Below are 57671 nucleotides of genomic sequence, written 5' to 3' on the forward strand. Positions count from 1 at the left end.
CGATGACGGCCAGCGGCAAGTCTCATACCGATGGCACAAGTGTCATCCAGGTGCCAAGATCATTGAGAATGTGCCATCAGCGGTGAGACCCTACATGTCTCACGGAGCGTCCTGTCGAGCTACCGATATACGGTCCGATCTAACTGCCTGTTAGAGCGGTAGCCCCTTGAGCTGGAGAAGTGCCTGCTCAACAGGTCTGATACCCCTACCGGTGCAACGCCCGACTCGGTCGCCGGCAGGCACATGAACAGTCGATTGGGTGGGTGGTCGCCTGCCGTCTCTCTTGACTCCGTGGTCGCCTTGGCTGCGATGGTCACCATCTTCCTCGTACCCCACTTTCCGCCCCTGCCGAGCCTTGCTCGCACGCCTCTCTTCGCTCGTTCGGCTCGCTCACGCTCCGGCCTCTCCCCATGATCAACTACGTCCGAAATGCCGTCGAGCTTCAATCTGGTTTCAATTGCGTGAGCGTATTGACAAGTGCGATTTCAATGTTCCTCAACCGCCCTCATTTTTGAGGTTTCACGGATGAATTGTGTTGACCGAGATTCGAGCCTATCGAATTCCGCGCAATTCCAGATATGGGCAATTCTGCCAACTGAAATCCGAAAGACTCTTGGATCGAACGAGCTGCCCGGTCGGTGGTCGTGTCGCTGGGCTCCGTCGTGCCGGTTGTTGACGTCCTATGCCGTTTTTCCGCAGGGGCCCAAGGCGTAGCCCTCGTACGCGCATGTCGGTTGAGCTGCACAGATCCAAGATCAGGTCACGGCAATGTCACGACAAGGAGTGTCCCTCTTGCATAGTGTCCTACTTGGGTGTCTAATAGACATGTCGACAGGACAGTTACCGGGGTGGCGACGAGGACCAGGGCACGGCGCCCTGCGAGTCGATCTCCACGGTGTCTTTCCTGATGGCAACAACAATAAGCCCCGCATAGCGCGGGCAGCGGCTTGGGCCGCGCGGACAGCAGCGAATCCGTGCAGAGCAGCGTGAAGAACGACGCGTAGCCAAACGCGCATTTCTAATCTGGAATGCGTAGTAACTGCGCTTGCAGCTTCACTACGTAAAGCTCTTGCTATAGAGCGGAGTAGCGCGCATAAATGGCACGCCTGCCATAGGTGTGTCCCCAAGATAAGTCAATGGTGGTCTAGCACCGACAAACGTCGCAGTGCCTGGGCGTTCGGGGTTGTATTAGGCGGTTGCCGACATTGGGTTTTCTCTGGCTGGAGAGCATCGCTCTCGCCTGCCCATAGCACGCTAAACCCTTACGGGCATGGTTCCCTGCATTGCGCACTAGACATAACGGCTTATTCCAACAGGGATCAAAAGGTTCAGGGAATGTGCTATCGCGACGCGCAACCCGCACCACGTGAGCAGTGCCGTATTGCCCGGATACAGGATGTGTCCCCTTTGCGGAGTCTCACGACGGTGAGGGTTGCGCGTTTCGGTACCAGCCCACAACTGGCCTGAATCATTGTCTGTCAACCACTTTTTGTACACGAAACGGAGTACCGCCATGACTATGACTCTGATCGATTGGTCCGCCCGGATTAGCGCCATGGCGGACGCTCTGTCCGTTCCGGACGGCGGGTTTTCTGTCGACCCTAGCGACGGTTCCGACGTGTGTGCCGGCTACGCCGTAGCCGTACACCCGGAACACGAACACGTTTTCGACGGTCGCGTCACCAGTAATGACCTTCACGAATACATCGCGCGTGCAAAAGATGCTCTCACGTTGCCCGGTCGCGTTCTCGGGGGTTGGTGTGACCCTGACACCGGCCGTGTCTATCTAGACGTTTCGATCGTCACTGTCGACTTGTCCGAAGCAATGATGCTCGCGCGAGCAACGGCACAGGTCGCGATTTTCGACTTTTCCGCGATGGTATCCGTTCCGGTCGCGGTTCCCGCGTGAATAGAAGGGGAATCATGAGCGAAATCATCGTAATGATCAGCGACGGCCTAGCGCGACGTATCGCGTCCGATTGGCATGGCGGTATGTCATCTGCGCTGTATTCCCTGGCCTCATCTGGGGCGGTTGACCTTGACCGCGCCCGAGACGAGATCTCGTGCGAATTGCAGAGTCTAGACGCCGGAGAGATTCGGCGCGAATTACTCGCGCTCGACAAATACGTACGAACGGCAGGCGAACGTACCGCCGTAGCGGAGTGGTTCCGCTTGTGGGACGACTCGCCGGTGAGCGTGAATCACACGTAAGGACCTGATAGCAATGCTCATCCCCAGTGATCACCCATGGTTCCAGGCTCACCCTGTGAGCCACGAAAACATCGTGTGGCACTGGGAACAGGCCACGCCCGAAGAAATGGCCCAAGGCATGCGTTGGTATATCGACGCACACCACGTGGCAATCGTCATCGCCAACGGTAACGCCCATCTCGGCGCCGGAATGCTCGCGATCTACTCGCCACAACAGGGATGGATCGGAAACATTCTCAATGCCGCTCGCGTGCTCCGCGACGGGCAGGGGATCGGCGGACCGGGATCCGGCGTATTCGCGTCCACGTCGCAAAAACACGCGGCCACTCGGTTGCTGTCCGGCGAACGATACGAAGACATTCTCGCCGGTCCGAAGATCCGCGATTTCGCGCACCTGATTGAACACGGCGGAGACAAAGACCCCGGAGACCCGCGCGTTGTCATCGATCGGCACGCGCTGTCGGTCGCGCACGGTTGCGCACTCAGTTCGGACGAGTACGGCTCGGCACCCCTGAAAGGGTTCAAGCGCCAAGACGGTTCGATCAGTCGCCGGCACTACGACTATGTGGTGAGTCAGTACCACCGTGCTGCGGAAATGATCTCCGCGATCTCTGGTGACCGGGTTTTGGCACATCAGGTACAGGCGGTGACGTGGCTTGTCCGCCAACGACTGAACCAGCAAGCCGAACAGCAGCGCGGCCCCAACCGCCTTGACAAGGGCCGCAACCGGGCGCGCGCAAATTCGGAACAAGCCTGGCAAGCCTTCCGAACCAACCACTTTCCCGAGCTGGCGACATGCCCCGGCACCGGCTACCAGGCGGCTGCCTAATGGCTGGTCTCGCTGCGAAAGGCGCATTCATGGAAACCGTTGTGAAACACACGTGCGGCGGACCTGTCTTCGGGCGAAAGACGCCCGGATGCCCCCGCTGTGATCAGCTTCTCGCCGGTGCCCAGCCTGTCGAATGGGCAGGAACGCGCGGCAGGAAAGACCGCGCGCGAGACGAACAGCAAGACCGACTCGCGCGCCGCACGCATTTCGCACCTGGCGGACCACATGCTACCGGTAAATGTGGGTCAGTCTGCACCTTCGGAGACTGGTGACCAGTCGCAACCGGCTCATTGGTGTCGCGCGATCAGCGACCTACCCACAGGCTCGCGAAATGAGGACCTGAGAAGTGAGCAAAACGCAAACCAGTCGTGGCCGAATGACCGTAATTCGACCGGGAGACCTCGTCCTCATTGACTCGACGCCATACGCCCGAACACCGACGTCGGCTACTTCCTTCACGAGCTCGACCGTGTGCTCGCCGAACAGTGACTGACCTCGTCAACACCTCCGGAATTCATCACCCGCCCGACGAAAGCGAGTACAGCCATGACCGACGACCACTCGACCACCGTCGACACGCTGCGCGCGGAGCTCGAACGGGAACGCGCACGCGCCGATTCCTTCGAAGCGATCAACCGGGTGCAGGCTGCCAGCCTCGCCGAGTTGGCCAAGCGCGCGGCGAACCTCCGGTGCCAGATTGCCGACCTGGCCGACGACGCCCTGAGCTCGAAACCCATGTCGGTACAGGGTTTGCGCAATGTCACCGGCCGGATGAACGGCTTGGCGGAGGCCATGAGCAGTTCGGCACACGGCTACGCGAGCGCACGCACGACGGACATGCTGTACCCGACCGTTGACGATGATCTCCGCGCGCACAAGTGGACGCCGCGCCCCGACCGGGGCCTGGACGGCACGTTGCCGCCGATTCCGATCACCGAGACGGGCGACCGTCGGGGCTACGCCCGCGGCTGGCACCGGGGCCCGCAGTGGATCACGTTGTGGTTCACCGGACCGACCGCCTTGGCGTACGGGGACAGCAGCGACCACGGCCGGCTCACCAGCGTCGACGCCATGCGCGCCGTCATCACCTCCTCTCGATCGTTGTCCGCTTCGGCGCTGGCCGAGTGGGTCTCTGCCCGGCAGGAAGCGCACACCGTGTCGTTCGACGCCCCGTATGGCCGTGTGTTCGCACACCTCCAGGCCGGTCCGTGGTCCGCGATCTACGTTGACCGATGCGACGAATTCGGCATCCGCACGCCCACCGGCACCGGCAACACGTCCGTCTGGATCTGCCCGAGCGACGCCGATTTCCGGCTCTACGTCTGGGGAATCGGCAACGAACCGGCCCACGTCCGCTACTGGGCCGGCCCTGTGGTCGACATGGCCCACCTCGTCCAGATCACCGGTCAGTACCGCTGACAGGTGATCACCGGATCCGCCCCCCACGAGGTCCAACGGCGGGTGTCGGCTGCGCGCTAGCCGACACCCGCCGAATCCACCGACGCGTTCATCACGTCCCGAAGGAGACGTCGTCCCATGACCGACACCACGCACACCCACACCACCACTGTCGTGACATTGCCGGTCAACGGACGAGACTCCCGCGACGGCGTGGCGACCCTGACTCAGATCGTGGACGCGACCGGTGGCAACACCGTCCACATCGTCACGATCGACGAACGCGCCGCAGAGTGTTATGGCATTCAGCAGCCGGTCAGCGTCGTCGGTGGCCTCGTCCGGACGCGCGGCAGATGGTCACCCACCGCCTACCGCGACCGTGCGCACCTCCTCGACGGAGGTGGACTCGTCTACTTCCTGCCGAACGCCTCGAGCCGAGTCCGCGCGGTTCGCGCGTTGCTGCGCTGGTGGTTCGTGGTCACCCATCGCGCCCGCGATGGCGCCGATCCGCGCCATCTCGACCCGTGCCAGGAGTCGCCTGCGTCTCGCCGATGGCTGCTGGCCTAACCACATCACCCGGTCCCATCTCGCCCACCGCGACGGTCGACGTCCCTTGATTCGGTCCGCCAACTCGAGGTGGCTGGCTTACTGGCCGCGATCGCCGACGACTACCCACCGACCGCCTTGATCGCGCTGCTGGCCGAGAGCCTCACCAAGGTGCTCGACCTGTGGACCGACGCCAGCCGCGACGGCTGGCCACGATCGACATCCGCGACCTCGACCGTGCCATCACCAGTGAACTTGCCCCCGCCATCAGCGCATGGCGCCGGCAACGCCTTCCCATGCCCACGCCTGGCCGACGCAGCCTGGCCTGAACCCGTTCCGAGGTAAACACCATGCCCATCAACGACCCCACGACCGCAACCCCGTCCGAGATCGACGAAGAGCTCAACAGGCTCGACATCGAGCACGCCAAGGCCAACGACACCCTCAGCAGGCTCACTACCCGCGCACAGCGCCTGGTGAACGACGGCATGGCCGAGTACGCAACCGAGTTGCGGCCTCGGATCGAACAGGCCCGCCAGACCATCGCCGAGTGCGAGGCAGCGGAGCGACCTCTTGAAGCAGAGTTCGAACGCCGGGGCGGCTGGACTCGAGCCTGGCTGGTCCTCAACACCGGTGGCCACGTGCACCGCACCACTGCCTGCCGCACCTGCTTCCCGTCCACGCGGTTCGCTTGGCTCACTCAGTTCTCCGGCCACGATGAAACCGAGATCGTCGAGCAGGCCGGCAAGGCCGCGTGCACTGAGTGCTACCCCAGTGCACCGGTCGATGTCCGCAACCGGCCCAGCCGGATCAAGACGCCCGAGCAACTCGCGCGGGAAGCGGAGAAAGCCGCACGCGCTAAGGCCAAAGCCGCAAAAGCGATCACCACCCCGGACGGAACACCTCTGCATACCAAGCAATACGGGCAGATCGAGACCGAGTTCACCGCGCGGCGCTCCTACACCGATGCGCTGTGCTACGCCCGGTTCCTTACGAAGCGCAACGTGGCATTTCACCGCAACACCATCGCCGAGTACCACGAGGACGCGCAGCTCATCCTTGCCGCGCTCGCAGCCAAACACAGCCGGACCGTGGACGACCTGCGCGCCGAGCTGGCGCCCAAGGTCGAAGCCAAGTGGAACCGCGAACACAGCAACTGGGGCTAATCGCTCCCGTCAGGCAACCCGCTCTCACGAAAGGGCTTCAACCGATGATTTTGGTCGAAACGCTGGAAGACCTGGTTTGCAACTACCTCGAAGATTCCGCCCGGCCCGGTTCGGCCGTCGGCAAGGTCAACGCGCAAGACCTGGTCAGCCACATCGTGCAGCACCTTGCCGAACGCGGGGTCGAAGTGGGTTTTCAGGATGGCTCGCGCCTTACGTTGCCAGGCAACACGCCCCGACAACCGGAACCCGAACGGCACCGCCTTCCCTTGGTACTCCAGAAAAACGACGACGGACACGTCCGCATCTATTGCGACGGCCGCGACTGCGTCTGGTCCTGGCCGCTTTACCAGCACGCGAGCACGCAGACCAACGGCGACACGATCACCAACGCCGTCGAACACGCCATCGGGCGACACCGTCACTCCTGGCCGCTCCGTCAACCCGCGACGCTCAACGCGCTGACCGAAGTCAGTTGGCTCGTCGGCATCGCGGTGAGGAAGAACGTGGAGATCGTCGGAGGGCCATCGCCGTTGCGCAGCAAGCACTTATCGAAAGCCGTGGTCGCAGCAACGCGGCCTGAACGACTTACCGAAATTCCGCTTCTCTTGAAGGGATACCGCCATGACTCGGTTCGACCTGCACCCTGCGCACATCGACGGACTCGTCAACGCCGGACTGCAATTCGGCTTGATCGGCGTTTTCGACGATCCCACCCCGGTCGGCGAGATGCTGCTTCAGCAGCATCGACCCCATCGCGACGTGGAGGAGAAGGACGGTCGGCCGCCGGACTACGTCGCGACGGTGACAGACCGCGCGCTGCATCCAGTCGCAGTACTGCGCCTACTGGACTGCTACGAGTACCAGACCAGCGGCACGATCGGCTGGCATGCCAGCGAGGCGCACGCATGGACAAGCCGTATGCGCGAAAAGGTACTCACCCGGCTGCCCGCCGACGCCAAAGCCAGTGTGCGCCATGGCGCCGACTACGTTCCGGCCTACCGGCTTCTCGCTGCCTACACTGAAACACCCTGGGGTATCACGGAACTCGACCAGATTCCCGAACTCGGGGACGGCGTCATCGACGTGCCGATCGTCCGGAAAGGACTGCGCGCACAGATCCTGACCGGCCCGTTCCACAGCCCGAATAAGGGACTGTCCTCCCGCGTCCGCCACGTGACGATCATTGGCGTCGGGAAGGAGCGGACGCTACCCGCGTTCGCCCAGATCTTCGAACCCTCCGACAACGCGCCGGGCGTCTACCTACTGTTCGAGCACGGCCGCTACGTCGCACGCCCCGCCGACGCCCCGCCCGGCAAGTGGTTCATGGCCTCCGGCGCTCACCTCCACACCAGCGATTCCCGTTGGCACGAGCTGATCGGTCACAGCCTGCCCATCCCGCTGCACGACCGCACCGAGCCCTAGCCGGACCAGCGCCGCAGGCGCGGAACCACTTCCGAACCGCCAAACCGATCCATCCAGGAGTTTGACCATGCCTTCACGCGATGAACTGCACGCCAGGCTGTTCCTGCTGCGCGCAGCCGAACCACCAGCACCTGCCATCCACCAGTACGTCGCCGTCCACGGACCAGTCGAAGCCGTCGCACAGATCCGGCACGGCACCGCTCCCGCCGCCGTCGTCAGCGAGATCATCCGGCCCGAAGCCCCGATCGCCGACGACCTGCGCGTCCTCGACGACGGCACGGCGCGCTTGCTCACGCCCGAAGACGACGAGTGGCCGTTCGGCCGACTAACCAGCCTGGCCCGTCACGGAGCTCCGCTCGCGCTGTGGGTGCGCGGCAGCGGTTCGTTGGCAGAGCTCACCAGTCCCGCGGTCACGGTCACGGGCGCCCGTGCGTCCTCGGCGTACGGAAACACCGTGGCCGGAGACATCAGCTACGAACTCGCTCGCGCCAAAGTGACAGTCGTCAGCGGCGGCGGCCTCGGGGTGGACGAGGCGGCACACCGTGGCGTGCTGGCGGCCGAGGGCAGGACGATCGTCGTGCTCGCGAACGGTGTCGACCGGACTTATCCGCACCAGCACGCCCGGCTCTACCAAACGGTGATCGACCAGGGCGGATTGCTCGTCAGCGAGTACTCCATCGGCACACCGCCGACTCGCACCCGGTTCCACGCGCGATGCCGGTTGCTGGCTGCGCTCAGCGCGGCGACCGTGATCGTCGAAGCCGGGCAGCGCAGCGGCGCACTTGCCGTTGCCCGCGCCGCTGGAGAGCTCGGCCGTCGGATCTACGGCGTGCCCGGTCCGATCCACTCCGTCACCTCGAGGGGCGTCCACGAGCTGCTGCGCGCCGGCGCCGCCACGGTAGCCACTTCCGTCGAGCACATCGCCTATCGGGAGGGACTGCGATGAACGGCCCAGACCGCTACCAGGCTGGCCTGGCCGGTCTGCAGCTCCCGGACGAATGGCAGGTCGACGTAGCGATCCGTCCGCGGCGTCGCAGCGTCGGTATCGAGGTCAAGCCTGGCGGCGCCGTCACCGTCCTGATTTCCGCCCATGGCAGACCCGGACCAGGTCGTTCGCTTCGTCCGCAGCCGGCGCCGCTGGATCACCGACAAGGTCGATACAGCCGCACGACTGGCACCCGACTACCCGGTCAAAGCACTGGTCGACGGCGCCGAGTTCGACCTGCTCGGCCGGCGCTACCGGCTCCAGCTCGTCGCCGCCCCGCCCGCGGACACCGGGCAGCTGCCCGCAGCAACGGCGGACCGGATCCTCTACGTGCGTGCAGAGCCACCGGGCCAAGTCCGCAGGGCGATCATCGACTGGTACCGGGAGGTCGGACTCGCCTGGGTGAAGCGCGAAGGACGCCCCTACGAGCTGGACGGCCGGATCGAGGGCCTGCGCTACGAGGTACGAGATCTCGGCAGGCGTCACTGGGGGCTCTACCGTCGCATGCCCCAGCACATCACCGCTCTGCACTGGGCGGTCTTCGGCCTGCCCGTGCACCTGGTCGAGTACGTGCTCGTGCACGAGCAGGCCCACGCGACGAGGCCAGGCGGTCGTTCTCACGGATCCGCGTGGCAACGGCGCATGAACCTGTGGATGCCCGAGTGGCGGCAGCGCCAGACCGAACTCGCCGAAGTAGGCCGTCACTGCTGGCTCGGGGACCACCAGGAGCACGCCGGTCGTCAGCCAGCCGCTCAGTGAGAATCAAGCCAGTCGCAGCACTGGCGAGGGCGACGTCAGCCTGATCCGACGTCGCCCTCGCCATGTCCTAACAGACGGAGTGATAGACATGTGTGATAGACGTACGCAGACCACGATGTGTCGTCGCGTACGACACTGCGCCCGGCAAGAGAGGCTACCTGATGAGCGACCCCGAGGAAGTCCTTCAACTTCGGGCCAGCAGAGCTGAGGTCGAGGGGATCAAGAAGGAACTCGAAGCTGCCCGAACTCGGCAGGCGGAACTCGAAGAGAAGATCAACGGGTTGCTCGCGAAGCAGCGCGAGGCTCGCAAGAAGCGCCGTACGGCGGTGCTCGCCGCGGACGCTGCCGGAGTACCCCGTTTGAGGATCTCCAAGGAAGTCGGCATGCAGCGCAGCAACGTGTACAAACTCCTCGAAGGCGAGGACAGCGACTAATCCTGGGTGCCGTCGTAGCCGGTCGAATCTCTTGGCAAGCTGACAACTGCGAGCAGCGGTTCGGTTGGCTCAGCTGCAGAGCTCGATGCCGTTCTGGCGGTAGAAGGTGACGGGGTCAATGGCTTCGCCGCCGACTTCGATCTGGAAGTGCAGGTGAGGTCCGGTTGATTGACCTCGGTTGCCGACTTCGGCGATAGGTTGGCCCGCAGCCACTGCTTGTCCTTTGTGGACGAGGTTGCGGTTGTTGTGGCCGTAGGTGGTGATGGTTCCGCCGCGGTGCTGGATACGGATCCAGAGGCCGTATCCGCTGGCGGGTCCGGCGTCGATCACCAGGCCGTCGCCGGCTGCGACGATGGCGGTGCCGAGGGGTGCGGCGATGTCCAGCCCGTGGTGGAACCCTCCTTCTCGCGGCCCGAATCCGGAGCTGCAACGCCCCAGTGCGGGAACGGTCCATTCTCCAGCAGTGGCGGAGCAGGTGGCGTTGTGGACGGCAGCGACGATGATCCGTGCGGCGTGCTCGTGCCGGGCGTAGGCGTCGGGGAAACCGGAGCGTTGCACGGTTTGCGCGGCGTTGGTCAGGCTCATCGCCTGCCATCCAGGCACCGCGAGCAGATGCTGGTAGAACTGGGTGGCGCTATAGGTGGGGTTCATGATCTGAGCGGGGGTGCCCCATCCCTGAGACGGACGTTGCTGGAAGAGCCCGAGGCTGTCGCGGTCGCCGTAGTCGAGGTTGCGTAGCCCGGATTCCTGCATCGCGGTGGCGATGGCGATCACCCAGCCTCGGGTTGGGACGATCATCTGCTTGCCGACTGCAACGATCGTGGCGGCGTTTGCCATCTGATCGGGGTCGTAGCCGGCGACACCGGTTGTTGTGGAGCCGACCGCGGCGCAGTCCGTGCGGCTGCTGTCGCCGAACAAGCCTGCGATGCCGCCGACCACAGCAGCGACGAGCACGACAGGCAGCAGGAACGCGACCGCGGCGACGATGGTGATCTTCTTCGTGGACATGATCGACCTCCCCGTGTGGACAGACAGCAAGGGGTGCTCACCGAGGTGAGGAGAGCGGGCGCGCCGGCACCGTCGATGCAGCGCGGAAGGTGAGCGGAGACGGAGTCGCCTCAGCGGCGGCCTTGCCAGGTGTTCGAGGGCGTCGGAGGAAGCGGCTTTGGCGCGGTTAGCTCGGTCGCCGGTGACTGCGGCGCTTGCGGTAACGGCGAGAACTGCGTGGCGAGCGTTTCCAGCTGCGGCCAGACTTGGACCAGCTCGGCGAGCCGTAGTCGGCCGGGTGCGTGGGCCGGCCTATCGACGACTGGCAGCCACCGGCGAACGGCGGGACTGCCCGCGTGCGCGACGCTGGTGAGGTCTGCGGCACTCGTCGCGACCGGCACGAGCGCTGGACGGTCCAACTGGGCCAGAGCGCCAGCGAGCGCTCGGCGTGCACCGGTTTCTCGGCGGTTGCTTGGCAGCCACACGAGGACGGGCGTGGTGATTCCTGTTGCATTGGCGAGCTTTTCGTAGCCGTAGAGCTTGCTGGCAAGTCGGCCGAGATCCTCGGTGCCGAAGTCGAACTCGAGGAAGAACTCGATCTGGTGGCTGTCTTCGTGCCAGCGGCCGTAGGCGTCAGGGCGGACCATATCACCGAAGAGCCGACCACAGCGCAGTTCGGACCACCACGCGGTCAGCCGCCCGCAGGCGTCGGCCTGACGGCTGAGTGCCACGAGAGCGGTGAAGAACCCGTTGACACCCACGGTGTGTGCCAGGCGCAGAGAATGGGCGATGCCGATGGCGTCTTCGTGGCGGTAGCCGAGTCGCCTGGGATCCAGGCCTTCCTCATACGCCAGGGCGACTGCTCCGGCGACATCGAGCACGTAGTGCATAGGTGCGGTGCCGGAGCTGACGAACGGCTGGAAGCGGTCGACAACCCGCCACTTGAAGAGATCGAGCAGGCGGTGGTTGGCCGCGCGCATGGTCGGATAGCAGAGCTCGACGATCTGTGATGTAGTGAAGACCTTGTGCTCGTGCAGCATCCGGGCCAGCCATCGGTCTCGGACGGTGAGTCGTCCAGCGAGCTGGGCGTGGTGCTCGCCGGTGGTCGCGGCCCTCGGAGTCGGGCGCTGAGGCATGTGACCGCGCAGCTCCCGCTGAGGCGTGGGATTCGAGATCATGGGCAGGCACCTCCAATTGCGGAGCGAATCAGGCCAGCACAGGTGGCTAACGGGAGCCAGCACGCGACCCGCGAAGCCCGCATCTGTTGCGGAGGAAGGGATTCGATCGATCAGGCCGCCCGCCTCGGATCTGCAGATGACTGGCCGGACCGGTCAGCGACGGTGGTCGGGTCCGCGATGGGTGGGCGAGTATTGACCTTGGCGGCTTTGCGGATGGCCTTGGCGCGTCCGGGAATCGCGGGCGGGAGTTTTTCGGTGACCGCGGTGAACGGCGGCGCTTCCTCGCCGCCCAGGACGAGGCGGGCGGCGACGTGGTAGACGCCGAGGTTGGACAGGTCGTGATCGGACAGCCGCGGCAGGGTGTGCCGCGCGAGCCGTCTGGCGTCTTCGGGCGAGGCGTTGAAGAAGATCTTCGTTCGGGCGTTGGTGCTGATGCCCTCTTCCAGTTCTTTCGGTAGTTGACCGAGGTATTGGTGGGCCAGGGTCATCGAGAGCCGGTAGCCGCGAGCCTCGGCCAGCATGTCCTCCATCGGGTAGGCCAAGTTCAGGAAGTTGTGGCACTCGTCGATGTACAGGCTGCAGTCGCGACGCTTCCGCTGTGGGACGCGGGCGCGGCGGGTGGCGGCCTGCCAGGTGCGTGCCACAACGATCGAGCCGACCAGGCGCGCGGTTTCCATGCCCAGCGCGTCGCGGGCGATGCGCACCAGGCAGATGCCGCCGGTGTTGAGCACCTCGTCCATGTCCACTGTGGATTCGCCGCCTGCGATGGCGGCGCGGACGAAGGGCCGCAACAGGAAGCCGCGGACCTTGTTCATCAGCGGCGCGATCACCTGTGCGCGGCTGGCTTCGGACAGGTCGTCGTACCAGGACCAGAAGCCCTTGAGCACCTCGTCGTCGATCTGGTCACAGGCCCGAGCCCGGTACGCGGGCACGGTCAGCAGCTTGGGCAGGTCGACCAGAGTCGGGGTGCCGGACATCGCGGTCAGGGTGAGCAGGCTGGCGCGCAGGATGTCGTCGGTGCGCGGCCCCCACGAGGAAGCGTAGATCCGGGAGAAGATGCTGACGAGATTGTCGACCGCGCGGGCTTTGTCCGCACCCTCCAACGGATTGAGTACCGGCGGACGGGCTCGGGAATCGGCGTCGAACAGCACGACCTTCTCGCCGAGTTCCTCGGGCAGACGCATCAGGATGTCCGAGACGAGGTCGCCCTTCGGGTCAACGACAACCACGCCACGCCCGGCCTCGGCGTCAGCCAGGATCATCCGCGCCATCAGCTCGGATTTGCCGGAGCCGGTGGCGCCGAGGATGTGCATGTGGTGGCGGGCATCGCCGATGTGGAGGCCGACCGGGCGGGCGTGGCCGGAGTCGGAGAGCCCGATGGGCTTGATCCGGTCTCCGGTCGTGGCGATGCCTGGTGGGGGTGGCACAGCCTTGGCTCCGGCTCGCTGCAGGCCGGGCGTGGAGTCGTCGATCGGCAGGTGCGCGACCGCGGCGAGCTCCGGTATGGACAGCAGGTCGCCTTTGCCCAGCCGTCGGTCGGCCAGCGCAGGGATTGGGTGGCGGAGCCGGGCCCGCCGGTAGCGGTTGTGCTCGGAGTAGGCGGCGAAGGCCGATGCGATCGCGTGTCCTCGGCCCCGCAACACTTCCCGCACTGCGCGGACTTCGCCGGGGGCCGCGTTGTCGGAGACGGTGGTGGCCACGGCGTAGCGGATGCGGGTCTCGAACTGGTTTTCCCTCAGCTTCTCGACGATGGCGCGGTCCTGGGCTGAGTAGGCCAGGCTGGTCTGCCGATCCAGCCCTGTTGTCCGCGTGCCGGTCGATGGCTTCGGCGTCTTGCCGGGTGTGATGACGTCGAGCAGTCGGCCGAGCAGGTGGACCGAGCTACCGCTGTGTACGCGACGGGCGGTCCGGCGGGCTTTGGTCACCCGGTGGCCGGCGACGGGGCGGGCGAGGATCTGCACGCAGGCCCGCTCGTGCGGGCCGAGCCCGACCGGTGCGCCGAGCAGAGCGCGGATCGGGTCGGCCAGGTGCTCGGTGCGGATGGGCAGCGCCTCGGGTAATGCCAGGCGTAGCTCGCCTCCGACGGCTTCGATCCGTCGGCCCGCAGGCGCGGTGGTCGGGATCGGGGGCTTGGCGGGGGTGGTGCGGGTGTGTGCGCCGGGCCAGGCGGCCTCGATGGCGCGTTCGACCATGCCGGGTGGCACGAGGCCGGGTACCCAGAACCGGATTTGCACGCCGTCACCGGTGAATGTCAGCTCGAACGCCAAGTGCGGTTGACCGCCGAACCGACGCAACCAGCCGGGTCGCAACAGGCCGATCAGGTTGGACCACACGGTGATCGCGCCCGTCGGGTCGACTGTCGGCGGTGCCAGCACACTGATCAGTCGGGCGTCGGTGATCAGGCGCTCGTGGTAGCGGCGGCGCCACCGCGACCGCGCGATCACCGCGGCGGTCGCTGCGATTGTGAGCACTGGCCCGGCGATCGGACCCCACAGGAGGGCGAGGTCGCGCAGGGAGGTCAGCACGTGCTGGAAGGCGCCGAGCGGGTCGCGTAGGTAGTCGGTCACCGGCGAGGCGTGAGCCCTCAACGGCTGCGCTCCACGCGAAAAGGCGAGGGATGTTGCGGTGATTATCCAAGACATCGGGGACCTCCCCATGGAATAAGCGACAATGGATGGCCTGACGCGGCGACCCGTCAGGCGGCGTGCGACTGGTCGACCTGGACTGCGGTGCCTTGCGAGTCGGGGCGCGTGTTGCCGACGGCGAGGCGCAGGTGCCGACGATCCCGGCGTGCGTTGCGCTCGGCGTCGATCTCGGCCTGCCATTCGGAGAACCGGCGCCCCGCCAACCGCTTGAGGTACGAGGGAATGCGGTTGGCCGGAACACCCACCAGCCGTGGTCCGAGCACCGCGAGCAGATCGCTGGCCTCCTGGGAGGCCCATCCAGCCGCCGCGATCGCGGCCTCGTTCGGGAACACATCCGCCAGGCGATCGGCAGCCGGATTCAGGGCAGCATCCTGTGTCCCGCCATATGAAAAGACCCACAGGAAGTTCGGCGGTGGATTCGGCTCGACGAGCCTGCGAAACCTCTCGATCTCCTTGCTGTAGGTGTAGAAGTTGGTGTCCGACCGAGCTCGGCAGATGCGCATCCACGCCGCGAGATAGGCGTCGCTGAAGAAGTCGCCTGCGTCGTGGATCCTGATCCAGGCGTTGCGGAACTTCGCTGCGCCCAGTTCAGCGACCATGGCGGTCTCCCAGCCAGCCAGATCATCGAGGACGAAGGCGAGGTTCGAGTGGTGTTTGGCGCGCACGACCGGCCATGTGTAGGTGCCGTGGCGGGCGTAGCACGCCTGCGCGCAGACTCCCGCGCTCGGACAGGTGTTGTAGCTGCGGCCGTCCGGCAGGCGCCCAGCCCAGGCGGGCAACGACCAGTTCCACACGCCGATCTGGCGCATCTGGCGGTTCTGTGTGAGAAGCCGGTTCGGGCGGCGAACCGTTGCAGGAATGGGCAGTGGTGCAGACATGGGTGTCCCCTGGGTGCGATTCGGTGGATGCGGCTTGGCGCGGTGCTGTCAGGCGGCGTCGAGTTCGACGAAGGCGTTCGAGATTTCTGACGATTCGTTGGAATACTCGACGATTTCTGAGGGACTAGACGTCACCAGGTAGTGCTCGGCGGGGGATGCGATGGCCTGGAAGCCCACACGCTGGGTTCCGGTCGACAAAAGCCCCTGACCGCGGTCGGCGGAGAGCAGGAACTGCCTCTCGCCCATGGACAGGTCGAAGGTGCGGGTGATCTCGTCGATCGCTTGCGAGGCTTGCCGTAGCAGAATCTGCGTAGCGGCGTTGGCCACCACGGCTTTGCCGAGATCCGAGCCCAGCACGTCGGCGGTGTCCTGCGTGGCGACAGTGAGGCCGGCCCAGTGCTTCCTCGAGGCCTTGGCCATGCGGAACAGGAACTCGGCTCCGGCGGGCTCCTTCATGAGCAGCCACGCTTCGTCGACCACGACGAGACGTGGTCGACGGATGGCGGGATTGCTGACCTGCCGCCACACCGCATCCAGCGTGAGCAGGGTGCCGATGGGCTTGAGCTCGTCGGCGAGGTCCCTCAGCGAGAACACCACCAGGTGTCCCTCGGGATGCGTCGAGGTCGGTCCCGAGAACAGGCTGGAGAACGCGCCGGTGACATACGGGTGCAGCCGGGCCGCCAGCTCGACGCCAGCCGCATCCCCGGTCTCGGCAAGGATCTCGGCTAGGTCGGCGAGCAGCGGCGCCGGGCGGGTCCACGTGCGTGGGTCGGAGGTAATGCCGACCTTCTGGTAGGTCGCGGTGATGGCCCGGTCCAGCGCGGCGCGTTCAGCCGCGGCGAGCTCGCTGCCCAGCAACACAGAGATGACGGTGTGCAGGAACAGCGATCGGCGGATGAGGACGTCACGGGGCGCGGTGCGACGACCGTCCGGGCGGGTGTGGATCGGCAGGTCCATCGGATTGAGCCGGACGTGTTCGGCGCCGAGGTGGACGTAGGTGCCGCCGACCGCGTTGGCGAGACGGGCGTACTCGTCTTCCGGGTCGATGACGTGGATCTCGATTCCGCGGTACAGCGACCGCAGCAGCTCGAGCTTGACCAAGTACGACTTGCCCGCCCCGGAGCGGCCGAGGATCACCGAGTTGTGGTTGTCCAAGGCGAACCGGTCGTGGTGCACGAGCCCTTGGGAACCGACGTTGAAGCCGTAGAGCACCCCGCTGGGGGCGCCGACTGAAGTCGGGTCCGGTGGTGGCAAATCCGGCGAGGTGAACGGGAACGCCGCGCTCAACGCCGAAGTGTCGAAGGTGCGGCGCATCCCGACCAGATCCAGGCCCATCGGCAGGGTGGTGATCCAGCCCTGCAGGCTGCGGTACGTGGTCGGTTTGGCGTCCAGCAGCAGCGACGCTGCCAGCGCCCGGACCGCCGCGACCTCGTCACCAAGAGCCTCTTCGGTCGGAGCGTGCACCGTGAGATAGAGCCCGAACCGGTAGAGCTTGCCCTCGCCACGGGCGACCCGAGCGGACAGGTCGTAGGCATCCTCGGTAGCGGCTTCGACTTGTGGGTCGAACAGCCGGCCTTTGTCACTTGTGTGGCGCCGTCCGGACTCCAGTTTGGACAGTTGCTTCTTCAGGCGGCTCGCTGCCGTGACCGGGTCGATCGGCTCGACGTGTAGCGACACGTCGACCCGGCCTGGGTAGGTGAGCAGGGGCTGGAGCCACCCCGGATGCACCTCGCGGGGGTAGCCGGTAATCGCGAACGAGGCGACCCAGTCACCCCCGACCTCCAGTGATCGAGGACGGATCGAGATGGCGTCCGGAGTGAACGCTCCAGCTCGTCCGGGCACCGGTCCGGCAGGCGAGCGACGCGCGCGGCGCGTGGACTTGGACCTCATCGGCCGTACCTCCTCTCGAAGTCGTCGCGGTCGTTCGCGTCGTCCCACTCGTCATCTGCTTCGTCCGGGAACTGCTCTGTGTCGACGGGGACCTGGCGGCCGAACGCGCTGGGGTTCCAGTTCTCCTCGGGTGCAGTCGTGATGACTTCGTCCGATGCGGCCAGCGCCCTGGACGGCGGGATCAGTGAGTCGGGGTTGCAGGCGGCAGCCAGCACTGCGGTGGCCTGCCCGGCATCCAGCGGCGTCACGGTGATCCCGGTCGGGGACAGCAACTCGACTGCTTCCCCGAGCCGTCGCACCAGCCGTGCTTCGGCAGCGCGCCGCGCGGCGTCGTCGACCGGACCCGCTTGTCTGGCGGCTTTACGCCGCGAGGTGAAGGCGGACAGCGGCGAGGCGCCGCCGAGCCCGTCGGTCGGCGTGGTGCCGTGCAGCGGTTCGCGGAGGATGAGCAGCACCTGGCGGCGCAGTAGATCGGTCGCCCGGCGGAGCTGATCGAGGTAGTCGGCGTGCTCGCACGCCGCCGCCTCGAGCGCCGGGTGTGGCAGGCAGCCGGCCTGCTCGCGGAGTTCGGCGATCTGCCCGGACAGGTCGAGTCGTTCGGTCCGCACCAGCACCTGTACCGGGGCGGTGAGGCTGTGCAGGTACCGGCCGAACGAGGCCACGAGACTCTCTTGCTCGGTGGGCGTGCGCAGCCCGAAGTTGACCGTCGAGCAGACGGCGACTACGGCAACGCCGTCCTTGCCGAGGTCGATGACGCCCGTCGCGCTGATTGCCTCGGCCGGCAGTCGCAACGCGGTCGGCGAGACCGATGCCGCAGCACCCAGGCTGCCACGATCCGTGCTGTTGACAGCGTGGGTGGTGAGCCACTCCGGGGCGGGCTGGATCCCTTCCGGCGCGGCCACCCGGTGCTTCGGGCTCAGCTGCTGGCGCAGCGCCGCGAGGGCCAGCTGGTCCAGCGACAGCCCGTCACGCTGCCCGAGGGCGAGCACTGCGGCCGATGCGCCAACCGGGATCGCGATGGCTAGAAACACTGGCAGCGGAACGAATGACCGCGTAGCAAGGTAGACGCCGTAGAGCACCAGCCCGACGACAGCGAGGATGGCCACCTGGCGCGCCGTGAGGTTGCACAGCACGCGGTCCTCACGATCGACGTCGGCGGGAATCCGGACAGGTTGGCTCATGGCCGCTCACCCCTTTCGGATTTGTCGTTACCTGGTGCGGGCGGCCGCGAGGACGCCTGGAACTGCACGGGTGCTGGGGTGTGGGACCGAGCTCGTCGACCGTGGCCGCCGAGATCGGGAACGGCTTGCCGGAACACTGTCGGCGCGGGCGCACCGGTGGCCCGCATTGGCGCCACCTGTGGCGTGGGGGCGGCTGGACGGAACTGCAACTCGGCAGGCACGGCCGCGGTGCGTAGCCGGGGCGGTGGAGTAGCGGCGGAGCCGGCCGCCCGCTTGGCAGACCGGAACGCAGGCACGCTGGGACGGCCTATCGGTCGCGCCAGCGGTTCGGCCCGGCCGGACACAGGAGTTGGCGGGCGGAACTCTGGTTCCACCGTGCTGCTCGACGGGTTCCAGCTCGCGATGTCGTGAGTGGGGGTCTGTGGCGCGGCCTGCTGGAAGCGCAAGTGCTGCTGGCCGGACACGGTGTGGTGCTGTGCAAGCTCGCGTGCCCGCTGTTGCTGGAGGCGCCTTGCGATCGCCTCGGGGGTGTAGATGCCTCCGACGCCGCCCCACTCCCGGATCGGCGCGGGCCACCGCGGCTCGGACGCTGACCGGCCACCAGCGCCACCAGATGCGGTTGCCACAGCGGTCCGCGTGGCGAGCCGGTGTCCACCGAGCAGGCCCATGGTCTTGCCGAAGACGAACGCAGACGCCAGACCGCCCAGGAACGATCGCCGCCCGCCACCGATCCGGACTTGGTGCATAACCCAGGTCGGGATCTTCACCAGAATCCACACCAGGGCGATCAGAACGATGAGATTGATGAACCCGCTCGGACTGGGCATGCCGAAGAACGTGAAACCGCCAGGCTGCAGGAAGACCTTCAGGGCACAGATCAGCGCCAGGCTCTGTCCAATCTGGATGCCGAGCACGCCCGCACCGGCACGCCAGAACCACTGCGCAACGCCTTCGGTCTGCGGCAGACCATGACACATCAGCGCAAGGGGTGCGCCGGCGAGCAGAAGCACCGTGAGCGCGACCCGCACGACGTAGCCGATGAGCAGCCCGACCAGCAGGATGGTCAGCACCAGCGACAGGAACCCGGCAAACATCCCGCCGTCGAGCAGAGATCGCGCCACCATGGCGACGAACAGCTCGCTGATCGCTTGGCCGGAGGTCTGCGGGTCGAGGCTGTCGCCGAGGACTGCGACCGAGGCGGCGTTGGCGAAGCGGATGGCCTGGTCGCCGAGGAACAAGCTCAGGTTCGCGGCCAGAAATCCGATGACGATGCGGGGAGCGATCTCCCGGACCGAGTAGTGGGACTGCACGCTCCCGTGACTCATCACGACGATTCCGGCGACGAGGACGAGCAGCGAGTAGACAGCCACCATGAACAGCCGGGACTGCTCCCAGATCTCGCCGATCCGCGGTAGCTGGTCCAACGTCGGTGTGGACAGCAACGTGCTGCCGACGAAGCGCAACAGCATGTTGAGCGACTCGCCTACGAGGCGGTTGATGAACGCGTTGATGCCCTCGCCGACGCATGCCGTCGGGTTGGTGAAACCACACTCTCCACCGGACGATCCGATCGAAGGAACAGTCGGGAGAGGTGCCGTTGGCAACGTCGACGGCGAGGTGGTCGGTTGCAGCAGACAACCAGGCGGGACTGGATGGCCGGACTGCGGCGGTGGGCATACCGGAGACGTGGTCGGAGTTGGTGTGCTCGGCCGACATGGCGCGGGAGGCTGGGGACCTGAGCACGGGTCGACCAGCGCCGACGGCGTCGGCGCGCTCGGAGTGGTCGGTTGTGCCGACGCGGTCAGCGAGAACGCGCAGCCAAGGACGACCAGCAATCCGGCAAGCAGCATCCACACCGCACGCTGCCGACGACGACCGGACCGCGCCGCCACGGCCGATGCAGCCCGCGACACGGGGCTCGTTCCCGACAGGGTGTGCTCGGCGCTGGGGATGGTGCGGTGGATGCCTGTCATCGCTAGGCCTCCACGAATCCTTTGAGGACCTCGATGACGAGCGGCGTCAGCAGCGCGCCCAGGTAGCCCCAGCAAGCCGACCGGAACGCCGTCTTCGCCTTCTCGATCTCGCCCGGATCCCCGGCCCCGGTCATCCGCCGAACGAACGCGATGGACAGAAAGACCGTCGCGAGGGCCGCCAGGATGCCCATGATCCAGTTGCGGATGTTGGTCAGCACCTGGTCCACAGACGCGACCAGTGCCACCGTGTGGACGGTCTCTGCCTGCGCGGAGGACGCCGTCAGAAGGAACACGAGAACCAGCAACTGGCCAACGAACGGGAGAAGCCGGGGCCGGCGTGCGCGGTCAGAGCGATGGTCAGACATCGGATCGCTGTCGAGCGACGCGCACTCGGTCCCGGTAACTGTGGCTGGTGCGATGGCCATCGTCGGCGAGATCGAGCGGCAGTTGGTTCGGCGTGCGGGTGGCCGGTCGGCCACCTTGGCCGTGAGCGAGTTCAGGCGCATGGGGACACCTCCGAAGGTCGGGTTGAACGCGGGTGTGTCCCGCAGCCCTGAACTCCGGATTTCGCGTCCGTTTTGGACACGCGACCCTGAACTTTCTCTGCGAATTCGACGTCACCGGTGGATACGCGTAGTGACGATCGCGGCACGTCACGGGTAGGCGTGACCGGGCGCGCTAGTGCCACCGCGGTCGCCACTTGGTCGGTCAGCGGGTCGGTCAGATCGCTGTCGATGGCGCAGTCGCGCAGGTAAGCCGCGAGCCGGAGCTCGGCGCGTTTACGCGTCTTGTAGACCGCCCACTCGTTGAGCTGGTGCTGCGCGGCCCAGTCCGCGACCGGCACCTCGTCCAGCCGCGTCGCGCCGATCAACGCGGCCTCGGTCTGGGTCAGGACTCCGTCCGCGACTGCGCGAGCCAGGACGAGATCCGGGTGACCCCACGGCGCGTGCGGCGGTGTCGAACGGAAGCCGGGCGCGACCGGAGTCGGACCCGACAACGCCTCCGTGAGCGCCTTGTAGCCGGACCGATACGCGGCCCACCGCAGCCGGAGCATGATCCGCGGCGGGCGCAGATCGATCGTCGACAATGCGGTAAGGAAGCCGCGTAGAACCTCCGCGTGTACATCGGCTGGATCACCGGCGAAGCGGTCGGACAGCATCGCCGCGACGGACGTTAGCGCCGGCAGTGCTACCCCGACTGCGGCGACCGTCCAGGTCGCTCCTTCAGTGCGGGAGCGCAGTACCAGATGCGCCCACACCGCGTCCCGCGTTTCCTGCGGACACCGGCGTGTCAGCAGCCGGTCGCGCACCTCGTCCAGCGGGATGTACCGATCAGGCAGGCCCGGAAAGAGCCTTCCGTTCAGCGACACCGGATGTGGCCCGGCCACCAGCCAGGTAAAGGTGTCCCGTGCAATATCCATCGAGTTCGGGGCGGCGTCATCGCTGCGGTGGCGGAAAACGGATTGTGCTGCCATGTCGTGTCTCCTGGAGCGTTGATTGGAACAACAAGGCCAGGAAGCCACACCGGATACCACGGAAATACCACGCCACTACTACGTTCCAACTAGAAAAGGCTCCAAGAGCTACTATGTCACTACTATTTCGGTCCGCGCGGGCAGCTTGCCAAGATCCACAAGCGATCGTCCCGTTCGGCAGTGTCGTCGCGTTCTAGTAGTCACTGATCTGTCGTTATACGAGTGTTCTAGTAGCGGCCTAGTAGGTCGACGGCGGTGCGGGTGCTCGCCGACCAAGATCTACTGTGGGCTGCCGGAAAAATCTTGAAGAAGATCTGACCGCAATGGGCACATGAGATGGCCATGCGCAGGCTGGTGGCTGCGAGGTGCAGGCGGTCCGTGCTTGCGGTAGACGAGCAAAAAAAGAGCTCAAAGAAGTGAGCCAGGCATGTCCAAAACCGGGTCGAAAAACGGAGTTAAGGGGTGTCCGAACACGCAGCATCGACCAGTCAGAGGAGACCTGCGATGCCCCCGACAAACGGTGCCGACTTCACGAGAGATCAGTCCCAAGCGCAGGACTCGATCGACACGCCGACCGTGCCGATCGCGCTGCCGCGGAAGCGGCGAGCCGTCCACCGGCGGCGCCTGCACGTCGCCCTCCGCCGCCCCCGCCCGAGCACCGTCTGGCCGTGTGCTCAAGATGAGTTGCGCGAAGGCACCGGGCTGATCGCCCAGTGGCTCCTGACCGCGGTCATCAAGATCGTCACCACCTACAGTCAACCCGGCCACCGTGTGCTGCTGCTCGACCCGGCACCGTTCTCCGGCCCGCCCGCCTCGGCGTCGGCGACCGGCGTCCTCAACCGGTCTCGCCGCGGTCCCTACGTCGGTCTCCTCGAAGCCTGCTGGCCCGTGGTCCGACTCGGCCGCAGCGTGCAGACTCACGCTGCCGTCACAGACCCGAACCGCATCGACGACACCCCCGTCGATACCCCGGCCGAGTCGGAGTCCGGACCCCGACTACCCGCCGTCAGTCCGTCCACCGACCACTCCGCCACACCGCCGTCCGACCATCGCCACGGTTCGGACCGGGAGGCGACCGGACACCAGTCGGACCGCTTCGACCTCATCATCACCGCAGCCGAGCCGGGCACTCTGGACTACCTCCGCCCAGCGGACTGGGCCGGTCTGCTCACCCCTACCGGCACTCTCGTAGTCATCACCCAGGGTGACCGCTCCGCTGGTCTGCTCAAGGACCCCGCCGGACCACTCGTGCGCGCCGCACGTCACGCCGGGCTCAGCTACACCGACCGCATCGCCGTGTTGCGTTTGCCCGTGCGCGATGGCTCGTTGGCCGTCGCGAGCGCGGTTGTGCACGACCGCTCGCAGGCCTCGCCGAGCCCGCCGACGGCCCCCATTCGGCACACCCAGGTACACGACGACCTGCTTGTCTTCAGTCGCCACGCCGCCCCGTGCGATGCCGCCGACGGCGGGGAGACCTCCGATGCCTGACCGTCCCGTGTCGCCGTTGCGGTTCCGCTCGACGTCGGGGGAGGAGCCGCCGAACCTGCCGCTGTCCGTCTGGCCAACCGGTCAGCGTGACCTCGCGACACAGCTGCGCGACGCCGACTGTGTGCGCGGCACCGACATCGACACCGACCTGATGCCACCCGCGATCGCCGCCCACGCGATCGCCACCTATACCCGCCCCGGCGACCTCGTCCTGGACCCCTACTGCGGAGCGGGAACCGTCCTGCTGGCGGCGCTGCAGTCTGGCCGCCACGCGCTCGGCCTGACCGCCACCTCCCGGTGGTGGAAGCTCGCCCGAGCCAACATCACCGCCGCCAAGGCCGCTGGAGCCTGGCGTGACGGGTCCGTCCTTGACGCCCATCCGAAGGTGCTGGCGACCATCCACGCCGCCGGACTCATCGGGCGAGTCGGACTTGTCCTGACCGCCGTGCGCACCGCGACCGACGACTCCGGCGAGCACGCGACCGGCCCGGACCGCGAACCCACCGCGGCCGTCGAAGAACTCGCTGCGACGCTGGCCTACTGCGAGCCGCTGCTGCGTTCCGGCGGGCACCTCATCGTCGTCGCCCGACCCCACCGACACCCGGACGGCTCCCTGGTCGATCTGACCACCCCGCTGATCGCGGCCGGCACCTCCGCTGGACTGGCCCCGGTCGACCGATGCATCGCGCTCACCGCAGGACTGCGCGGCAACCGGCTCGTCACACGCGCCTCGCTCGCCGACCGGCGCGCCGTCGCTCGAGCGCGAGCCACCGGAGCGCCCCTCGCGCTCAGCGCGCACCACGAGGTGCTCGTGTTCCAGCTTGCTCATGGCGCCGAACTCGCCACGGCGGCAGCCGATAGCCAGTGGCCAGCGGCGAACGAGACCACCACCCGACCCGCCGTCAACGGCGTCGACTACCCCGGCTGGAGGCGAGCGGCATGACCACTCGCCTGTACTGCCGCGAGTGCGGCTGGCACCCCACCTTCCGCCGCAAGCGCACGGCGCTGCGCGCCGCGGCCCGTCACGATTGCGTCGGTGCACCGGTGGCCGAAACCATCCGACCATGGTGGACACAACTGTGGACAACCCTGTGGACAGGTCGGCCGGACGACGCGCCCGAGATCATTGACGACTCGACGGACGATGGCGCGCCCGGTACCGACGAGCTGCGTGATGCCCACGGCAACCGCATCCACTGGGCTGTGCTCGCCGCGCACCACGCCGAGACCACCCGCCGGTCCCGCCAGGCCATGGTCGAACTCGTCCGCGCCGGCTACCAGATCGGACCACCGCCCTACGGCTACCGCGCCCTGCGCATCCGAGTCACCGACCCAACTGGGCACAGCAAGCTGCGCGCGGTTCTCGTCCCGGAATGGCGGACCGCCGCGGTCGTCAAGCAGATCTTCAGCTGGCGCGCCGACCACGGTCTGAAGTTCGCCGCCATCGCCAGGCGCCTCAACAGTGACCCACGGCAGTACCCGGTCCCGGCGTCGACCAGGCAGTGGACCTCTCAAGCGGTCCGACGCATCGTCACCAAACGTCAAGTACTCCGGTCGCCAGGCCTGGGCCCGCACTGCCGCAGGCCGCCCAGTGCCGATCGAGCACTGGGTGATGTCACGGCCGATGGTGCATGAGCCGCTGGTCGACGAACGCACCTTCCGCCGCGCGCAGCGCAAGGCCGCGGGAGGTCACGATGACCTCGCTGCATGACCTCGTGCCGGACAACACCGATGACCACGGTAAGCCGTTGCGCGGCCAGTACTTCCTGCACCGCTCCTGTACACCGCTCGATGAAGTCGACCTCGAACCGCGTAAGACGTCGCGACGGCGCCTGCATCTCGTCGTCGCTGATGCGGCGGAAAGAGGCGGATCCCGACGGGTGCTCGCCGTGGGCGTGCCGCTCTGGCGCGGCCGTCACCGAGGAGGACGCGGCATGACGGCTCCACGCGCTCACCTGCTGCTGCAAGGAAGATCGCGCTTGCGCGATCGGTCCCCTGCAGCGGTGATGCTGAGCCGACTCCTAGTCGTGGCCGCTTACGTCGGCACGGTGGCACTCGCGAACTACACATCCACAAGCTCGCCTGCCGTCATCCTCGGACCACTGATCATTCCAGCCGGGACACTCTGGGCAGGCATGACCTTCACCCTGCGCGATCTGCTGCACGAAACGCTCGGCCCGTCCGGTGTAACCGTTGTGGTTGCGGCAGGGGCAGGGTTGTCGTGGCTCCTGGCCTCACCGCAGATCGCGGTCGCCAGCGTGGTGGCGTTCGCGGTCTCCGAGGCGCTCGACTCGGCGCTCTACGCCATGCTGCGCCCAAGCTCGCGGATACGCGCGGTCCTGGCTTCGAACCTGGCAGGGCTGGTCGTGGACAGCCTGCTGTTCGTGCCGCTCGCATTCGGTTCCTTTGCCGCAGCGCCGGGGCAGGTCGTGGGCAAGGCCGTTGCGACCTTGCTCACGCTGGCTGTGCTGTGGGGCGTGCGGCGCAGCTCGTTCTGGGCGGTGCCTCGATGAGGTTCTACCTAGGTACGCACCAGCCCGCGTGGTTGAGCCGCGACCTCGGCGTGCCGCTGCTGGTCTCTCATCGACGGTTGGCCGGCAGGCGCAGCCTGCCACGCGCGAGCGGCCCGTGGGCGCTGGACTCGGGCGGCTTCACCGAGCTGTCGCTGCACGGCCGGTGGCGGTTCGACGAGCGCACCTATGTAGCCGCGGTGCGCCGCTACGCCGCTGAGATCGGACAGCTCACATTCGCTGCGCCGATGGACCGCATGACTGAACCGCATGTCTTGGCACGTACCGGCGCAAGTCTGCGCATGCACCAGCGCATGACCGTCGCGAACTACTTGCGCCTGAAGGAATTGGCTCCCGAACTGCCGTTCATTCCTGTCCTTCAGGGCGATAGCGTCGCGGACTACCACAGGTGCGCTGACTGGTACGAGCGCCACGGCGTCGACCTCGGCGCCCTGTCCCTGATTGGCGTCGGCAGCATATGCCGCCGCCAGCACACGGCTGAGGTCGAGCGGATCGTGCGGTCCCTCGCGACCCGCGGATATCGCCTGCATGCCTTCGGTGCCAAGGTGCTCGGGCTTCGACGGTACGGAGATAAGATCGCAAGCAGCGACTCCATGTCGTGGAGCATGCGCGGCCGATACGTGCCGGGCTGCACACCTAGCCATCGCAGCGAGTCCAACTGCCTGACGTTCGCGCTCGGTTGGCACCGACGGGTCCAGACAATGCTCGGCCCTCACGATGAAGCCGCTGGCGACACTCTGACGAGCGCCGCATGACCAGCTTCACTTTGGTTCGACTGGACTACTCGGGGACGCGACCCCGAAAAGATCGTTCGGCGTGCACTGCAAGGCCGTGCACAACGCCTGCAAGGTCTCCCACTTGACCTGACTGGGCTGGTTGTTGAGCAGGACTGAGACAGAGGCTGACGAGATTCGGAAGTCGGCGCGTTCCTCGAGGAGCCGGCGGAGTTGCGCGCCGCTCCATACCTCGCGCTCGGCCATCACGTGGCGAAGCCGCCAGCTGATCTGCACTCGTTCAGCACCCTTCATTGCTCAGTTGGTCAACCGCGGTGGTCCACAGCGGATCGAGCGTCAGTCTCGCCGATCTGGAGAAGCGTTTCGGCGCAGTTCGCTGGCGTGTCGAACTCGATCATTCACCTGTTCCAGCTAATACCAAGAAAATTCAGGTATCACCTATACTTCACAGATGACACCTTGAGATGGTGATCTTGCAGATGGGAGACAGCGACATGACAAGCGAAATCAGGCCTAGGTGGTACACGGTGGCGGAAGTTGCTCAACTGTTGGGCTACGGCCTCTCCAAGACCAAGATGCTTGTTGCCTCCGGCGCGATCCGGTCCGTCAAAGACGGTGGCAATCGGCGGGTCCTGCCCGAGTGGGTCGATGACTACATCGCGCGTCGCGTCGAGGAGGCGGCCTGATGGCGGGCAAGGCGCGGGAGAACGGGGAAGGCTCGATCTTCCCGTACAAGAACGGCTTCGCTGCCTATGTGTGGATCACCACGCCGTCCGGTGGGAAGAAACGGAAGTGGGTCTACGGGCCGGACCGGGAGACCGTCCACGCCAAGTGGGTCAAGCTTCAGAACGAGGCGAACGAAGGCACGGTGACCTCCTCGGTGCCCAAGCTCGCACCATATCTCCACGGGTGGCTGGACGACATCGTCAAGCCCAGTCTCGCGCCGCTTACGCATAAGACCTACGAGACCTTCGTGCGAGTGCACATCGTGCCGGAGTTGGGGGAGAGGCCGCTCAACTTCACCGTGCGGGAGGGACAGCTCTGGATGAACAAGCTCGCACGAACCTGCCAGTGCTGTTCGCAGGGCAAGGACGCACGGCGTGCTGAGGACAAGCGGCGGTGCTGCTCGCTGGGCAAGTGCTGTGAGGAGTTGTTGTCGCTCCGCTCGTTGAACGACATCAGGGCCTGCCTGCGGTCGGCGCTCACGCACGCGATGGCCGAGGACCTCCTGAAGAAGAACGTGATGAAGCTGGTCAAGGTCAGGCGGGCCGGGGAGGGCAGGCGCAAGCCTAAGCGCAACCGGTGGTCGACGGAGCAGGCCAAGACGTTCCTGGTCTCGGCTCGGAAGGACGACGATCCGTTCTACGCCGCGTACGTGCTGGTGATCGCGATGGCCATGCGCAAGGGTGAGGTGCTCGGGTTGCCTGAGGACGCTGCCGACGAGATCGAGCAAGTTCTCGACATCGGTTACCAGCTTCAACGGGTAGGTGGGAAGCTCCTGCACCGAGAGACCAAGACGGCGGCCTCGGACGACACGTTGCCCATGCCGCCGATCGCAGCGACGGCTGTCCGGCTCCGGCGAAAGCAGCGTGCAGCGGATCGAGCTGACGCGGACGTGGCCTGGCACGAAAGCGGTCTGATGTTCACCACACGGCACGGCACGCCGATCGAGCCTCGCAACTTCAACCGATCATGGGATCGCCGGTGCGTGAAAGCGGGAGTTCCGAAGATCACGGTGCACGACGGCCGGCGCAGCTGCGCCTCGTTGCTCGCGGAGTTGAACGTGCACCCTCGGGTGGTGATGCGCATTCTGCGTCACGCGAATATGAAGGTCACGATGGAGATCTACACCGAGGTCTCCGACGAGTCGACACGGAAAGCGCTACAGCAGCTGAGCGAAAGCCTCGACTGCTGAGGTGCGGCTGTACTTTGCTGCTGTACGGCAACGGCAGAGGCCCGGAACCTGAATGGTTCCGGGCCTCTGACCTGCAATGGGCGATACTGGGATCGAACCAGTGACCTCTTCGGTGTGAACTCTCGGCAGGAAGGTCAACTGCGGTCTTTGTCGAGGTCAGAGGTTCTGTGCGGGTCGCTCGCGGTCGTCCTCGATCGGCACGGCTGCTGTACTTCGCTGCTGTACGACAGCTAGCGGCCAAGGTCGCTAAGTAGCTCAGGGATAAGCTCAAAGAACCGGCTTCTGGTTCCCTCATCCTGGCTGAGAGGCAGCTCGATCGGACTCTGAACTCCTCGTACTCAAGGTTCAGGGCCCCACCGTGCGGCCATTCGCTCCCGCTAGCCTGTGACCAGTCCTGGTCGGCGTTGGTGTCGCCAGCCTTGATCTCCGCCTTGATCAAAGTTTTTCGAGCCCAGGTTGTCACCACCGCCGTGCCGGTCCTGCCGTGGTGGTCATTTGGCGTCGACCAGTTTGCGTAGATCACGCGAGTTGCGGTCAGGACGACGCCGACCCCCTTCATGGACTTGTCCTGTGGCGTGTGGTTGACGTCGGTGTACTCGGCCTTCTCGTTGACCATCAGTGCCGCGATGCGGCGTGCGACGTGGATTGGCGGCCTGTAGTTGCCGTCGAACATGGCGTTCCTGATCGTGACAACCAGTTCTTCGCCCACCTGGGTCTCCTCCTGTGCTTGGTGCGTCCACATTCTGCTCTGGGCGCTTCATCGCCGCGGCCGAGGGCTGAGCGTCACGCTGTACCGAGGCGAGAACCCTTAAAACCGCCCACACCTCCCCGTTCCCTTGTCCCTGCTGCGCTTAGCCTCCGTGGAGCTGGTACCGATTGGTCTGTTGGCTACGACTGCTCGCTCGACCCTCGGTGCTGAAGCACCTAGTTCGAGCTGGGTCATTGGCCTGTGTCGGCTTCTCGGAAAGCTTGACTGCCACGTGTACGTCCTGGCGGACGGTAGCGACGAGCTCTGTGGATGGCGGAAGGACAAGTCGAATCCTCGTACGGACCATCGGCCCCTGGCCACTGGCTGCGACTATCGAGGAGCGGATGCTGCGGGCGCGAAGCTCCGGAGTCATAAGGCAATCGAATCGAATGGTGCTCGATTTTTGATGGCTTACTTGCCCGGCGAACCTCGTCATGGCATGCTGGAGCCGCGTCGCAAGATGGCGTTCCCATTTCGGTGAACTTTGCCCAGGTGATCTCAGCAAGTGGCTGAGGCATGCGGTAAAGTAGATGGGAGCACCAAATGGCCAGTGGCTCGATCTCTTCCTCCGGCAATCCCCGCGCAGGGGCAAGTACGTGCCCGCAGCACGCGGCTGCTGTTCCGGCGGCGCCGGAGTTTCTTAGTCTTCGTACGGCGGTAATTCTGCTCATCGCGTTCGTCTGCGGGATTGTCGCGGGTTTCTTGACATTTTTGGCGAACGGCAATGTGCCCGGAGCTGTGATCGCTGGCCTCGGGTGCTATGGCATGTGCACTGATCGCCGCGCATACGCTGCTCAGCTAGCGGATACGGCTTAGTGGGCCCGGCGCATCGACTGGCCCACCAAGCCGTGCCGGTTGGATGATTGTCTCCTAGTGTGTTGCTCCAGCTGTCAGGACGCTGATTAGCAAAACGACAGTTGGATGGAAAGCACGTGCTTCACGTCGTCTTGCTGCTCTCTCAGGGACAAACGGTCATTGATACCCGTGCTCCTGCCAGGAGCTGACACGAACGATCTGTCAGACGTGCTCCGCGTCGTGCAGTGGCTCGATCTTCGGGCCGGTGTCACGAGGGGAATGTTCCCCTCGTGGTATCAGCTTTGACCAAGGCGATGCGGCTGAACCTTCCGGCAATCGTTAATCGATGACCGCGATGTGCACAGGAATCCCGTAAGTGCTCAAGGTGTTCCAGGCCGAGACGAGAGTGGACCGCGCGAAGGTGAACAGCGTTTCGGCTGTGAGCGTCTTGTCCGAGCGGTGGATTGCGAACACCACACTGCCTGGCCGGCGCCCCATCTTCCTGGCGCGCTTCTTGTCCTGCAGCGCGACCAGCTGCCGGAACTTCTCCCACGTCGCCGCGTCCGTGAAGCTCTCGGCCGCCACGAGGCCCTGAGCGAACAGATGGCTCAGTGGACTGGAGCCCGTGTTGGAGCTGGTCTTCTTGACGTGGACCAGCGCGTCACCAGGGCCGAGGAGATCGCAGGCCTCGAAACCGCGTGGATGAGCGCGCGTCGTGACGAGCTTCTTGTCCAGGCAGATGAACCTGCCGCTGTTCTTCTCGGCCACGTAAGCGTTGTAGGCCCCTTCGTGGATCTTGCCTTCATCGTTCGGCGGCGCGAGGTTCCAGGCCGGCAGCTTCCAGGGAGGTGGGCTGGCGAATGCCTTGCGCACCACCGAGTCGACGTGAGCGACGTACTGCTCGCCCAGAACGAACCACTCGCCGTCCAGCAGGATGTGCCTACCCTTCTCCAGATCGACCTCGGCTGCGATCCACTGGAGCGCGGCCATCCCGTCGCTGGACTTCTTGCCGTGCTCGTCGTAGCCGTCGATGTAGCCGGTGCGCAGGCAATGGAGCCGACTCTCCGCAGGTGTGGACCGCAGCGGCAGCGCGATGTGATCGAGGGTCAGGTCGTCGGTGTCGATCTTCGTCCCGTTGATCGTGCCGCGGTACCGGTGCACGTCAGGTCCGTCGAAGTACTTCGCCGGGTAGGAGATGCCCACCTCGCCGCTGGGCACCTCGCCCGCGAGCAACTCCGCCACCGCGAGCTCGAGACGCTCACGACGCTCGTCGCCGGCCGGCACCCGCTTGACCCACTGCAACGGCGCGAGCGCCTCGACGACCGGGCACTCGGCTAGCACCTTGTTGATCTCGCGCAGATCGGAGATCAGGCCTGACCCCTCCACGCTCAGCGGGAGCTTCAAGCCGTCGCGGCACTCAAGGCGCAGCCGCGGGTTGCGCCGGTGGGCCTTCGGGCGCATGTGGGTCAGGCTGACCGGCAGGTCGGCTCGAGCCTTGGCCACCAGTTCACGCACCAGTTCGGCGTGCTCGCGCAGGCCGAAGCTCCACAAGCCCTGGCCACTGGGCACGGCGTTGCGGTCGATGCGGGACTTCGAGCTCAATGCCCAGCGGGTGATCTGCTGGATCTCGTCGTCGTCCACGACGCGCACGGCGAAGTCGATGCCGAACGACCGGTTGACGCGGCTGTCCCGGACAAGTCGCCAGCCCTGGTTGAACGTGACCACATAGATCACTTCGTCGACCTCGACAAACACGGCAGCCGACGCCACGGTGCGTTCGTAGCGAAGATCAACTCCAGTAAGTGTCCGCACCATGGAGTTCCAGCCGACCTCCTCGGGCTCGGACCAGCCGTGCACCAGCAATCCGGTCTGATCACCGACCCGGACCTCGTCGATCTCGAATTCGTTGTCCTCTTCAAGGGCTTTCAACGCCACGCATTCGCGAAGGTCGCCACTGCCGGTCAGTTGGTAGAGGCTCACTTTGCGCGTTTCGGCCGACGGCGCAGCAAGTTCCTCTTCAGCGAGGTGCTCTGGCTCCACACAGTGATGCTCTGTGTCATTCGGCTCAGTGTCATGGGCTGTGCGGGTGAAGAGTGCTCCACTACCGGGTGGAAGAAGGGGTTGCTCCTCCTGCAGGTTGCCCTGAGCGACAAGCTCGTCGCAGCGTGGAACCGGAAGGCCACGCCAGTCAGCGATGGTGTGCTGGTGGTGCGCTCTGAAAACCCTCCGGCCCTCTGAGGCCAAGCTGCGCACCCGGTGCGTCAAGTGCCGGATCTTGCCTTGGTGAGTGGTTGTCGAAGCAAGCTTTAACAGCGTGCCCGTGCGGTGGTCGTAGAGCACGCCGAAGGCCTGTGCGGTGCCAGAACTCTGCAATCGCTATGAGCTGCGGTGATCGTCCGCCGTCGCCGTAGCGGCAGGATCGTGAATGTCGCGCTCCGACTGTTGTACTTCGTCCTTGTTCGGCTTTGTTGGTTGGTGGGTTCTGTTCTGTCGGTCCTCGGCGGCCAAGGACGTGGAGTTGCTCGTGTTACGGCACGAGTTTGCGGGATCATCGGCTGATGTCGCCCGGCACCGTGCTGCGGTGGCGTCGGCGCATCGGTCGCGAAGAAGTGGACCTACTCGGGCCAGGCCGGTCGTCCTCCGGTGGACGACATTGTCGTGGAGTTGATCGAGAAGATGGCGCGGGATAACACCACCTGGGGGTACCGCCGTATTCACGGTGAGCTGCTCAAGCTCGGCCACCGAACGTCCGCGTCAACTGTCCGTCGAGTGCTCCGGCGTCTGCGAATGCCGCCCTCGCCGACCCGGAACTCCGACACGTCGTGGCGGCGTTTCCCGCGTGCTCAGGCGGCGAGCATGCCGGCGTGCGACCTCTTCCACGTCGACTGCGCGGTCACCTTGAAGCGAATGTACGTCTTCTTCGTGATGGAGGTCGGCAGGCGCTATGTCCACGTCCTCGGTACTGCCATCAACCCCTACGCGCGGTGGATCACCCAGCAGGTCCGCAACCTCCTGATAAGGCTCGACGATCGGGCCAACGATTTCCGATTCCCGGTTCGTGACAGAGCTGGCCAGTTCACGGCGTCGTTCGATTCGGTTCTCGCAGACGTTGGGATCGCTGTCGTGAAGATCCGCCGCAGTGCCCCTGGGCGAACTGCTATGCGGACGGTTTGTCGGCACCGTCAGACGCGAGCTCACTGACCGGCTGCTGATCATCAACGAGCACCACCTGAAGTCAGTGCTGAACCGCTATCTGTCCCATACAACCACTGTCGTGGAGTCCGGATAGGTACGTCGTCGGCGAGTACTCGGCGGCTTGATCAAGAGTACGAACCTGCAGCGGCTTGATGCGCAGGTCAGATCTATCGGGCCGGGTTTTGGCGCCCCACACGTCAACGCCCTGAGCAAGATTGCTGCGGCATACGCGGAGCTCCGTCGAACTGACCTGGGTGTCGAGCTGAGTGAGGAGGCGGTGCAGCTTGCCCGTGTTCTCGTTGTTCGCCATGGCCGAACCCATGACGTGCTTCTCGCGACAGCATTGACCAACGCGGGATCGTTGCCGCGGCACGGAGCGTCATGAGGAAGCGCTCAAGCACGCGGTCGAGGCCGTGGCCATCTTCAGAGGCCTCGCCACGAGGCAACCAGGCGAACACCTCGCGGGTCTGGCGGACGCCCTCTACAACCTCGGCATCGACCTCTTGCACAACGGCCAAGCCGATGAAGCCTTGGACGCCTACGACGAATCAGCTGGCATCTACCGCAAGCTGGCCGAGCCGCGGCCTGAGGAGTTCGAGCCTGAACTCGCTGCCGCGCTGGTAGGCAAGGCGAACGCTCTGTCCGGTCTGGACGATGACGAATCGGCACTCGACCTGGCGACCGAGGCGGTCGGCATGCTTCGAAGTGCGGTCCGCTCAGAGAGCCTGGAACTGAAAGAGAAGCTGGCCGACGCCTTGCACACCGCATCGGGCGTTGCCTACTGCCTCGGCCACTTCCACCGGGCGACCAAGGATGGAGTAGAAGCCGTTGAGCTCTACCGGTCCGTGATCGCGGAGGGCCGTGGTGACCTAGACGGCGTATTCACGCCGATTCTGCGCAACGCTGTGAGGTCGGCTGTCGGCGACAAGCGGTACGACGTCGCATTGCCGCTTACCAAAGAGGTAATCGGTCTGCTCGAAGAAAAGGTTCGCGAAGGCGACGTTGATGTCGATGAGTTGGACGACCTGGCAGTGGATTGCTTCAACGCGGCCGCGTACGCGGCACACCTCGGTGACTTCAACGAGGCCGCACAGCTGGCCAGCAAGGCCGTTGAGCTCCGCCGGACGCTGCTGAACACGAAGTTCGAGTCCGTAGCAGAACTGGCGGAGGCGTTGACCCACCACGCGAACATGTGGTCCAACGCGGGCCACCACTCCAGGGCTGTTGCGCCTGCAGAAGAAGCGGTCAGGTTGTTGGCTGCGTTCACGGATGAGGAGCGGTGTCCGTACCTCGTGTCCGCCCTGGTCGCGCAAGCCTGTGCCACGGCTGTGACCGACCGCGTGGCCGCGATCGGGTTGCTGGACGAGGCCATGGATGTGGCCGGTGGAGACGAGGCGTTGCAAGTGGAAGCAGAGGAGGGCCGTATCGAGGCCGGGGTCGGGTCCTGACGCCCTGGCGGGCCGTCGGAGCGTAAGATCGTCGCCAGGAAGATCGACGGATGGACGAATACATGCCGGCCGTCGACGGCTTGAACGGCTCGCCTCGTTGCTCACATCAACGGGTACCTGTGCCCGTCCCGGCCGGGCGGCACGTCCACAGCATGTAGGTACAAGATCGCTTCCGGTGTCCATGTGTTGTGCCGCGTTAGCTGGTTCGGCTGATCATTCAGATCGGTTGTCGCAAGAGGGAACCGGTGCGAGTCCGGGACTGCCCCGCAGCGGTGAGCGGGAACGAAGCCGCCACCAACGCGATCGCTATCCTTGTGTTCGGTACAAGCCGTGCCCGCCGCCCTGCGCCACGCTTCACTCCGGGTGTCCAACGGCGCACTCCTGACCTCGCGGACCGATGACCGACTACATGATGACCGCCGCTGACGCGGCCACACTGATCCGATACCGGGACGAGGCGTTCCGGCTGTACCGGTTGTGCTTCACAGAGCCTCCCTACCTGGAATCCGAGGAGCAGATCCGTCGATACACCGATGTCCGGTTCGCGCAGGACATGGCCGAGCCCGGCACGCGCGGGTTCGTGGCCTGGCACGGTGGGAGACTGGCCGGTTTGATCTACGGCTGGCCCACCGCAGCTGTGGTGCAGGATCGGCCTTTCTACGCCAAGGTTTATGGCGGCGTGGACCCCGCGCACCATCGCCTGCTCACCGCACCCGCGCTCGAGGTCGTGGAGCTGATGGTGGATCCGGCGCACCGCCGTCAAGGTCTCGGCAGGGTGTTGCTGGAGCGACTCGTCGACGGCCACGGCAAAGCGTGGCTCGCGACCCACCCCGACGCGCCTGCTCGCAAGCTTTACGAGAGCCAGGGTTGGGCCGTGATCGGTAGGTATCAGTACGACGACGGCACTGAAATGGTCGTGCTGTCGTTGAGCCGCGGGAGAACGGCGTACTGATCGCGCGCTATACCCGTAGTTCGGAGAGGACGGTCCACAGCCGCCCGGCGGTCGCGAACGTCTCGGCGTTGAGCTGGTCGTCCGGGAAACCGATGCCGTACTCGTCCTCCAGGTCCATGAGCAGGTTGACCACCGACAGGGAGTCGAGGCCCAGCTCGATGAGCCTCCGATCCGCCGGAATACCAGACCCCTCGTCCAGGTGCACGAGATGTGGGCGAAGCACTCGCTCGAACCTGTCTTCCCACGGTGTGCTCACCGATCCTCCTTCGTCGAAATTGCCGTGTCCGGCGGGCCGCCGGCAAGCCGCACGTGCGGGTCGAGCACGCTGAGGGCTCCGTTGGCCAAGAGCAATCGCGTGTCCGAGTAGGTCAGGCTCGCTGCGGTGAGGTCGCGCAGCAGTCGTTCCAGCGCAACCGGTGAGTCCCGTCGGTAGCCGAGGTCCAGGCCGGCCAGCTCGATCATGCCGCGGGCGGCTTCGGTGCACTGCTCGGCGGCGAGCACCTTCAAGGTGTTGAGGTGGATCTGCATCGCGGCGTGTCCCAGTGACCTTTCTCGTCGCCGCTCTTCCCCGACCTCTGCGAGCACCGCATGCAGGTAGGCGTTCACGACCTCAAGCCTGCCGCGCACCCGTGCCATGCGTTCGGCGGTGAGCGGATCGCGAGGGTCTGCGCTCGTCGTCCGTCCCCGGAGCAGGGGCAGGAGTTCGGCCCAGCATCGGCGGGTGGCGCCGAGCCACGTCGCGGCCCAGCCCAGATGGGCGATCGGTGCGAACGATTCGACGGCGATCTCCCCGAACCGTCCCGGTCCACCGACGATGTGCGCCGGCGGCACTGGCGCTGTCATGGTGACCGCGAGGTTTTCCACACCTCGCATGCCGAGCGCGTCCCAACCGCCGGTCGTCTCCAACTGGAGCTGGTCCCGAGGCACGTACACGAGACTCAGATCGCTAGGCGCCGCATCCGGAGCGCTGCGCACCTTCACGAGAAACCCGTCGGCGTGCGCGGCGCCGGTCACGATCGGAGCATCACGTCGCAGCTGAAAGCCGTCGTTCTCCGCGATGAGTGCGCTCCCGCCCGTGAGCAGCCGTCCGCCGCTCGACCTCTCGGTCGTCACGGATCCCAGGTAAAGATTTCCGGAGGCGACGTGCGGCAACAGTTCATCGCGCAGTTCTTGCGACGCGAACCGGACGAGGGCGTCCACCTGTTGGCAGTGCATCACCCATACCGCGGCGGTCGACTGGCACGCCCCACCGAGTGTGCCGGCGATCTGGACCAGCTGTGGCAGGCTCCCTCCGAACCCGCCGTGCTCGACGGGAACAAGGATTCCCATCAGCCCCTTGTCCCGCGCTGCTGTGATCGCTTCCACCGGAAAGCGGCCCGCAACGTCCACATCGGACGCATGTGTACGGGCGATGTCCGCGACGGTGCGGACGGCATCGGTCAATGTGGGCGTCATCGATTCTCCCCGTTCAGCACGACGGGGTGTCGTTGGAGGCTGAGCGTCGAGATCGAGATGACGTCCGGACCGTCCAGCACGACCTCCAAGGGGAGGTCCCGGCCGAGGAAACCGACAAGGCTGGCGGTCAGGCCGTAGGCACCCACGTTGGGAATGCGCAGGACATCGCCCGTTGAGAGGTTTGGAATTCGTACGTTCTTCGCGAGCAAATCGGCTGGAGTGCAAAGTGGTCCTACCACATCGACGGGTTCCGAGTCGGCTTCGGTCTCGCCGGTGCCTTCCAGCCGTTGAGGTTGGGTGCGAAGGGGCAGGAGCTTGCCCAACCCGGACAGCCCGCCGAGATGGTTGATTCCGGCATCGAGCACGACGACGGTGGCAGCCCCGTCGGACTTGATGTCGGTGACTGCGCACTGGAGTTCACCGCAGGTGCCGACGAGATATCGGCCGGACTCGAACGCGATCCGCGGACTTCCGGAACGCCAATGGGGAAAAGCCTCATCCAGCAACGCTTCGAGCCGATCGCGCAGAGCGGGGTAGACCGGAAGGCCGCCGGGGACGCCGTACGGCGCGGCGAAGCCGCCACCCAGGTCGAGCAGGCTCGGCTCCCAACCGGTCTCGTCGCGGACTCGTTGCGCGGCAACAACACTCGTCTCGAAGGAAGAGATCAACGAAGGTTCGTCGGCCGCTGCCGAGACGGGGAAGAAGTGCAGTCCCTCGACGGAGACGTTCTGGTCGTGCATGAACTCGGAGAAGTGGGCGAGCAGGTAGGCGAGCCCGATGCCGAACGGGGAACGGCGGCCCGACATGGTGAGCGAGCCCGATCCCGGTTCGGCCCTCACCCGAAGCAGGCAGGACACCTCGATCGACTTGGCTGTCGCCACGTCCGACAGGGCGGCCAACTGCCCGATCGACTCCACCGAGAACCTGCGCACCCCGCCGTCGAGGGCGTACGCGATCTCCGCAGTCGTCTTGCCGGGACCGGTGTACAAGCAATCCTGTGGACGCGCGCCACCGTCGAGCGCGTTCCGCAGTTCGCCGGGTGAGCTGATCTCGGCGCGGCAACCCATCCCGGCCAGGGCGCGGACGAGGTCCGGATGCGGGTTCGCCTTGAGCGAGTAGAACAGGTCGCTGGGGCCAGGTAGTGCGGCTCGCAGCGCCGCATGGGCGGCGTGGATGCGATCGAGTCGGTACACGTAGGCGGGCGTCTGCCAGCGTTGGAGCGACATCACGACTCCTCCCCGGTCCAGGACCGCACGTGGGCGCGATCGAGCTTTCCGTTGGCGGTCAACGGGAACGACGACACCACCTGAACCTGCCGCGGTACTTTCGCGGGATCGAGCCGGTGGCGGAGCTCGGCCACGACTCGGCCGGTCGCCAGCGCGGTCTCAACCCACAGAACCGCACCGCGGCCCGCACGCGGCGGGATGAGCACGGCCCCGCGAACGCCGGGGATGCCGGAGGCAGCGGCTTCGACCTCACCACCGCTGACCCGCATGCCCGCCGCCTTGTACTGGTCGTCATGCCTGCCGAGAACGACCAGTTCGCCTTCCGTTGTGATGTGGCCGAAATCCCCGGTGAACAGCACCTTGCGTCCGGTGGTGCGGCATCGAGCGAAGCGTTGCGCGGTCAGTTCGGGTGAGCGCCAGTAGCCCGAGGTCACGTGCGGTCCCCTGGTGACGATCTGACCGACCTCACCGCAGGGCAACGAGCGGCCCGTGTCGTCGAGGATCGCGACCCCGGTGCCAGGTAGTGGCGAACCGACCGTGTCGGCCGGGAGTTCATGCCGCGCCGGTGCTCGGACGCTCACCCGCTTGCATTCGGTCAGCCCGTACATCAACGAGAGTTCCGCGGCCGGCATGGCCGTGAGCAATGCACGCTGATGCTCGTGGCCGAGGAACTCGCCAGTGTTGGTGATCAGCCGGACACAGGAGAGATCCGGGCCGCGGCGGGCCAGTGCGAGGATCATCGAGGCGAGGGTGGGCACGACGGGCAGGACCGTCGCACGGGTCCGGCTCACCAGCGCGGCCAGGTCGACGGTGGTGTCGCCGGGGACGAGCACCAGATGTGCGCCGGCCAGTGCGGACAGCAGGATTTGGTAGAGCCCGTAGTCGAAGGCGAGCGGCAACCGGCAGAACACCACGTCGTCGTTGCGGTACCGCAACCGGTGTGCGATCCCGCCAAGCGCGGTCCGCACTTGCATGTGGTCGCACACGACACCTTTGGGCTGTCCCGAACTTCCCGAGGTGTAGAGGAGGAACGCCGGACCGGTCGGCTCGGCGCGTGGTGCCGGCTTGGTGACGGCCGCCGACGCCGACGCCGCTGCCGCTGCCGCAAGGGTGAAGGCGGGAATGCTGTCCGGCGCCGGGTCGTCGTCTCCGATCAGCACCAGCGCGGGATCCGCGTCGGCGACGACGGCCTCCAGCTCATGTCCGGTGTGGGCGGGGTGGACCGGCACCAGGGTCATGCCCGAACGCAGAACCGCGTGTAGCGCGACGACGAAGTCGACGGTGGGTTCGGCTCTGGCAACGACGCGGTCACCCGGCCGGAGCCCCATCCGGCGCAGCCAGCCCGCGAACCGGTCGCTGTGCTCGGACAACTCGGCGTATGTCATCCGCCTAGTCCCGTCGGACACCGCCAGGGCAGAGGAGGAGCGCCGGACATGCGCGTCGAGCAACCCGCCGAGCGGGCCGGAGACCACGGCGGTGGGCAGGTCGATTGCCTGCAGCAGGTTCCACTCCGCGGTGTCGACGATCGCGGCTTCGTCGCGGGTCATCGCGGTTCTCCGGACAACTGGTACCCGTCGGCCTGCATCCGGTACAGGCGTGCGTAGGTGCCCTGGAGGTCGATCAGTTCCTGATGGGTGCCCTGCTCGGTGATCCGGCCACCGTCGAGCACGACGATTCGGTCAGCCATGCGGACCGTGGAGAAGCGGTGCGAGACGAGCAGGACGATCCTTCCGTCGCCGACCGCCACCTCTTCGCTGAAGCGCTGGTGCACCTCGTGCTCGGCCTGAGGATCGAGGGCGGCGGTCGGCTCGTCGAGAACCGTGAGCACCGCGTGGGGGCGCATGGCGCCGCGTGCCAGGGCGATCTTCTGCCACTGGCCGCGGGAGAGCCCGGACCCGTTGGGGGGTCCCAGCTTCGTTTCCAGCCCGTCCGGAAGTGCTTCCACCACCGGCAGCGCTCCAGCGCGGATGATGGCGGCCTGGACCACGTCGGTGTCATTGATCCGGTCGAGGTCACCGATGCCCACCGCGTCGTGTGCACGAACGTGGAACTCGGCAAAGTCCTGGAACACGGCCGTGCAGCGGCCACGCCAATGCTCACCGTCGATCTCAGTCAGGTCGTGTCCGTCCACGGCGATGGTGCCACCGGTGGGTCGGTACAGACCGGTCAGCAGCTTCACGAGGGTGGTCTTGCCCGCACCGTTGGCTCCGACGAGCGCCACTGTGGTGCCCGCCGCGAGCGTGAGGTTCATTCCTGACAGCACTGTCTGTCCGGATCCCTCGTAGCGGAACTCCACGTCCGTCAGGTCTATGCCGTGAGCCAGGCGGTCGAGTGCGGGACGTGTGCCCGGCTGTTCCTGTGCGGCCCCGTGGCGGCGCAGCCAGGCAAGGTGGGAGATGTTCTGCCTTGCGTCGTGGATCGAGGAGACCTCGGCCACCACAGCGCCGACCTGTCCGCGTAGTTGTCCGGTGAGGGTCAGCAGCAGGACGAGGTCCCCGAGGGTTGCCCGGCCGGTCGCCACGAAGTGCATGCAGAGCAGCAGCGCTCCCAGGTAGCCCACCGCGTACACCGCCCAGCCGCCGAACTGCCACCCGGCGGCGGCCAGGCGTGCCCGGAACATCGTCCGCCGTGCTCGATCCCACGTTTGTGCGGCCAGGGCATCGACGTGGGGGAGCGACTCGGAGATGCGCAGTTCCCCTGCGGTACGGGGATCCACGACGAGGCCGTGCAGGCGCGCTTCGAGCCGCAGTCCCTCCGCGTTGGCCGCTCGTGCGCGGCGAATCGGCGTACCCGACCACGTCGCCGTCCACAGTGGAGGGAGTGCGAACAGGGCCAGCGCGGGCAACGCTGGATGGACGTCGAACAGCAGCCAGAGCGACAGCACCACTTGCACCAACGCCGTCGCGGTGCCTACCAAGCTCCAGCAGGCAAAGGCCAGTGACCGCGCCCCCCGCGACAGCGTCGAGACTCGGTCCAGGTAGTCAGGGTGTTCCAGGTGGGCGAGGGTCGGCACCCCGTTGACCGCGCGGGACACCTCGTCGTTGACCAGCACGTCCACTCGTTCGACGAGGGAGTTCTGGAGGTTGGCCGTGCTGCGGTTGATGCCGTTCGTGATCAGGTAGCCGCCGGCGCCGAGAGCCGCTGCCGCGATCACCCCGGTGACCACTCCCAGCCCCGCCGCGTCGATGAGGTGACGTTGCCCGAGTGCGGTCAGTGCGATGCCCACCGCGTCGAGAGGGACCAACGCTGCGATGATCAGCACCGAATTGCGGTCCGCCCGCCAGTTCAGGGCGATCAGCAGGCGCCACAGGTCAAACCGTTCCTTCATGCCCCGATCCCCTCGCTCTCCGGGCTTGAGACGAAGGCGCTCGCCTGGAGAGTGAACATTCGCGAGTAGTAGCCATCCGCGTCCATCAACTGGTCGTGGGAGCCCTGTTCGGCGATCCGCCCCTCGCTCAGCACGAGGATGCGGTCGGCGTGGCGAACTGTGGACAGCCGGTGGGAGATCAGCAACACGGTCGCGCCACGAGCGAGTTCCGTGATCCGCTGGTTGAACGACACCTCGGCGGTCACGTCGAGGTGCGCGGTGGGTTCGTCGAGGATGAGGAAGCGGCGGCCCTTGGCCAGCGCGAACGCGGCACGGGCCAGCGCGACCTGCTGCCACTGCCCACCTGACAGATCGACGCCTCCGGCCAGCCCGCTCGTCAACGGTGTGTCGATGCCCTGGGGCAGTTGCACGACGAGGTTTCCCGCTCCCGCCGCATCGAGCGCGGCACGAACAGCGTCGCGGTCGCCCCGGTGCTCGGCCGCACCGAGCGCGACGTTTTCGGCCAGGGACAGCGGGTACCGCACGAAGTCCTGGAACACGGCGGTGGTCTTGCCTGTCCACGCCGTGCCGGAGCTGTTCATCGCGACGCGACCGGAGTCCGGGTGGTAGAGGCCGGTGAGCAACTTGACCAAGGTCGTCTTGCCTGCGCCGTTGTCACCCACGAGAGCCACCACTTCCCCCGCGCTGACGTGGAAGGACAGGTTGCCGAGAACGGTGTGACCTCCGCCGCGGTACTGATAGCTGAGGCCGGACACCGTGATGCGCGGCGCCTGGTCGGTGACTGGCCGGTCGCTCGCGGATGCCTGCGGGCCGTTGAGGCGGTGCCGCAGGCGTGCGCGGGCCCGCACCGCACCGAGCCCGTAGTCGATGGCGAACGCCTCCGGCCCCATGGAGCTGATCGCGAACGTTCCCCAAGCCGCCACCACGCACATGACGAGCTGATCAGGTGGCAGTGTGCCGTCGACCACACGGAGCCCAGGCACGAGGAGAGCCACAGACGCTGCGGAGAACACCATCAGGTAGGTCCAGTGCTGCCGGGACACGACGCCGCGGCGTGTTCGCCAGATCGGCGATCCCCACCGCAGTGCCGCGTCGGCGCGCCGGTCGGACACCCACCGGCCCAGCCCGAAAACTCTGATCTCCTTGCCTGCGGAGGGGGACAGGCTCAGTGCGTTCCAGTACTTGACCTCGCCGAGCGTGGACTGGAGTCCGTCGCGCACATGCGCGAGGTGCAGCCATTGGTGCCGGATGACTGCGCGAGTGGCGATGGACACCGCCAGGATCGCAACCGCGAGCGGCACGCTGACCCTTGCCACCACCCCGGCCGCGAGCAGGGCCGTGAGAACTCGGAACGACAACACGATCTGGCCGACCGCGGCGGCTCCCGGACTGCGGATGAACCCCTCGCCGATGTCGGCCGCACGGTCGAGGTCTGCCGACACTTCAGCGTCTTCGAGGTGGGCCAGCCCTTCCGGTGCCATGGCGAGACGCCGGACGTCCTGGCGGAAGCGACCGTCCACGGCACCGGCCATCGCGGTCTCGACGCCGTCGCGCAACGGGCCGGAGCTCTGCTGTGCCAGCAGCAGCAGAGCCAGCAACGCCAAGGGCCACACCACTGCGGCGAGGAGTTGGCTGCTGTCCGCGCCGACGGGCAGCGAGCGGATCACAACGCCGGTCACCAAGGCGGTCGCTGCGGGAATGAGGGCCAGACAGCCGTGCAGCACCAGCATCGCCGCGAGGAGACCACGATGTGGCACAAGTAGAGAGAGCAACCCGATTCGTTCGTGGAGCAGCCGGAACAACCTGCCGCGCCATCCGGCACCTTGCACTACGCGTTTTCTCCTGCCTCACTGAGGGAATCGGTGATACGGCTGAGCTGTGCCGCCACACCTCTGAGCGTCGCCGGCCCCAGCAGGTCCTTGGGCGCGACACCGTCCCAACCGGACTCGGCGAGTGCGCGGTGCAACCGGATCAGGTCTGCTGCCCGTCCGCCCTGTTCGAGCAGACTCAGGTCGAGACTGGCCGGATAGCGTCCCAACAGCGAGGCGACGTTGTCGATCAAGGCTTGTTCGGAGTCGGAGCTGGGGACCGAGGCCGGAGGCGGGTCGTCCGGTGACCATTGGACGGTCGTCTCCGCGGGACCGTGCAAGATCACGCGGTCCGGGATCATCGCTCCCGCCTCGTACAACATCTGGCGACAGCCGATCCGCAAGGCCTGCAACGCCCGGTCGATGTCGGCGACGTCGATGTGTGCGTGCAGAACGTGCCCACGCTGGTTGGTGTGAGTCGTGCACCGGACGTCGTCCACCGCGTCAAGCGTGCGCAGAAACGCCTCTGTGGCAGCGAGATCGACCCACCGCGAATCCGACAGCTCGGTCCAGTCCGGCGGCCGTGGCCAGCTCGGTGCCGAAACTGCGGTGAGTAGTTCCCCAACCACGATGTCGGGATTTTCCGAGGCGGACCACAGGATCCGCTCCACCGCGAGCAGCAGTGCGCGGTGATCCTCCGTGCCGATGAGGCTGTCACGAGCCGCCAGCGACAACGTCGGAAGCGTGCCAAGGCGGTGCACGCGGACGAACATGAGTGATGGATCGTGCCGTTGCGCCCACCGGACTTCTGACGGTACGAACTCCTTCGGGGTCCCGGGATCGGAGCCATCGCCCGACTCGAGGATCGAGCTTGCCGCGCCCTTGAAGTTGTACATCAACGGTGTGTCCAGGTTGCTGCCTCGGCGAAGCGCGCCGAGCACCTCCAGCTCGTAGAGCTCGGTGTAGTCGCACACGCTGTGCCGCACGCCGAGCAGCATCGCGTTCGACACGTGCCGCACGTGGTCGGCGAATGTGCCACCCGCATCCACGTCGGAGCTGACCAGGGTTGGATCGATAAAGCACCCGATCGTGCCCTCGTCGAGGCCAGGCGGACGATTGTCGACGATTGTCTCCCACCGCCAACGACGCAGTCCGGTCCATGCGGCGAGAGCGATGTCGAACGCCGCCAGCACGATGCTCGGCGCGGACATGCGCAGCCGGCCCGCGATCATCGGGAGCGCATGACCAAGCGACGGCGAGTCGATCCAGGCGAGCCGCTGGACGGGTCGCGCGCTGTCCCGGTGGTAGGGAAGCACCACGGCCGGCAATTCCGGCAGCGCGGTACGCCAGTGGGCCGCCGCGGCATCGCTGCGCCGGCGAGCGCGGCTGCCGCTCTCCAACTCGTACGGGTCGCCTGCTCGTTCGGCGCGAACCGCTGCATGACCTTCCAGCGCCTCGGCGAGCTCGTCCCGCAGGATTGCCAACGCCTCCCGGTCGACCGCGACGTGGTGCACCACCAGGCACACTTGCCGCACCCGCCCCTCCACCCCGATCAGCAGGAAGCGGATCGGCCACTGGCGGCATAGTTCGATGGGCCGCCGCACGAGAGCGGCGGCCACGTCGTTCAGATCGTTCTGGTCCTCGGCGGGATGATCGCTGTCGACCAGGTGCACCTCAGGTGTGCAGGCCGGGTCGACCAATCGAACCATCGCGCCGGACTCGGCCACGTCGAATCTCGTCCGCAGGGCCTCGTGCCGTGACACGACCTGGCTCGTCGCAGCCACAACAGCCTGCTCGGTGGCATCGTCCGGCACGTCGATGAACTCCACGAGATGCATGAACCAGCGCTCGTCCAGCGGCGTGCTCAGATACCAGAGCCAGAAGCGGAACTGGCGTGCGGTCAGCGGTGCGTCACGCATGGGGCATCGGGAACACGTTCAGCTCCTCTTCTGCCGCCGGCGTGTCACGCCACCCGAGCAGCGCCGCCTCGCCGGCCAGGACTCCCTTACCCCACAACGGGAAGGCCGCGGCGAAGTTGTTCACCAGGCCAGGTACCAGGACACGCACGACACTCAGGTCTGCGTACCGCACGTCCGGCGTGGTGAGATCGACCGCCAGGATCTCGAAATCCTGCGCCTCCACGATGCGGCGGTAAGTCTCGAGCGAACGGTCGGCAGGAGTCGGCAGCCCGTCGAGATCCAGCTCGCGCCCGCCCCGCAGGACCTCTGTCACTCGTTCCCGCGCCCGCGTGTCGCAGGTCAGCTGGAGCTGCGACTCCAGGTCGCCCACGTCGCGGAAATCCTTGCGGAAGGAGTCGAGGTACCGCCGGTCGGCCCGCCACGGCTTGAGGTAACCCAGCTTGCCACCACGCCGCCGGACGTCGTGCATGTCGCGCAGTTCCGACCAGTAGGCACCGTGCTCCTGCAGCAGGTCCACCGCCCACAGGAGGTTGGACAGCGCTTCGCCCCAAGCCTTGAGAGCGCACAGTTCGGCGTCTTCCCTGAGCGCGAACCCCACCGTGGTGAGCTCTCGCTTCGGGTCGTTGACGACGCCGGCGATGACGGGCAGACCGAACCGGTTCTCCACGTGCAGCAACCACCCGGTCAGGTCACTGCCCGCTGCGGCGGTCTTCCAGTACGCGGCTAATTGGGGGCTGGGCCGCAGACGGGGCAGTGTGGCCTGATGCGACCACCATGACATGGCCGCGTGCCGTTCGAGTACTTCTTCCAGCCCGCCCCTGATCGCCTCGTCGAGGTTCACTCCGGCGGCGAGACCCGCGTACAGGGTGGGGTGCAGTGGCGGCTCTTTCTTCGAGGGGCCGAGGTTGTAGTTGCCCCATGCCATGCCCGCCGGGACCCACACCGCGTCCTCTCTGGTGACCGACCAGCCCAGCACCCAGCGCACCTCGGTGTCGTGGCGGAAAGGCACGAAGGGAAAGCCTGGAGTGGAGTACTGCTCGTCGGAGTAGAGCACCACCGACTCCGGATCCAGCACCCGTTCGCGGCGCCGAGTCATCTCCTCGTACGTGCCGACCACTGTGCGGTCCAACTGCACCCAGTTGCCCGAGTAACGCTCGACGGACTCTCCCACGGCACACGCCTCCACGGTGGCGCGGTCGCCGTTCAGCACGCTGCACCCCGCGATCGTGTTGACGCCCCACGGCACGCCGAGTCTGCGGACGTCACTGACCCGCGCGACGACCGTCCGCAGCGACGACGGCATCTCCGGCAGCAGCGGCACGTCACCGAGCTGCGCCACCAGGCCGGTCACGTCGTCCACGAGCAGGTCCGGTCCGGATACGACGTCGTTGCGGTAGGGAGCGTCGGCGCGGTAGGGCATGGGCAGCACAGGGTGGGGACGCAGCCGCAACGTCGCCGGATCCGCCTCGACCTCGTTGCCGAACAGCGCACACGGCCGCCCGTCCGCGAGTTGGGCCAGCAACTGCGCGAGAACGGCGCCGACCCACAGGACGTCCGTCTCGTCGACGGGCACGTCGGCCGTCAGCGGGCGGGTCTGCAGCGCCTGGGTCACGTCCGGGTCGATCGCAGCGGCCACGCGGCGGTCGAGCACGTCGTCGTACACCGGAGTCGCGCCCGGCCGTACGACGGGGCCGAGCCATACAGCAGCACCATCGAACACCACCGGCACCCACGTCGCACCGGCCGCCGCAGCCTGGTTCCCCACCTGCCGCAACAGTTCCCCGTCCCGCCACCGGTGCACGGTGACCAGAACGGATCCGGGGGAGAGCGCGGGGGACAGAGCCGTGAGGTCCTGGTCGTCCAACCACACCGGCTCGCTCAGGTGATGGGGCCGGATCCCGCGCGTTTCCCGCCAGAGCGCCAGTACGTCGGCGGCACCGGCGACGACCAGTGCGGCGCCGCGCTGCACGGATCCGGCTTTACCGGCCAGGTCGTGGTCCTCGCGGGCGAGGAGCACGTCGACCACGGTCTGGAACGCCGGTGGCATGTCGGCGAGCACCACGACCTCGTCGAGGGTCCTTGAGCCGTCGCAGAGAGCGAAGGCGGCGGCCAGCCGGTCGGCGTCGAGTTTGACCTCGAACACATCACCCAGCCGGCTCCGGACGAGCGACTCCCCGTCACGCAGCCGGCGTACTTCGAACTGCGACAGCACCAGTTGGTCCGATGTCACTGCATCTCCTGGAAGGGCGCGGGGGTGGCCCGGCGTGGTGGGTGCGAAGGCACGCCACCACGCCGGTCTGGGTTTACTCCCAGTGGAAACGTGCTCCCAGAACACTGTGGTCGTGCGCGGGGAGCGTCGGCGTCCACGCCAGCAGCGCGGGCTTGATCACCTCGTCGGCCGGAACTTCGAGCTCCTGCTCGTGGTTCCGCTCCTGAGTCTTCGCAGCCTTGTACTTCACCTTTTCAACCTCCTCCCAGTGATCGTTATCGCGTCGTCCGCCCGGCGGGCGGACCACATCGGGGAGAAGCCGCCGAACCGGGGATCACACTGGCGATCGCGAGTCCGGGAGCGTCACGGTGGTGGCGGTGGCGAACATCCGCTCGAAAAAGCCCGTGGTCCACATCTGCGGCTCCTCGAGGTCGACGGCGCCGATCTCGTCGAGGAACCCAGGTCGCACATCGGCCCCGAAGCCGGCGAGCACGTCGTGCGGAACGGAGCCGGGGAACAACATCTCCAGGTGTGCCAGCGCGAAATAGACGACCGGTTTGATCGAGTACTGAGCGGCCAGGTCCGCCAACCGGGCCCAGAACTCGCGGTCGGCGTGTAGTTCGAGCACCTCCCGCAGGTCGCAGTACTGGATCAGGCGCTGGTGCTTGAGCCGGTGGAGGTACCGAAGGGTGGTCGACTCCTTGTACAGGTGGGCGCACAGGTCCAGCACCAGGTCCTCCGGCGCGGGTGCCGGCACGTCCAGCTCGCCCAGCGGTACGTCGACCGCGCGGGCGAGCACCTCCTCGGTCGGCACGCGGAACTCCGAGCCCGGCAAGAACAGGCCCACGCTGATGTCCACGATGAACTCCAGTACTGACGGCTCGCTCGTAGTCCGGAACAGCGGCGGCAGGTTGTTGACGTGCATCCGCCAGAACGTCACCTTGTCGCGGCTTATCGGTATCACGCGGCGACTGTCCGAAGTGGTGTCGCCCATCTGGTAGCCCAGTTCCTCCAGTACCGCGACCGCGCGCTTGGTGTCGGCGCGCCGCATCAGGAAGTCCATGTCGGCCATCGGGCGGAGGCCGACATCGCGGTAGACGTGCTGCGCCAGGTACAAGCCCTTGCGCAGCAGGACTTCCGGTACCTCGGTCCGCAGCCGGGCGAGGATCGCCACCGCCTCGCGCTGGAGGGACTCGTTGCGCGACCGGTGGTACAGGTACATGGCGCGGAACATGTCGGCGTTGGCGTAGAGGTACTGATCCTGTTCCAGCAGATCCAGCCGCTGGAGGTTGACCGCGACGAGCCCGGCCACCTTGTGGCGGCGGGCTTGCGACATGAACAGGTCCCAGTCGATGCCGTCGCGGATCAGAGGCACAGCCTTCTCGCGCGCCTCCGGCTCCGGCATCCGCCGTGCCAGTAGCAGCAACAGGCGGACCGCGGGATCGAGACCGCCGGGGAGTGGTTCCGCGGTCACGTCGCCTCCGCGGTGATCTTGTCCAGCAGTGTTCCCTGCCCGACGACGAGCTCGTCGAGCTCGGGGTCTCCGAACGGGAGCCAGTAGAAGTGCAGCGGTGTGGGCGGACGTTGTCCGTCGTGCTCTTCGGAGCTGTCCCAGCGCTCGGGCGGCCGCTGGTCGACGGCCAGGTGGAACACGTGCCGGTCCTGGATCTCTTCCCGGATCGGCGAGATGTCGAACTGATAGCGGCCGAGGTGTTCGACGACGCGCAGACCGGGCAACCCGGTCTCCTCGGTGGCCTCCCGCAGCGCGCCGGCCGCCGGGTCCTCGCCCGGCCGCAGGGTGCCCGCCGGTACCTGGAGGCCCGAGTCGTCATCGTCCTGGCGGAACACCGCCACCCGGCCTTCGTGGACCACGAAGGCCACCACCTTCTGCACGGTGGACTTCACTTCATTCGCTCCTGATCAACGAGATCGACGACGCTGTTCGGGGTTGCGGAACGGCTCCGCGGTGAAGCCCGAGTCGCCACGGTTGGAACTCATGCAGGAACCCGGTGCGGCGTCGACGTACGCGCCCGGCGCCACGATCTCGTCGATGCGTTCGAGAACGTCCAGCCCGAGGCGTACACCGGCTCCTGCCAGAGCAGACTGCAGCTGCTCCACGTTGCGCGGTCCCACGATCGCGGACGACACGGCCGGGTGCTCGGTGACGAATCCCAGCGCCAGCTGAGCGAGGGTGAGGTCGGAGGCCTTGGCCAGGTCCGCGAGCTGTTCCACCACTTCGAGCTTGCGTCGCACGCCCGGATCGCTCGGGTCGATCTTCATCCTGGCGGCCCTCGAGTCAGCCGGGAACGGTTGTCCCGCGCGGTACGCACCGCTGAGCCAGCCGCCGTTGAGGGAACCCCAGGTGAGCACACCCATGCCGTAGCGCTGGCAGGTGGGCAGCAGATGACCCTCCACCGCGCGGGCGAAGATGGAGTACGGCGACTGCTCGCTGCGGAACCGGACGAAGTTGTGCTTCTCCGATGCCCAGTGCGCCTCGACGATCAGCTCCGGCGGGAAGGTCGACAATCCCACGGCGAGGACCTTGCCGGCGCTCACGAGGTCGGTCAGAGCACCGAGGGTCTCTTCGATGTCGGTGTACTTGTCGAAGCGGTAGAATTGGAACAGGTCGATGTAGTCGGTCTTGAGACGCTTCAGGCTGCGCTCGACGCACCGGGTCACCCACCGGCGCGAACCACCCTTCGCGTTCGGGTCTTTCGAGAGACCCTTCACGCCGAACTTCGTCGCCACCACCACGTCGTCCCGGCGACCGGTGCGCTGGAGGTAGTCGCCGATGATCACTTCGGAATCGCCGTAGACGTCGGCGGTGTCGATGGTGTTGATGCCGGCGTCGAGTGCGGCAGCGAGCAGCCGCTCGGACTCGGAGTGGTCGGTCACACCTTGCTGGCCGAAGTTCTGGGCTCCGAGGGTCAGCTTGCTGACCTTGATTCCGCTGCGGCCCAACGGGCGGTATTCCACGGGAGCTCTCCTTGCGGGTCAGGCCGTCGCGAGCGCGGACAGGACGGCGTGCGTGGATTCGGGGCGGTTGTGCGGTTGGTATTCCAGGCAGGCGTCCCCGAGTGCGGTCAGGACGGGCGGGAACTTGCCGGTCGGCGCGCCGACCGCGCATCCCGGACCGCCGTGACGCGGCATCCGGCCCACGGTCATCTGGTGGATCAGGACGCCCAGGCTGTAGAGGTCGGCCTCGACACCGGCCCGGTCGTAGGCGTCGGCGTATTCGGGTGGCCAGTGGAACTCGTCGGCTTTGCGGTGTGGCCCGGTCGGCTCCGCGTCCAAGGCACGTGCGCACCCCAGGTCCGCGATCACCGCCCCTGCCTCGTCCTTGAGCAGAACGTTCTCCGCGTTCAGGTCGCGGTGAGCGACGCCTGCCCCGTGCAGCGAGGCAAGGCCCTCGGCGATGTCCCGCACCGACCTGACGACGAAGTCCGAGGAGAAGTCCCACGAACAGGACGCACCGGCGGCAGCGAGGGAGCCCCGTGGGTAGTAACGCATCAGGTAATAGGGGATCTCCGCGTCCAGGTCGCCGTCCACGAACTCTGCGACGCAGTCGGCACCGCGCAACTTGCGCAGGACGTCGAACTCGAACGCGAAGGCCTTGCGCCACAGCTCGTGCTGCTCCGGACCGAAACGCTTGTACCAGTAGTAGCCGTACACGCCGGGCGCCTGCTCAGGCTCTGCGGCGTCGATCACGTGGTAGTAGCCGGAAAGTCCTTTTGCGACGGTCTCTGCTCCGGACGGCCCGTTGACGACCGCCAAAGTGCTCAGTCCGGCGAACGCGATCGTCCGCCGAACCTCCAGACCGCATCCGGCGAGAAATCGCGTGAACAGTGCCGCGGGGAGGTTCAGGTCAACCGATGACACTCGTCGCCACCTCTCTGGTGTGGTCGTGCGGAAACAGCTGTTCCAGCTCGGCCAGGACGTCCTCGGCCACCCGCTCGGGATCGCTCTCGTTGTTGTTCACCCGCAGGACTCGCGGGCCGTGCGCGGTGAACAGCTCGCCGGTGAACAGTTCGACGTAGGCGCGGTGCAGCCGCCGCAGGGTGCCGGGCGTCTCGTGGGGCCGCAGGCTCTTGGCTCTGGTGATGGTCCGGTCGCTGGCCACGTCGGGATCGGTGTCGACGAACACCACGACGTCCGGTTCCCGCGTACCCAGCTCGCGGTGGTTCTCGAGCGTCGCGCGTGCCGGAATCCCGTACAGGACCTCGTGGTAGACGGCGTCGCTGTAGATGTACCGATCGGCCAGTACCGCGACCGTGTCGAGCGCCGGTTCGATGTTCTCACGCAGGTGTAGGAGCTTGTCCCTGGCGTAGGCGCGCATGAGCTCGTCCCTGCTGACACCCAGCCGCTGGGTACGCGCCGCGAGGACCACCCGGCCCGCGTCGACGTCCAGCCAGCCATGCTGTCCGACCATGAAACACCGGCGCCCCTTGCTGTTGAGGCCGTCGTGCAGCAGCCCGCGCAGTGTCGACTTGCCGCTGCCGTCGGTGCCTTCGAGTGCGATGAAGGGGAAACGGGCGGGATCAACCATCGGCGAGAGGCTTCCTGATCAGCGCGAGGCTGAGGTCACCGACACCGCCGAGAACCTCCAGCTGAGGCGCGTTCTCACCGAAGTAGTCGTCGCACGCCTTCTTCACACCCGGCAGTCCGTCCCAGGCCCGCGGGTTCGCGTCGAGATCGCAGTAGTCGTCGACCAGGATGACTCCGCCCGGCGCCAGCTTCGGGTACACGTGGGTGAGGCTGGTGGTGATCGAGTCGTAGAAGTCACCGTCGAGGTAGGCGAAACAGATCTCCGGCGGGCACCCGTCCGGCAGCGTCTGCTCGAACCAGCCCTGGTGCACCTCCGGCTGCGGCAGTTCCCAGGCGTCGAAGTTCATCTTCAACTGATCGATCGAAGCGAGGCAGTCGCCCTCCTTCAGGTACGAGTCCAGCACGCCCGGCTGCGGCAGTCCTTCGAAGGAGTCGAACAGGTGCAGTTCCCGTTCGGGTGCCAGGTCCTGGATGATGCGCGCCAGCCACACGCTGGTGAGGCCGGCGTTGCAGCCCAGTTCGACGATCGCGCCGGGCACCTTGTGGATGAGGTTGGTCGACAACGCCCAGTAGATCGCGTTGAGGCGCTCGAAGTCCGTCATCGCGGCGTTCTGGGTCGCCAGCCTGATCGCCATACGTACGCGCATGAGTTGCGTCGTCCTTCCGGGGGTGGGGCAGTTACTCAGGAGACAATGAAGCCGATGATCTTCACCACACGACCGGACACCACAGGTTCGGTGCCGTGGGTGAGCTGTGATCCGTAGACCAGCGCGTCGCCGGCGGCGGGCCGCGCGGTCCATCTGGTTCGCCGCTGTCGGCGGTACCACTCGGAGGACTCGTCGCACTCGTCGCGTACCAGCGGCATTCCGCCGTCGACCTGGCACCACTGCTCCGCGTCGGTCGTCGTCTCCACGAAGAACTCGCCGCCGGTGTACTCGGACTGGTCGGAGAGGCAGATGCTCAGGCCCGCGACTTTGGGGTGTTCGGGGTCCGGATCGTTGTTGCTCAGGTCGATGTGCGGGGTGATGGACTGACCGGCGGTGTAGCTGACGAACGTCCAGTGCGACATGGCTCGTGCTGAAGGGAGGGAGATCTGCAGCGTCTTCAGCGCTCGTTCACCGGCCTGCGCCAGTACGTCCTGCGCCTTCGAGGGCAGCTCGGAGAGCTCGTCCCGGCCTGCCGGTTCGTACACGCGCATCGATTCCAGTGTGGACAGTCCCTCGACGCTGTGGACGGACTCGGTGCGCTGTTCGGCACTGAGCACACCGCCGTGCATCAGTCCGAAGACGTCGGACAGGGCCGCGCGGATCTCGGCGAGGTCTTCAGGCCCGAGGAATCCGGGAATGCTGCCTACGTACAGGGTTTCAGCCACGTGCATGTGCGGGCTCCAGGGTTGTCATGTAGTCGAACGGCGAACCGAAGATGTTCACGGCGCGTCCCGGCTTGGGCCACCAGCAGCGGACGAGCTCCGACAGCAGCGGGAGCTCGTCGTCCTGCGGCGGATCACCGAGTTCGACGACCGCCGAATCCTCGGGCAGCGCCGCCCGTCGCCGGTACTCGGCGCTGACACCGAATGCGAAGGCATCGGCCAGCGCGGTGACGGACGCGCGCGCTGTGCCGAGCCCGTAGACGGAGATCTCGGCGGCGGCCCACATCATGGCCAGCGACCGTGCGGCACCGCTGAGAACGGCCGGCGACAGCTCATCCGCTGAGGCTGCCCACAGGTCTGCTGGCAGCAGGACAGCGCTGTCCGTGCAAGCGTCACGGAATCCTGACGGCAGCGGTTCGACGCCCACCAAACCAGCGCCGAGCTGCAGAATCGGCAGAAGGCCGTGCAGACGAACCTCGGTCAACGCTCGCCGGAAGTTGGCCACCACGTCGACCCTCTGTTCGTCGAAGATCAGGACCGGCCACGGCGTCGATTCCGCGCTGACGTCGAAGGCCTCACGGCGGAACTGTTCGGGGAGGCCGATGACGTCCGGCAGCGCCGAGGTCGACACCGCACTGAGCAGCCGGGCGAACACGCGGTCGGCAGTCCTGGTCGCGTCCAGCCGCGAGACCGTCGCCAGAGAGACCCGTTGTGTTGCGAGCAGGGCGTTCTCGACTTCGCGGTGAGCCTGGATCAGTTGTGGTTCCACGAGCGTCAGGTGCAGGTGCACGACTCGGCCGAGCACCATCCCGGCCCAGTACGGGTCCGGCAGGATCGTGTGTTTCATGTGGACTCCTGCTCTCGCTCAGTTCCGCACGACCACGAACTGGACCGCGTTCGCGGTCGAGGGCTTGTCGCTGTCGGTGAATGCGTGGACCTGGTGCTCGGAACAGATCTCGAGGCCGGTGTCGAGAAAGAGGGACCGCAGGAGGCCAGGGGAGGGAACCCACCACGGATGGCTGAAGTGCAGCCGGCACCCGTCAGCGTTCATGAAGTGCGTGGTGTGGACGAGAACCTGCTGGGTGGAGTCGGATCCCGTGTCCTCGACGGAGGTCAGGACGGCGGTGGACCCATCGGGTAGCACCTGCGCGTCACGTCCGGCCGTTGCGGTGGAAGTTCCAACCGACAGATCGATCAACGCCGAGCCGCCGGGTGACAGCGCGGTCGCCACCGTCGTGAGCAAGCGCGTCGCCTGTTCACGTCCCGCGGTGTTAAGGGCTTCGTACGTGAGCAGAACGGTGTCGGCGGTTCCCTCGCCGGGCACCCAATCACGCACGTCGGCCTTGACGAAACGCGCCGGGGCGTCTGCTCCGGCGGCGCGGCGCGCCACGTCGAGTGCCAACGGGTTGACGTCGACGCCGAGATACGACTTCCACCGAAGTCCTGAGCTTTTCAGGGCGACCAGGTGCCCACCGACCCCGCACATGAGGTCGAGGACGCGGCCGAGGTCCTCGCGGCCGAACAACGCGAGTTCGTGGTGGCACAGCGCGGTGCGTCGTGCCCCGTCATCGGTGTTGGGAGCGATCTGCTGCTGCACGGAGAACGCCGCGAACGTGGTGTCGTCCCGGTACAGGTCTGTGCTGGGAACCGTTCGCACCGCGGCGCAGCCCGCCGATGGCAGCGTGCCGTCCTGAAGGAACGCCGCCACGGCCTCGTGAAGCCGACGGACGCCGGCGGCGCTTCCGCCCACGTAGGACGGACGCTGCTCGTCAACAACGGGCAAATCGACACACCTCCCGGCGTCGGTGTCGGCTCGTGGCGCAGGACACAGTGGATTGACAAATAACGGATACGACAAATGCGCCTTTCGGCGGGCGCGCCACATTGCGGTTCGGACATACTGCCCGAACCGGTATAGGACGTGTGTTGCCCGCTAGTCGCGGGAAGTTTCTGGCGGCAGCCGTGACAAGGCTCTTTGCGTCATCTCATGCCCCCAAACGTCCGGTCCCCAGGTGCCGGATGACGCCATTTAACGTGCCGGGCCGTGGCGTGTCAACGTCGGCATCGGGTGCATGTTCATGTGTATCTCCGGCTTATTTACGGTTGATCACGGACCGTGCTACGGTGCGGAAGCCGATCAACGAGGGGAGGTTCATTTGAACGACAACGTCGATTTCAGCAAGTTTCTCACGGCGCTTCAGGACTTTCGCCGTGACGACGCGGTTGCACGCCCGACGGCTCACACGTCGAGTGTGAATACGCGTGATTGGGAGCGGGTCGAGAAGGCGCTGGTCGCCGGAAACGGCAAGCTCTAACTGTTTGCGGCGGGGTGACCTGCCGCGATCGACAGGTCACCCCGTTGCATCGGGTAATTCGCGTGCACCGCGGTACGTTCTGGACTTTCTGTCCTTCTGGGGGCGTATTTTTGCAGGTGCTTTTTGTGCTGCCATCGCATTCGTGCGGTGGGGACCCGTATTTCCGATCCCGTTGAAGAGGATCGAAGAGTGGAACTGAAGCTGCCATCACCGGCGGACTCGCTCACGGTCGTGCTCAAACTGGCCGGATCCGCCTGCAACATCAACTGCCATTACTGCTACGAGAAACGCAAGCCGTACCCGGACGAGAACTGGCTCAGCCCAGAGACGCTGGGAGGGTTCCTCGCTGCCTGCGGCAACAGGCCGTTGCGCATCGTCCTGCACGGTGGAGAGCCGCTGCTCATCGGGCCGCGCCGCATGCGTGACCTGCTCGTCGTTCTGCGGGCCTACCCGGGTCCCCTTGAGCTGACGATGCAGACGAACGCGATGCTGCTCACCGACACCTGGGTGGACTTGTTCGACGAGTTCTTCCCGGACATCGACATCGGTGTCTCGATCGACGGCCCGCGGTCGGCCAACGCCTACCGGGTCGACTATCGCGATCTCCCCACGTTCGACAAGGTCCTGCGCGGGATCGACCTGCTCAACCGGCGGGGCAAGACGATCGCCCTGTGCGTGACGGTCACCAACCTGCTGCTCGACCAGGCGTCGGAGACGATGGCCATGATCGAGCAGTTCCCGCACGTGCGCGCGGTGCGGCTGAGCCCCTGCCTGGACTACAACGTCACCACGTTGAAGTTCCCGAAGGGCAACGCGGCCTCGTTGACGCTGCTGAACGGAACTGGTCAGGGAGCGGCAGGGTGGGCGACCACCCCGGCGGAGTACGCGCGGTTCGTGGCCGATTGCTTCGACCTGTGGCAGGACAGGTACTTCCAGCGGTTCGTGCTGGAACCCGTGTTCTCGCTGCTCCTGCACTTCGTGGGCAAAGAGGTCACGTTGACGGACTGGTCGTTGATCAAGGAGCCGTTCATCGTCGCCCTCTACCCGGACGGCACGATCGGCGCGTCGGAGGAGATCTCCACGCCTGACGCACGGATCGGCTCGGTCGATTCCGTCACCTCTCTGGACGAGATCCTCCACTTCCAGCGCAACGAGCCGCTTGCGACGGCCATGAAGGACCTCATGGCCGCGTGTTCCTCCTGCTCGCACGCCGCGGTGTGCTCGGGAGGATCACTCGCAGACCGGCTCCGGCTGGTTTCCACAACGTGGGAGGCGGAGTACTGCTCCGCGCGAAAACTGCTGATAGATCACGTGCGAGAAGGATGTGAACGACATGGGCTGGAGCCCCGAGCTGCCGGCTGAGCTCACTGCGCGGGTGGATGACTACCGCGAGGACAAGGTCCGGCGCCTGGACTCGGTGCTGGCGACTCTCCCCGGAGGTGACCGCCACCCGTGGTCCTGTGTCGCCTCCACTGACCTGCCGCTGCGCTACGCACTCGCGCACCACGTGTTCGAAGGCGTGAGCCGCGCCGTACAGCGGGGAGACAGTGGTGCGATCGCGGCCCACCTCGCGCTGCGTTCGAACCAGCACCCGCTACGCGTTCTGTCCACGGCAGCAGGTCCCGTCCTGACCGCACACCCCGCGCGAGAGCTGATGACCAGCGACAAGGCACTCGCCGAAGCGCCGGTCGCCCTCGTCTCGGAGGAGATCTGCGCGACGGCCGACGCGGCCGAT

At 66.3% G+C, this 57671-nt stretch carries 53 protein-coding genes (1 of these 53 running past the window's edge); 22 read left to right on the forward strand and 31 right to left on the reverse strand.

What is annotated here, in order from left to right:
- Positions 1-1519 precede the first annotated feature (1519 nt).
- The 5 genes from BLR21_RS38255 (at position 1520) to BLR21_RS38280 (ending at position 6150) form a co-directional block, all read left to right on the forward strand.
- A complete protein-coding gene (locus tag BLR21_RS38255; RefSeq protein ID WP_143028065.1) occupies positions 1520-1909 on the forward strand; it encodes a hypothetical protein in 390 nt (129 codons plus the stop codon).
- Between the two features lie 357 nt (positions 1910-2266).
- Positions 2267-3040: a DUF7178 family protein gene (locus BLR21_RS38265; protein ID WP_090014632.1), complete on the forward strand. Its 774-nt coding sequence runs from the start codon at positions 2267-2269 to the stop codon at positions 3038-3040.
- Between the two features lie 546 nt (positions 3041-3586).
- A complete protein-coding gene (locus tag BLR21_RS38270) occupies positions 3587-4459 on the forward strand; it encodes a hypothetical protein (protein ID WP_090014634.1) in 873 nt (290 codons plus the stop codon).
- A gap of 117 nt (positions 4460-4576) precedes the next feature.
- Positions 4577-5005 carry a hypothetical protein gene (locus tag BLR21_RS38275; protein WP_090014636.1) on the forward strand — a complete coding sequence of 143 codons (429 nt, stop codon included), beginning with the start codon at positions 4577-4579 and terminating at the stop codon, positions 5003-5005.
- A gap of 329 nt (positions 5006-5334) precedes the next feature.
- Entirely contained in the window at positions 5335-6150 is an 816-nt protein-coding gene (locus BLR21_RS38280) for a hypothetical protein (RefSeq protein ID WP_090014638.1), read from the forward strand.
- Here BLR21_RS38280 and BLR21_RS38285 read toward each other — a convergent pair.
- A complete protein-coding gene (locus BLR21_RS38285; protein ID WP_143028066.1) occupies positions 6147-6566 on the reverse strand; it encodes a hypothetical protein in 420 nt (139 codons plus the stop codon). The two genes, BLR21_RS38280 and BLR21_RS38285, sit on opposite strands and share 4 nt — an antisense overlap.
- A 205-nt stretch (positions 6567-6771) precedes the next feature.
- Between BLR21_RS38285 and BLR21_RS38290 the strand changes: the two genes are divergently transcribed.
- The 4 genes from BLR21_RS38290 (at position 6772) to BLR21_RS38305 (ending at position 9750) form a co-directional block, all read left to right on the forward strand.
- Positions 6772-7572: a hypothetical protein gene (locus tag BLR21_RS38290; protein ID WP_090014641.1), complete on the forward strand. Its 801-nt coding sequence runs from the start codon at positions 6772-6774 to the stop codon at positions 7570-7572.
- A gap of 67 nt (positions 7573-7639) precedes the next feature.
- On the forward strand, positions 7640-8518 hold the full coding sequence (gene dprA, locus BLR21_RS38295; protein WP_090014643.1) for a DNA-processing protein DprA: 879 nt from the start codon (positions 7640-7642) through the stop codon (positions 8516-8518).
- Positions 8519-8662: 144 nt separating this feature from the next.
- Positions 8663-9316, forward strand: a complete 654-nt coding sequence (locus tag BLR21_RS38300) for a YgjP-like metallopeptidase domain-containing protein (protein ID WP_090014645.1) — start codon at positions 8663-8665, stop codon at positions 9314-9316.
- 161 nt (positions 9317-9477) lie between these two features.
- On the forward strand, positions 9478-9750 hold the full coding sequence (locus BLR21_RS38305) for a hypothetical protein (protein WP_030480401.1): 273 nt from the start codon (positions 9478-9480) through the stop codon (positions 9748-9750).
- A 69-nt stretch (positions 9751-9819) separates the two neighbouring features.
- Here BLR21_RS38305 and BLR21_RS38310 read toward each other — a convergent pair whose 3' ends face one another.
- The 9 genes from BLR21_RS38310 to BLR21_RS38350 form a co-directional block, all read right to left on the reverse strand.
- Entirely contained in the window at positions 9820-10758 is a 939-nt protein-coding gene (locus tag BLR21_RS38310) for a M23 family metallopeptidase (RefSeq protein ID WP_090014647.1), read from the reverse strand.
- 110 nt (positions 10759-10868) lie between these two features.
- Complete coding sequence (locus BLR21_RS38315) at positions 10869-11915, reverse strand: replication-relaxation family protein (protein ID WP_090014649.1); 1047 nt, start codon at positions 11913-11915, stop codon at positions 10869-10871.
- A 110-nt stretch (positions 11916-12025) separates the two neighbouring features.
- Positions 12026-14557, reverse strand: coding sequence for a DUF8128 domain-containing protein (locus BLR21_RS38320; RefSeq protein WP_090014651.1), 2532 nt, complete (start codon positions 14555-14557; stop codon positions 12026-12028).
- Between the two features lie 53 nt (positions 14558-14610).
- Positions 14611-15438 (reverse strand): GP88 family protein, encoded by an 828-nt coding sequence (locus BLR21_RS38325; protein WP_090014652.1) that lies wholly within the window; start codon positions 15436-15438, stop codon positions 14611-14613.
- A 48-nt stretch (positions 15439-15486) separates the two neighbouring features.
- Positions 15487-17328, reverse strand: coding sequence for a VirB4 family type IV secretion system protein (locus BLR21_RS38330; RefSeq protein WP_090014654.1), 1842 nt, complete (start codon positions 17326-17328; stop codon positions 15487-15489).
- Positions 17325-18509 (reverse strand): PrgI family protein, encoded by a 1185-nt coding sequence (locus BLR21_RS38335; RefSeq protein WP_090014656.1) that lies wholly within the window; start codon positions 18507-18509, stop codon positions 17325-17327. Before BLR21_RS38335 ends, BLR21_RS38330 begins: the two co-directional genes overlap by 4 nt.
- Positions 18506-19933: a TrbL/VirB6 family protein gene (locus BLR21_RS38340; RefSeq protein ID WP_143028067.1), complete on the reverse strand. Its 1428-nt coding sequence runs from the start codon at positions 19931-19933 to the stop codon at positions 18506-18508. Before BLR21_RS38340 ends, BLR21_RS38335 begins: the two co-directional genes overlap by 4 nt.
- 551 nt (positions 19934-20484) lie before the next feature.
- The gene (locus BLR21_RS38345; protein ID WP_338061090.1) at positions 20485-20775 is read right to left on the reverse strand and encodes a hypothetical protein; all 291 of its coding nucleotides are present in this window, start codon (positions 20773-20775) and stop codon (positions 20485-20487) included.
- 203 nt (positions 20776-20978) lie between these two features.
- Positions 20979-22004: a hypothetical protein gene (locus BLR21_RS38350; protein ID WP_256335206.1), complete on the reverse strand. Its 1026-nt coding sequence runs from the start codon at positions 22002-22004 to the stop codon at positions 20979-20981.
- A 456-nt stretch (positions 22005-22460) separates the two neighbouring features.
- Between BLR21_RS38350 and BLR21_RS42935 the strand changes: the two genes are divergently transcribed.
- From BLR21_RS42935 to BLR21_RS38370, 5 genes are read left to right on the forward strand one after another with little or no spacing between them, the layout of a single operon-like run.
- Entirely contained in the window at positions 22461-23444 is a 984-nt protein-coding gene (locus tag BLR21_RS42935; RefSeq protein WP_176929986.1) for a hypothetical protein, read from the forward strand.
- Positions 23437-24387, forward strand: a complete 951-nt coding sequence (locus tag BLR21_RS38355; RefSeq protein ID WP_176929987.1) for a DNA methyltransferase — start codon at positions 23437-23439, stop codon at positions 24385-24387. Before BLR21_RS42935 ends, BLR21_RS38355 begins: the two co-directional genes overlap by 8 nt.
- Entirely contained in the window at positions 24384-25079 is a 696-nt protein-coding gene (locus tag BLR21_RS38360; protein ID WP_090014663.1) for a recombinase family protein, read from the forward strand. Before BLR21_RS38355 ends, BLR21_RS38360 begins: the two co-directional genes overlap by 4 nt.
- Before the next feature lie 59 nt (positions 25080-25138).
- Positions 25139-25957 (forward strand): VUT family protein, encoded by an 819-nt coding sequence (locus BLR21_RS38365; protein WP_256335207.1) that lies wholly within the window; start codon positions 25139-25141, stop codon positions 25955-25957.
- A complete protein-coding gene (locus tag BLR21_RS38370; RefSeq protein WP_090014738.1) occupies positions 25954-26730 on the forward strand; it encodes a deazapurine DNA modification protein DpdA family protein in 777 nt (258 codons plus the stop codon). Before BLR21_RS38365 ends, BLR21_RS38370 begins: the two co-directional genes overlap by 4 nt.
- A 6-nt stretch (positions 26731-26736) precedes the next feature.
- Here the strand turns inward: BLR21_RS38370 and BLR21_RS38375 are convergent, their stop codons facing one another.
- The gene (locus BLR21_RS38375; protein ID WP_090014665.1) at positions 26737-27003 is read right to left on the reverse strand and encodes a helix-turn-helix domain-containing protein; all 267 of its coding nucleotides are present in this window, start codon (positions 27001-27003) and stop codon (positions 26737-26739) included.
- Positions 27004-27176: 173 nt separating this feature from the next.
- Here BLR21_RS38375 and BLR21_RS38380 point away from each other — a divergent pair, with 173 nt between their 5' ends.
- Together BLR21_RS38380 and BLR21_RS38385 are read left to right on the forward strand one after the other, a co-directional pair.
- Positions 27177-27395 (forward strand): excisionase family DNA-binding protein, encoded by a 219-nt coding sequence (locus BLR21_RS38380; protein ID WP_256335208.1) that lies wholly within the window; start codon positions 27177-27179, stop codon positions 27393-27395.
- A complete protein-coding gene (locus BLR21_RS38385) occupies positions 27395-28624 on the forward strand; it encodes a tyrosine-type recombinase/integrase (RefSeq protein ID WP_090014667.1) in 1230 nt (409 codons plus the stop codon). The genes BLR21_RS38380 and BLR21_RS38385 overlap by 1 nt, the downstream gene beginning before the upstream one ends.
- A gap of 1882 nt (positions 28625-30506) precedes the next feature.
- On the opposite strand, the gene BLR21_RS38390 is transcribed toward BLR21_RS38385, so the two are convergent.
- Positions 30507-32507, reverse strand: coding sequence for a DUF6119 family protein (locus BLR21_RS38390; protein ID WP_176929989.1), 2001 nt, complete (start codon positions 32505-32507; stop codon positions 30507-30509).
- 303 nt (positions 32508-32810) lie between these two features.
- Between BLR21_RS38390 and BLR21_RS44250 the strand changes: the two genes are divergently transcribed.
- A complete protein-coding gene (locus BLR21_RS44250) occupies positions 32811-33368 on the forward strand; it encodes an integrase (protein WP_256335209.1) in 558 nt (185 codons plus the stop codon).
- Positions 33369-33402: 34 nt separating this feature from the next.
- Here the strand turns inward: BLR21_RS44250 and BLR21_RS38400 are convergent, their stop codons facing one another.
- The gene (locus tag BLR21_RS38400) at positions 33403-33684 is read right to left on the reverse strand and encodes a hypothetical protein (RefSeq protein ID WP_090014670.1); all 282 of its coding nucleotides are present in this window, start codon (positions 33682-33684) and stop codon (positions 33403-33405) included.
- A 91-nt stretch (positions 33685-33775) separates the two neighbouring features.
- Here BLR21_RS38400 and BLR21_RS38405 point away from each other — a divergent pair, with 91 nt between their 5' ends.
- Complete coding sequence (locus tag BLR21_RS38405; RefSeq protein WP_090014672.1) at positions 33776-34810, forward strand: tetratricopeptide repeat protein; 1035 nt, start codon at positions 33776-33778, stop codon at positions 34808-34810.
- 397 nt (positions 34811-35207) lie between these two features.
- Positions 35208-35762 (forward strand): GNAT family N-acetyltransferase, encoded by a 555-nt coding sequence (locus tag BLR21_RS38410; RefSeq protein ID WP_090014674.1) that lies wholly within the window; start codon positions 35208-35210, stop codon positions 35760-35762.
- Positions 35763-35769: 7 nt separating this feature from the next.
- Here the strand turns inward: BLR21_RS38410 and BLR21_RS38415 are convergent, their stop codons facing one another.
- From BLR21_RS38415 to BLR21_RS38490, 18 genes are all read right to left on the reverse strand, one after another.
- Positions 35770-36018, reverse strand: a complete 249-nt coding sequence (locus BLR21_RS38415; protein WP_090014676.1) for a phosphopantetheine-binding protein — start codon at positions 36016-36018, stop codon at positions 35770-35772.
- Positions 36015-37217, reverse strand: coding sequence for an acyl-CoA dehydrogenase family protein (locus BLR21_RS38420; RefSeq protein WP_090014677.1), 1203 nt, complete (start codon positions 37215-37217; stop codon positions 36015-36017). The genes BLR21_RS38415 and BLR21_RS38420 overlap by 4 nt, the downstream gene beginning before the upstream one ends.
- Complete coding sequence (locus tag BLR21_RS38425; protein ID WP_090014679.1) at positions 37214-38443, reverse strand: type III PLP-dependent enzyme domain-containing protein; 1230 nt, start codon at positions 38441-38443, stop codon at positions 37214-37216. The genes BLR21_RS38420 and BLR21_RS38425 overlap by 4 nt, the downstream gene beginning before the upstream one ends.
- Entirely contained in the window at positions 38443-39990 is a 1548-nt protein-coding gene (locus BLR21_RS38430; protein ID WP_090014681.1) for a class I adenylate-forming enzyme family protein, read from the reverse strand. The genes BLR21_RS38425 and BLR21_RS38430 overlap by 1 nt, the downstream gene beginning before the upstream one ends.
- Complete coding sequence (locus tag BLR21_RS38435; RefSeq protein ID WP_090014683.1) at positions 39987-41771, reverse strand: ATP-binding cassette domain-containing protein; 1785 nt, start codon at positions 41769-41771, stop codon at positions 39987-39989. The genes BLR21_RS38430 and BLR21_RS38435 overlap by 4 nt, the downstream gene beginning before the upstream one ends.
- Positions 41768-43501 (reverse strand): ATP-binding cassette domain-containing protein, encoded by a 1734-nt coding sequence (locus BLR21_RS38440; protein ID WP_090014685.1) that lies wholly within the window; start codon positions 43499-43501, stop codon positions 41768-41770. The genes BLR21_RS38435 and BLR21_RS38440 overlap by 4 nt, the downstream gene beginning before the upstream one ends.
- A 98-nt stretch (positions 43502-43599) precedes the next feature.
- Positions 43600-45498, reverse strand: coding sequence for a condensation domain-containing protein (locus tag BLR21_RS38445; RefSeq protein WP_090014686.1), 1899 nt, complete (start codon positions 45496-45498; stop codon positions 43600-43602).
- On the reverse strand, positions 45491-47728 hold the full coding sequence (locus BLR21_RS38450) for a YcaO-like family protein (protein ID WP_090014688.1): 2238 nt from the start codon (positions 47726-47728) through the stop codon (positions 45491-45493). The genes BLR21_RS38445 and BLR21_RS38450 overlap by 8 nt, the downstream gene beginning before the upstream one ends.
- A gap of 73 nt (positions 47729-47801) precedes the next feature.
- Entirely contained in the window at positions 47802-47957 is a 156-nt protein-coding gene (locus tag BLR21_RS42940; RefSeq protein ID WP_176929990.1) for a hypothetical protein, read from the reverse strand.
- Between the two features lie 84 nt (positions 47958-48041).
- Positions 48042-49181 carry a nucleotidyltransferase domain-containing protein gene (locus BLR21_RS38455; protein WP_090014690.1) on the reverse strand — a complete coding sequence of 380 codons (1140 nt, stop codon included), beginning with the start codon at positions 49179-49181 and terminating at the stop codon, positions 48042-48044.
- Positions 49178-49612, reverse strand: a complete 435-nt coding sequence (locus tag BLR21_RS38460) for an NUDIX hydrolase (protein WP_090014691.1) — start codon at positions 49610-49612, stop codon at positions 49178-49180. Before BLR21_RS38460 ends, BLR21_RS38455 begins: the two co-directional genes overlap by 4 nt.
- A 15-nt stretch (positions 49613-49627) precedes the next feature.
- On the reverse strand, positions 49628-50683 hold the full coding sequence (locus tag BLR21_RS38465; protein ID WP_090014693.1) for an aldo/keto reductase: 1056 nt from the start codon (positions 50681-50683) through the stop codon (positions 49628-49630).
- 18 nt (positions 50684-50701) lie between these two features.
- The gene (locus tag BLR21_RS38470) at positions 50702-51586 is read right to left on the reverse strand and encodes a protein kinase family protein (protein WP_176929991.1); all 885 of its coding nucleotides are present in this window, start codon (positions 51584-51586) and stop codon (positions 50702-50704) included.
- Positions 51573-52253 (reverse strand): dTMP kinase, encoded by a 681-nt coding sequence (locus BLR21_RS38475; RefSeq protein WP_090014697.1) that lies wholly within the window; start codon positions 52251-52253, stop codon positions 51573-51575. The genes BLR21_RS38470 and BLR21_RS38475 overlap by 14 nt, the downstream gene beginning before the upstream one ends.
- Positions 52246-52899, reverse strand: a complete 654-nt coding sequence (locus BLR21_RS38480) for a TylF/MycF/NovP-related O-methyltransferase (RefSeq protein ID WP_176929992.1) — start codon at positions 52897-52899, stop codon at positions 52246-52248. Before BLR21_RS38480 ends, BLR21_RS38475 begins: the two co-directional genes overlap by 8 nt.
- Positions 52900-52934: 35 nt before the next feature.
- Positions 52935-53630 carry a phytanoyl-CoA dioxygenase family protein gene (locus BLR21_RS42055; protein WP_143028069.1) on the reverse strand — a complete coding sequence of 232 codons (696 nt, stop codon included), beginning with the start codon at positions 53628-53630 and terminating at the stop codon, positions 52935-52937.
- Positions 53617-54468 carry a hypothetical protein gene (locus BLR21_RS38485; protein ID WP_090014701.1) on the reverse strand — a complete coding sequence of 284 codons (852 nt, stop codon included), beginning with the start codon at positions 54466-54468 and terminating at the stop codon, positions 53617-53619. Before BLR21_RS38485 ends, BLR21_RS42055 begins: the two co-directional genes overlap by 14 nt.
- A gap of 18 nt (positions 54469-54486) precedes the next feature.
- Positions 54487-55506, reverse strand: coding sequence for a class I SAM-dependent methyltransferase (locus BLR21_RS38490; RefSeq protein ID WP_090014703.1), 1020 nt, complete (start codon positions 55504-55506; stop codon positions 54487-54489).
- 271 nt (positions 55507-55777) lie between these two features.
- Here BLR21_RS38490 and BLR21_RS42945 point away from each other — a divergent pair, with 271 nt between their 5' ends.
- From BLR21_RS42945 to BLR21_RS38500, 3 genes are all read left to right on the forward strand, one after another.
- Positions 55778-55936 (forward strand): hypothetical protein, encoded by a 159-nt coding sequence (locus tag BLR21_RS42945; RefSeq protein ID WP_176929993.1) that lies wholly within the window; start codon positions 55778-55780, stop codon positions 55934-55936.
- Positions 55937-56125: 189 nt separating this feature from the next.
- Positions 56126-57298 (forward strand): radical SAM protein, encoded by a 1173-nt coding sequence (locus tag BLR21_RS38495; RefSeq protein WP_176929994.1) that lies wholly within the window; start codon positions 56126-56128, stop codon positions 57296-57298.
- A protein-coding gene (locus BLR21_RS38500; protein ID WP_090014706.1) for an aKG-HExxH-type peptide beta-hydroxylase crosses the window boundary here: on the forward strand, positions 57270-57671 show its beginning. It continues 561 nt past the right edge of the window; 402 of the gene's 963 nt are visible here — the first part of the coding sequence; its start codon is at positions 57270-57272; the stop codon falls past the right edge of the window. The genes BLR21_RS38495 and BLR21_RS38500 overlap by 29 nt, the downstream gene beginning before the upstream one ends.

This window comes from Lentzea albidocapillata subsp. violacea, assembly GCF_900100275.1.
Classification (GTDB): domain Bacteria; phylum Actinomycetota; class Actinomycetes; order Mycobacteriales; family Pseudonocardiaceae; genus Lentzea; species Lentzea violacea.

What these genes read in the sequence shown, in the direction of transcription:
- BLR21_RS38255 (WP_143028065.1), top strand. Translation starts at nt 1,520, where the DNA reads ATGACTCTGATCGATTGGTCCGCCCGGATTAGCGCCATGGCGGACGCT.
- BLR21_RS38270 (WP_090014634.1), top strand. Translation starts at nt 3,587, where the DNA reads ATGACCGACGACCACTCGACCACCGTCGACACGCTGCGCGCGGAGCTC.
- BLR21_RS38275 (WP_090014636.1), top strand. Translation starts at nt 4,577, where the DNA reads ATGACCGACACCACGCACACCCACACCACCACTGTCGTGACATTGCCG.
- BLR21_RS38280 (WP_090014638.1), top strand. Translation starts at nt 5,335, where the DNA reads ATGCCCATCAACGACCCCACGACCGCAACCCCGTCCGAGATCGACGAA.
- BLR21_RS38290 (WP_090014641.1), top strand. Translation starts at nt 6,772, where the DNA reads ATGACTCGGTTCGACCTGCACCCTGCGCACATCGACGGACTCGTCAAC.
- dprA (WP_090014643.1), top strand. Translation starts at nt 7,640, where the DNA reads ATGCCTTCACGCGATGAACTGCACGCCAGGCTGTTCCTGCTGCGCGCA.
- BLR21_RS38300 (WP_090014645.1), top strand. Translation starts at nt 8,663, where the DNA reads ATGGCAGACCCGGACCAGGTCGTTCGCTTCGTCCGCAGCCGGCGCCGC.
- BLR21_RS38305 (WP_030480401.1), top strand. Translation starts at nt 9,478, where the DNA reads ATGAGCGACCCCGAGGAAGTCCTTCAACTTCGGGCCAGCAGAGCTGAG.
- BLR21_RS38310 (WP_090014647.1), bottom strand. Translation starts at nt 10,758, where the DNA reads ATGTCCACGAAGAAGATCACCATCGTCGCCGCGGTCGCGTTCCTGCTG.
- BLR21_RS38315 (WP_090014649.1), bottom strand. Translation starts at nt 11,915, where the DNA reads ATGATCTCGAATCCCACGCCTCAGCGGGAGCTGCGCGGTCACATGCCT.
- BLR21_RS38320 (WP_090014651.1), bottom strand. Translation starts at nt 14,557, where the DNA reads ATGTCTTGGATAATCACCGCAACATCCCTCGCCTTTTCGCGTGGAGCG.
- BLR21_RS38325 (WP_090014652.1), bottom strand. Translation starts at nt 15,438, where the DNA reads ATGTCTGCACCACTGCCCATTCCTGCAACGGTTCGCCGCCCGAACCGG.
- BLR21_RS38330 (WP_090014654.1), bottom strand. Translation starts at nt 17,328, where the DNA reads ATGAGGTCCAAGTCCACGCGCCGCGCGCGTCGCTCGCCTGCCGGACCG.
- BLR21_RS38335 (WP_090014656.1), bottom strand. Translation starts at nt 18,509, where the DNA reads ATGAGCCAACCTGTCCGGATTCCCGCCGACGTCGATCGTGAGGACCGC.
- BLR21_RS42935 (WP_176929986.1), top strand. Translation starts at nt 22,461, where the DNA reads ATGCCCCCGACAAACGGTGCCGACTTCACGAGAGATCAGTCCCAAGCG.
- BLR21_RS38355 (WP_176929987.1), top strand. Translation starts at nt 23,437, where the DNA reads ATGCCTGACCGTCCCGTGTCGCCGTTGCGGTTCCGCTCGACGTCGGGG.
- BLR21_RS38360 (WP_090014663.1), top strand. Translation starts at nt 24,384, where the DNA reads ATGACCACTCGCCTGTACTGCCGCGAGTGCGGCTGGCACCCCACCTTC.
- BLR21_RS38365 (WP_256335207.1), top strand. Translation starts at nt 25,139, where the DNA reads ATGACCTCGCTGCATGACCTCGTGCCGGACAACACCGATGACCACGGT.
- BLR21_RS38370 (WP_090014738.1), top strand. Translation starts at nt 25,954, where the DNA reads ATGAGGTTCTACCTAGGTACGCACCAGCCCGCGTGGTTGAGCCGCGAC.
- BLR21_RS38375 (WP_090014665.1), bottom strand. Translation starts at nt 27,003, where the DNA reads ATGAAGGGTGCTGAACGAGTGCAGATCAGCTGGCGGCTTCGCCACGTG.
- BLR21_RS38385 (WP_090014667.1), top strand. Translation starts at nt 27,395, where the DNA reads ATGGCGGGCAAGGCGCGGGAGAACGGGGAAGGCTCGATCTTCCCGTAC.
- BLR21_RS38400 (WP_090014670.1), bottom strand. Translation starts at nt 33,684, where the DNA reads ATGGGTTCGGCCATGGCGAACAACGAGAACACGGGCAAGCTGCACCGC.
- BLR21_RS38410 (WP_090014674.1), top strand. Translation starts at nt 35,208, where the DNA reads ATGACCGACTACATGATGACCGCCGCTGACGCGGCCACACTGATCCGA.
- BLR21_RS38420 (WP_090014677.1), bottom strand. Translation starts at nt 37,217, where the DNA reads ATGACGCCCACATTGACCGATGCCGTCCGCACCGTCGCGGACATCGCC.
- BLR21_RS38425 (WP_090014679.1), bottom strand. Translation starts at nt 38,443, where the DNA reads ATGTCGCTCCAACGCTGGCAGACGCCCGCCTACGTGTACCGACTCGAT.
- BLR21_RS38430 (WP_090014681.1), bottom strand. Translation starts at nt 39,990, where the DNA reads ATGACCCGCGACGAAGCCGCGATCGTCGACACCGCGGAGTGGAACCTG.
- BLR21_RS38435 (WP_090014683.1), bottom strand. Translation starts at nt 41,771, where the DNA reads ATGAAGGAACGGTTTGACCTGTGGCGCCTGCTGATCGCCCTGAACTGG.
- BLR21_RS38440 (WP_090014685.1), bottom strand. Translation starts at nt 43,501, where the DNA reads ATGCTGGTGCTGCACGGCTGTCTGGCCCTCATTCCCGCAGCGACCGCC.
- BLR21_RS38445 (WP_090014686.1), bottom strand. Translation starts at nt 45,498, where the DNA reads ATGCGTGACGCACCGCTGACCGCACGCCAGTTCCGCTTCTGGCTCTGG.
- BLR21_RS38475 (WP_090014697.1), bottom strand. Translation starts at nt 52,253, where the DNA reads ATGGTTGATCCCGCCCGTTTCCCCTTCATCGCACTCGAAGGCACCGAC.
- BLR21_RS38480 (WP_176929992.1), bottom strand. Translation starts at nt 52,899, where the DNA reads ATGCGCGTACGTATGGCGATCAGGCTGGCGACCCAGAACGCCGCGATG.
- BLR21_RS42055 (WP_143028069.1), bottom strand. Translation starts at nt 53,630, where the DNA reads ATGCACGTGGCTGAAACCCTGTACGTAGGCAGCATTCCCGGATTCCTC.
- BLR21_RS38485 (WP_090014701.1), bottom strand. Translation starts at nt 54,468, where the DNA reads ATGAAACACACGATCCTGCCGGACCCGTACTGGGCCGGGATGGTGCTC.
- BLR21_RS38490 (WP_090014703.1), bottom strand. Translation starts at nt 55,506, where the DNA reads ATGTGGCGCGCCCGCCGAAAGGCGCATTTGTCGTATCCGTTATTTGTC.